The sequence below is a fragment of the Klebsiella sp. 28 genome (genome assembly GCF_018223905.1).
In the GTDB taxonomy this organism is placed as follows: Bacteria; Pseudomonadota; Gammaproteobacteria; order Enterobacterales; family Enterobacteriaceae; genus Klebsiella; species Klebsiella pneumoniae.
This window is the reverse complement of record NZ_JAGRQY010000029.1, coordinates 1-57,089: the sequence shown is the minus strand read 5'-3', so window position 1 is coordinate 57,089 and position 57,089 is coordinate 1. Positions and strand designations below refer to the sequence as shown.

General features: G+C 57.2%; 54 protein-coding genes and 2 pseudogenes (1 of these 56 running past the window's edge). 36 read left to right on the top strand and 20 right to left on the bottom strand.

Annotated features, from left to right (window positions below; translation table 11 throughout):
• Positions 1-205: the 5' portion of a 2',3'-cyclic-nucleotide 2'-phosphodiesterase gene (cpdB, locus tag KHQ28_RS05605; protein ID WP_004222096.1), read on the bottom strand. The gene continues 1,739 nt to the left of window position 1, outside the view; the window shows 205 of its 1,944 coding nt (coding positions 1-205); its start codon is at positions 203-205; its stop codon lies beyond the left edge, outside the window.
• A gap of 191 nt (positions 206-396) precedes the next feature.
• Here cpdB and cysQ point away from each other — a divergent pair, with 191 nt between their 5' ends.
• Entirely contained in the window at positions 397-1,140 is a 744-nt protein-coding gene (cysQ, locus tag KHQ28_RS05600) for a 3'(2'),5'-bisphosphate nucleotidase CysQ (protein WP_002886705.1), read from the top strand.
• Here cysQ and KHQ28_RS05595 read toward each other — a convergent pair.
• A complete protein-coding gene (locus tag KHQ28_RS05595; RefSeq protein WP_002886706.1) occupies positions 1,130-1,687 on the bottom strand; it encodes a YtfJ family protein in 558 nt (185 codons plus the stop codon). The two genes, cysQ and KHQ28_RS05595, sit on opposite strands and share 11 nt — an antisense overlap.
• 323 nt (positions 1,688-2,010) lie before the next feature.
• Between KHQ28_RS05595 and KHQ28_RS05590 the strand changes: the two genes are divergently transcribed.
• Entirely contained in the window at positions 2,011-2,217 is a 207-nt protein-coding gene (locus KHQ28_RS05590; RefSeq protein WP_002886707.1) for a DUF1107 domain-containing protein, read from the top strand.
• Between the two features lie 61 nt (positions 2,218-2,278).
• Here the strand turns inward: KHQ28_RS05590 and araC are convergent, their stop codons facing one another.
• The 4 genes from araC to KHQ28_RS05570 all read right to left on the bottom strand — a co-directional run bounded on the left by araC (position 2,279) and on the right by KHQ28_RS05570 (position 7,982).
• Positions 2,279-3,151: an arabinose operon transcriptional regulator AraC gene (araC, locus tag KHQ28_RS05585; protein ID WP_004178353.1), complete on the bottom strand. Its 873-nt coding sequence runs from the start codon at positions 3,149-3,151 to the stop codon at positions 2,279-2,281.
• Positions 3,152-3,181: 30 nt separating this feature from the next.
• A complete protein-coding gene (locus KHQ28_RS05580; RefSeq protein ID WP_004210661.1) occupies positions 3,182-5,191 on the bottom strand; it encodes a beta-galactosidase in 2,010 nt (669 codons plus the stop codon).
• Positions 5,192-5,209: 18 nt separating this feature from the next.
• Positions 5,210-6,442, bottom strand: coding sequence for an oligosaccharide MFS transporter (locus KHQ28_RS05575; RefSeq protein WP_020324899.1), 1,233 nt, complete (start codon positions 6,440-6,442; stop codon positions 5,210-5,212).
• A gap of 202 nt (positions 6,443-6,644) precedes the next feature.
• Complete coding sequence (locus KHQ28_RS05570) at positions 6,645-7,982, bottom strand: hemolysin family protein (protein ID WP_002886718.1); 1,338 nt, start codon at positions 7,980-7,982, stop codon at positions 6,645-6,647.
• Positions 7,983-8,500: 518 nt separating this feature from the next.
• On the opposite strand from KHQ28_RS05570, the gene KHQ28_RS05565 reads away from it, so the two are divergent.
• Positions 8,501-9,253 (top strand): oligogalacturonate-specific porin KdgM family protein, encoded by a 753-nt coding sequence (locus tag KHQ28_RS05565; protein ID WP_023158563.1) that lies wholly within the window; start codon positions 8,501-8,503, stop codon positions 9,251-9,253.
• Between the two features lie 105 nt (positions 9,254-9,358).
• Here the strand turns inward: KHQ28_RS05565 and KHQ28_RS05560 are convergent, their stop codons facing one another.
• A complete protein-coding gene (locus KHQ28_RS05560) occupies positions 9,359-10,381 on the bottom strand; it encodes a LacI family DNA-binding transcriptional regulator (protein WP_032418155.1) in 1,023 nt (340 codons plus the stop codon).
• A 292-nt stretch (positions 10,382-10,673) separates the two neighbouring features.
• Between KHQ28_RS05560 and KHQ28_RS05555 the strand changes: the two genes are divergently transcribed.
• From KHQ28_RS05555 to KHQ28_RS05530, 6 genes and pseudogenes are all read left to right on the top strand, one after another.
• Positions 10,674-11,606 (top strand): dihydrodipicolinate synthase family protein, encoded by a 933-nt coding sequence (locus KHQ28_RS05555; protein ID WP_032418154.1) that lies wholly within the window; start codon positions 10,674-10,676, stop codon positions 11,604-11,606.
• 129 nt (positions 11,607-11,735) lie between these two features.
• The gene (locus KHQ28_RS05550) at positions 11,736-13,025 is read left to right on the top strand and encodes an Nramp family divalent metal transporter (RefSeq protein ID WP_032418153.1); all 1,290 of its coding nucleotides are present in this window, start codon (positions 11,736-11,738) and stop codon (positions 13,023-13,025) included.
• Positions 13,026-13,033: 8 nt separating this feature from the next.
• Positions 13,034-13,266: pseudogene (locus KHQ28_RS05545) on the top strand (oxaloacetate decarboxylase subunit gamma).
• Between the two features lie 15 nt (positions 13,267-13,281).
• A complete protein-coding gene (gene oadA, locus KHQ28_RS05540; protein WP_032418151.1) occupies positions 13,282-15,051 on the top strand; it encodes a sodium-extruding oxaloacetate decarboxylase subunit alpha in 1,770 nt (589 codons plus the stop codon).
• Positions 15,052-15,066: 15 nt separating this feature from the next.
• Positions 15,067-16,368, top strand: coding sequence for an oxaloacetate decarboxylase subunit beta (locus KHQ28_RS05535; RefSeq protein WP_032418150.1), 1,302 nt, complete (start codon positions 15,067-15,069; stop codon positions 16,366-16,368).
• 15 nt (positions 16,369-16,383) lie between these two features.
• Positions 16,384-17,055: a hypothetical protein gene (locus KHQ28_RS05530; RefSeq protein WP_023159538.1), complete on the top strand. Its 672-nt coding sequence runs from the start codon at positions 16,384-16,386 to the stop codon at positions 17,053-17,055.
• Between the two features lie 28 nt (positions 17,056-17,083).
• On the opposite strand, the gene msrA is transcribed toward KHQ28_RS05530, so the two are convergent.
• Positions 17,084-17,719 (bottom strand): peptide-methionine (S)-S-oxide reductase MsrA, encoded by a 636-nt coding sequence (msrA, locus tag KHQ28_RS05525; RefSeq protein WP_025712326.1) that lies wholly within the window; start codon positions 17,717-17,719, stop codon positions 17,084-17,086.
• 208 nt (positions 17,720-17,927) lie between these two features.
• Between msrA and tamA the strand changes: the two genes are divergently transcribed.
• Genes tamA through KHQ28_RS05510 form a run of 3 tightly spaced genes read left to right on the top strand, consistent with a single transcriptional unit; the run spans position 17,928 to position 23,781 of the window.
• Positions 17,928-19,661, top strand: coding sequence for an autotransporter assembly complex protein TamA (gene tamA / locus KHQ28_RS05520; RefSeq protein ID WP_002886722.1), 1,734 nt, complete (start codon positions 17,928-17,930; stop codon positions 19,659-19,661).
• Positions 19,658-23,434 (top strand): autotransporter assembly complex protein TamB, encoded by a 3,777-nt coding sequence (gene tamB, locus KHQ28_RS05515; protein ID WP_032418149.1) that lies wholly within the window; start codon positions 19,658-19,660, stop codon positions 23,432-23,434. The genes tamA and tamB overlap by 4 nt, the downstream gene beginning before the upstream one ends.
• A 2-nt stretch (positions 23,435-23,436) precedes the next feature.
• A complete protein-coding gene (locus tag KHQ28_RS05510; protein WP_002886724.1) occupies positions 23,437-23,781 on the top strand; it encodes a gamma-glutamylcyclotransferase in 345 nt (114 codons plus the stop codon).
• 37 nt (positions 23,782-23,818) lie between these two features.
• On the opposite strand, the gene KHQ28_RS05505 is transcribed toward KHQ28_RS05510, so the two are convergent.
• From KHQ28_RS05505 to ppa, 3 genes are all read right to left on the bottom strand, one after another.
• Entirely contained in the window at positions 23,819-24,985 is a 1,167-nt protein-coding gene (locus KHQ28_RS05505; protein ID WP_032418148.1) for a hypothetical protein, read from the bottom strand.
• Positions 24,986-25,140: 155 nt separating this feature from the next.
• Positions 25,141-26,328: a hypothetical protein gene (locus KHQ28_RS05500; protein ID WP_004186677.1), complete on the bottom strand. Its 1,188-nt coding sequence runs from the start codon at positions 26,326-26,328 to the stop codon at positions 25,141-25,143.
• Positions 26,329-26,402: 74 nt separating this feature from the next.
• On the bottom strand, positions 26,403-26,933 hold the full coding sequence (gene ppa / locus KHQ28_RS05495; protein WP_002886766.1) for an inorganic diphosphatase: 531 nt from the start codon (positions 26,931-26,933) through the stop codon (positions 26,403-26,405).
• A 403-nt stretch (positions 26,934-27,336) separates the two neighbouring features.
• Between ppa and ytfQ the strand changes: the two genes are divergently transcribed.
• From ytfQ to yjfF, 4 genes are all read left to right on the top strand, one after another.
• Positions 27,337-28,293, top strand: coding sequence for a galactofuranose ABC transporter, galactofuranose-binding protein YtfQ (ytfQ, locus tag KHQ28_RS05490; protein WP_002886769.1), 957 nt, complete (start codon positions 27,337-27,339; stop codon positions 28,291-28,293).
• 123 nt (positions 28,294-28,416) lie between these two features.
• Positions 28,417-29,919 (top strand): galactofuranose ABC transporter, ATP-binding protein YtfR, encoded by a 1,503-nt coding sequence (ytfR, locus tag KHQ28_RS05485; protein ID WP_004177669.1) that lies wholly within the window; start codon positions 28,417-28,419, stop codon positions 29,917-29,919.
• 10 nt (positions 29,920-29,929) lie between these two features.
• Positions 29,930-30,955, top strand: coding sequence for a galactofuranose ABC transporter, ATP-binding protein YtfT (ytfT, locus tag KHQ28_RS05480; RefSeq protein ID WP_004152011.1), 1,026 nt, complete (start codon positions 29,930-29,932; stop codon positions 30,953-30,955).
• Complete coding sequence (gene yjfF, locus KHQ28_RS05475) at positions 30,942-31,940, top strand: galactofuranose ABC transporter, permease protein YjfF (protein WP_004178367.1); 999 nt, start codon at positions 30,942-30,944, stop codon at positions 31,938-31,940. Before ytfT ends, yjfF begins: the two co-directional genes overlap by 14 nt.
• 42 nt (positions 31,941-31,982) lie before the next feature.
• Here the strand turns inward: yjfF and fbp are convergent, their stop codons facing one another.
• Positions 31,983-32,981 (bottom strand): class 1 fructose-bisphosphatase, encoded by a 999-nt coding sequence (gene fbp, locus KHQ28_RS05470; RefSeq protein WP_002886827.1) that lies wholly within the window; start codon positions 32,979-32,981, stop codon positions 31,983-31,985.
• 175 nt (positions 32,982-33,156) lie between these two features.
• Here fbp and mpl point away from each other — a divergent pair, with 175 nt between their 5' ends.
• Together mpl and KHQ28_RS05460 are read left to right on the top strand one after the other, a co-directional pair.
• The gene (mpl, locus tag KHQ28_RS05465) at positions 33,157-34,530 is read left to right on the top strand and encodes a UDP-N-acetylmuramate:L-alanyl-gamma-D-glutamyl-meso-diaminopimelate ligase (RefSeq protein WP_002886886.1); all 1,374 of its coding nucleotides are present in this window, start codon (positions 33,157-33,159) and stop codon (positions 34,528-34,530) included.
• A gap of 68 nt (positions 34,531-34,598) precedes the next feature.
• Entirely contained in the window at positions 34,599-35,126 is a 528-nt protein-coding gene (locus tag KHQ28_RS05460) for a GNAT family N-acetyltransferase (protein ID WP_002886889.1), read from the top strand.
• A 43-nt stretch (positions 35,127-35,169) separates the two neighbouring features.
• On the opposite strand, the gene KHQ28_RS05455 is transcribed toward KHQ28_RS05460, so the two are convergent.
• Positions 35,170-36,378 carry an aldose 1-epimerase family protein gene (locus KHQ28_RS05455; RefSeq protein ID WP_019704693.1) on the bottom strand — a complete coding sequence of 403 codons (1,209 nt, stop codon included), beginning with the start codon at positions 36,376-36,378 and terminating at the stop codon, positions 35,170-35,172.
• Positions 36,379-36,562: 184 nt separating this feature from the next.
• Here KHQ28_RS05455 and KHQ28_RS05450 point away from each other — a divergent pair, with 184 nt between their 5' ends.
• Entirely contained in the window at positions 36,563-36,679 is a 117-nt protein-coding gene (locus KHQ28_RS05450; protein ID WP_032413232.1) for a hypothetical protein, read from the top strand.
• A 201-nt stretch (positions 36,680-36,880) separates the two neighbouring features.
• On the opposite strand, the gene yjgA is transcribed toward KHQ28_RS05450, so the two are convergent.
• A complete protein-coding gene (gene yjgA, locus KHQ28_RS05445; RefSeq protein ID WP_004177664.1) occupies positions 36,881-37,432 on the bottom strand; it encodes a ribosome biogenesis factor YjgA in 552 nt (183 codons plus the stop codon).
• A gap of 95 nt (positions 37,433-37,527) precedes the next feature.
• Here yjgA and pmbA point away from each other — a divergent pair, with 95 nt between their 5' ends.
• Positions 37,528-38,880: a metalloprotease PmbA gene (pmbA, locus tag KHQ28_RS05440; RefSeq protein WP_004152265.1), complete on the top strand. Its 1,353-nt coding sequence runs from the start codon at positions 37,528-37,530 to the stop codon at positions 38,878-38,880.
• A 36-nt stretch (positions 38,881-38,916) separates the two neighbouring features.
• Positions 38,917-39,303: a cytochrome b562 gene (gene cybC / locus KHQ28_RS05435; protein ID WP_002886893.1), complete on the top strand. Its 387-nt coding sequence runs from the start codon at positions 38,917-38,919 to the stop codon at positions 39,301-39,303.
• 54 nt (positions 39,304-39,357) lie between these two features.
• Here cybC and KHQ28_RS05430 read toward each other — a convergent pair whose 3' ends face one another.
• Positions 39,358-39,489 carry a hypothetical protein gene (locus KHQ28_RS05430; RefSeq protein ID WP_014908079.1) on the bottom strand — a complete coding sequence of 44 codons (132 nt, stop codon included), beginning with the start codon at positions 39,487-39,489 and terminating at the stop codon, positions 39,358-39,360.
• Positions 39,490-39,592: 103 nt separating this feature from the next.
• Here KHQ28_RS05430 and KHQ28_RS05425 point away from each other — a divergent pair, with 103 nt between their 5' ends.
• The 12 genes and pseudogenes from KHQ28_RS05425 to KHQ28_RS05370 all read left to right on the top strand — a co-directional run bounded on the left by KHQ28_RS05425 (position 39,593) and on the right by KHQ28_RS05370 (position 48,889).
• Positions 39,593-39,931: a PRD domain-containing protein gene (locus KHQ28_RS05425; protein WP_002886894.1), complete on the top strand. Its 339-nt coding sequence runs from the start codon at positions 39,593-39,595 to the stop codon at positions 39,929-39,931.
• Positions 39,932-39,941: 10 nt separating this feature from the next.
• Complete coding sequence (locus tag KHQ28_RS05420) at positions 39,942-40,304, top strand: SFCGS family glycine-rich protein (protein ID WP_002886895.1); 363 nt, start codon at positions 39,942-39,944, stop codon at positions 40,302-40,304.
• Between the two features lie 2 nt (positions 40,305-40,306).
• Positions 40,307-40,606 (top strand): DUF4312 family protein, encoded by a 300-nt coding sequence (locus KHQ28_RS05415; protein WP_002886896.1) that lies wholly within the window; start codon positions 40,307-40,309, stop codon positions 40,604-40,606.
• A 21-nt stretch (positions 40,607-40,627) separates the two neighbouring features.
• On the top strand, positions 40,628-41,404 hold the full coding sequence (locus KHQ28_RS05410; protein WP_002886897.1) for a DUF4311 domain-containing protein: 777 nt from the start codon (positions 40,628-40,630) through the stop codon (positions 41,402-41,404).
• Between the two features lie 13 nt (positions 41,405-41,417).
• Entirely contained in the window at positions 41,418-42,062 is a 645-nt protein-coding gene (locus tag KHQ28_RS05405; protein ID WP_004152267.1) for a DUF4310 family protein, read from the top strand.
• A 105-nt stretch (positions 42,063-42,167) separates the two neighbouring features.
• On the top strand, positions 42,168-43,301 hold the full coding sequence (locus KHQ28_RS05400; protein WP_004152268.1) for an amidohydrolase/deacetylase family metallohydrolase: 1,134 nt from the start codon (positions 42,168-42,170) through the stop codon (positions 43,299-43,301).
• The gene (locus KHQ28_RS05395; protein WP_004210640.1) at positions 43,285-44,403 is read left to right on the top strand and encodes a DgaE family pyridoxal phosphate-dependent ammonia lyase; all 1,119 of its coding nucleotides are present in this window, start codon (positions 43,285-43,287) and stop codon (positions 44,401-44,403) included. Before KHQ28_RS05400 ends, KHQ28_RS05395 begins: the two co-directional genes overlap by 17 nt.
• Positions 44,400-45,140 carry a KDGP aldolase family protein gene (locus KHQ28_RS05390; RefSeq protein WP_002886899.1) on the top strand — a complete coding sequence of 247 codons (741 nt, stop codon included), beginning with the start codon at positions 44,400-44,402 and terminating at the stop codon, positions 45,138-45,140. The genes KHQ28_RS05395 and KHQ28_RS05390 overlap by 4 nt, the downstream gene beginning before the upstream one ends.
• A gap of 66 nt (positions 45,141-45,206) precedes the next feature.
• Positions 45,207-46,361 (top strand): lactonase family protein, encoded by a 1,155-nt coding sequence (locus tag KHQ28_RS05385; protein WP_032418147.1) that lies wholly within the window; start codon positions 45,207-45,209, stop codon positions 46,359-46,361.
• A gap of 22 nt (positions 46,362-46,383) precedes the next feature.
• Positions 46,384-48,294 (top strand): transcription antiterminator, encoded by a 1,911-nt coding sequence (locus tag KHQ28_RS05380; protein ID WP_004152270.1) that lies wholly within the window; start codon positions 46,384-46,386, stop codon positions 48,292-48,294.
• Between the two features lie 77 nt (positions 48,295-48,371).
• The gene (locus KHQ28_RS05375) at positions 48,372-48,614 is read left to right on the top strand and encodes a type II toxin-antitoxin system RelB/DinJ family antitoxin (protein WP_002886901.1); all 243 of its coding nucleotides are present in this window, start codon (positions 48,372-48,374) and stop codon (positions 48,612-48,614) included.
• Positions 48,604-48,889, top strand: a pseudogene (locus KHQ28_RS05370) (type II toxin-antitoxin system RelE/ParE family toxin). The gene KHQ28_RS05375 and the pseudogene KHQ28_RS05370 overlap by 11 nt, the downstream one beginning before the upstream one ends.
• A 3-nt stretch (positions 48,890-48,892) precedes the next feature.
• On the opposite strand, the gene nrdG reads toward KHQ28_RS05370, so the two are convergent.
• From nrdG to KHQ28_RS05350, 4 genes are all read right to left on the bottom strand, one after another.
• Positions 48,893-49,357 carry an anaerobic ribonucleoside-triphosphate reductase-activating protein gene (gene nrdG, locus KHQ28_RS05365; protein WP_032418146.1) on the bottom strand — a complete coding sequence of 155 codons (465 nt, stop codon included), beginning with the start codon at positions 49,355-49,357 and terminating at the stop codon, positions 48,893-48,895.
• A gap of 307 nt (positions 49,358-49,664) precedes the next feature.
• On the bottom strand, positions 49,665-51,803 hold the full coding sequence (gene nrdD / locus KHQ28_RS05360; protein ID WP_032418145.1) for an anaerobic ribonucleoside-triphosphate reductase: 2,139 nt from the start codon (positions 51,801-51,803) through the stop codon (positions 49,665-49,667).
• A gap of 356 nt (positions 51,804-52,159) precedes the next feature.
• A complete protein-coding gene (locus KHQ28_RS05355) occupies positions 52,160-52,903 on the bottom strand; it encodes a MurR/RpiR family transcriptional regulator (protein ID WP_002886905.1) in 744 nt (247 codons plus the stop codon).
• 2 nt (positions 52,904-52,905) lie between these two features.
• Entirely contained in the window at positions 52,906-53,079 is a 174-nt protein-coding gene (locus KHQ28_RS05350) for a hypothetical protein (protein ID WP_032103426.1), read from the bottom strand.
• Between the two features lie 84 nt (positions 53,080-53,163).
• Between KHQ28_RS05350 and KHQ28_RS05345 the strand changes: the two genes are divergently transcribed.
• The 3 genes from KHQ28_RS05345 (at position 53,164) to celB (ending at position 56,249) form a co-directional block, all read left to right on the top strand.
• Positions 53,164-53,472, top strand: coding sequence for a PTS sugar transporter subunit IIB (locus tag KHQ28_RS05345; protein ID WP_004186703.1), 309 nt, complete (start codon positions 53,164-53,166; stop codon positions 53,470-53,472).
• Between the two features lie 90 nt (positions 53,473-53,562).
• Complete coding sequence (locus KHQ28_RS05340) at positions 53,563-54,870, top strand: 6-phospho-beta-glucosidase (RefSeq protein ID WP_032419419.1); 1,308 nt, start codon at positions 53,563-53,565, stop codon at positions 54,868-54,870.
• Positions 54,871-54,896: 26 nt separating this feature from the next.
• Positions 54,897-56,249 carry a PTS cellobiose transporter subunit IIC gene (gene celB / locus KHQ28_RS05335; RefSeq protein ID WP_004146783.1) on the top strand — a complete coding sequence of 451 codons (1,353 nt, stop codon included), beginning with the start codon at positions 54,897-54,899 and terminating at the stop codon, positions 56,247-56,249.
• 55 nt (positions 56,250-56,304) lie between these two features.
• Here celB and KHQ28_RS05330 read toward each other — a convergent pair.
• The coding region (locus KHQ28_RS05330; protein ID WP_211777572.1) for an alpha-amylase family glycosyl hydrolase at positions 56,305-57,089 on the bottom strand (785 nt) is incomplete at its 5' end.

The window sequence follows — 57,089 nt, the reverse complement described above, 5'->3', positions numbered from 1 at the left end:
TGTTTTTAACTTCTGCCCGCGCCTGTTCGATCAGGCTGGCGGTACGCACCAGGCCGAATTTCTCCGTGGCGGCATCTTTGTAATAGTCGAAGTCCATCATATTGCTGTGCAGATCGGTGGTTTCCATGATCCGCAGGTCGACCGTCGCGGCGTTGACGCTGGCGGCGATCAGCGTGGCCAGGAGCGTTGCGCTAAACTTAATCATCAGAGGCGTCCTTTTTTATGAGCGATAGCACAGAAGAAAATGTATTTATATTCTGTTGCTTACAGAAATGTGAATCTTGCCAGAAAAGCGGGCAGAGAAACCGCCATCGTTATCACAGATAGCGGAACTCGCGGTGATGCGATATAAATAAAACAACGAGTTAACGCCACTGTAACCAGACGAGGTGGAGAATGTTAGAACAAGTATGTCAGCTTGCACGGAATGCGGGCGATGCCATCATGGAAGTCTACGATGGAAACCAGCCGATCAACGTCGCCAGCAAGAAAGATGATTCTCCGGTCACGGCGGCGGATATCGCAGCGCATAAAGTCATTGTCAGCGGCCTGCAGGCGCTGGATCCGGATACCCCGATCCTCTCCGAGGAGGACCCGCCGTCCTGGGAAGTGCGCCAGCACTGGCAGCGCTACTGGTTGGTCGACCCGCTGGACGGCACCAAAGAGTTTATTAAGCGTAACGGCGAATTCACCGTCAATATCGCGCTGATTGAAAACGGCAAGCCGACGCTGGGCGTTGTCTATGCGCCGGTGATGAAGGTGATGTACAGCGCGCAAAATGGCAAAGCCTGGAAAGAAGAGTGCGGCGTACGCAAGCAGATCCAGGTCCGCGATGCCCGTCCGCCGCTGGTGGTGATTAGCCGCTCCCATAGCAACGATCCGGAGCTGCAGGAGTATCTTGAGCAACTTGGCGAACACCAGACCACCTCAATCGGTTCGTCGCTGAAATTCTGCCTGGTGGCGGAAGGTCAGGCCCAGCTCTATCCGCGCTTCGGGCCGACCAGCACCTGGGACACCGCCGCCGGCCATGCGGTCGCGGTGGCCGCCGGGGCGCATGTTCACGACTGGCAGGGGAAAACCCTCGACTACACGCCGCGTGAATCCTTCCTTAACCCCGGCTTCCGGGTCTCTATTTATTAAGCAATTTATGCAGCAGGTCGATCACCTGCTGCACCTCTTGTTGGGTGAGGGCGCCGTCTTTAGCCCACTGCACACGCCCGTTCTTATCCAGCACCACGATCGCTGAGCTCTTCTCGTCCAGCTGCCAGGCTTTCCGCACCAGGCCATTGCTGTCGACGATAAATTGCGACCATGGGAAGAGCTTTTTATTACTTTCAATGCTGTTACGTACAAACATCCCGGTGCCCGGGATGGCGTCGTCAGTGTTTACAATGGTGGTGGTCTGATAGCGATCGTGCGGGAAGCCCGCCGCTTTAATCGCCTCGATCAGGTTGGCATTCTTCTCTTTTGCTGACGAGCGTCCGGCGATGTGCTGGACCACGCGCACTTTTCCCGCCAGCTGGGCGCTATTCCAGTTTTTATAGCTAAACTTATCCTTATCCAGAATAAGCTCTCCCCGATCCGCGACGCCAACGGGCGCCACGCGCTGGCCGTCGACGAAGTTATGCGCTGTGGCCAGCAGCGGGAGAAGCAGTAACGAGGCGGCCAGTATGCTACGTAGGGTCATGCGCAATCCTTAATCATTTTTATGCAGGTGATCCGACCACTTGGTCTCGTTTAATCATAAGTGCGATTGACGGTGATTACCCGCAATGAGGATGCCAGTTTGCGTGTTGACGCACAAATTAGTCGTAAAACGGCGACTTATACTTACTTCATCGTATGTCTGAAACGAAAATTCTGAATTATTGTCATCAAAGGGTAAATAAACTTATACATACTGGGTCCCTCTGAGATTCTGGACTATAGTTTTAGGGCATTAAAATTTGCGCTCCCAAGACGTGGGCTAACTGTGGCACCACAAGAGCGTAACCCTGGCAGGAGAGAAGAATGAAAATTTTCCAACGCTACAATCCGCTGCAAGTGGCGAAGTACGTGAAGATCCTGTTTCGTGGACGGTTGTACATCAAGGACGTTGGCGCATTTGAATTTGATAAGGGCAAAATCCTTATCCCGAAGGTCAAGGACAAGCTGCATCTGTCAGTGATGTCCGAAGTCAATCGTCAGGTGTTGCGTCTGCAAACTGAGATGGCATAGCCTGGCACGTAGCAGTACGTAGTAGGTAAAAGACGGCTCCCGATGGGAGCCGTTGATGTTTTTAGCCCTTCATTTCCGCATAGCGTTTGCGATATTCGCCCGGTGGGATGCCGTTATGTTTACGAAACAAGCGGGTGAAATAGACCGGATCGCTGTAGCCCACCGATAAAGCAATTTTGTTAAGTGGGAGCGAAGTGCTCTGAATAAGCCACCTGGCGCGGTTGATGCGCTGCGTTTCCCGCCACGCATAGACCGTTTGCCCCAGTTCATTTTTGAAAAGGTGCGCCAGACGTGAAGGGGAGATAAACACCATCGCCGCCAGAGTCTCGATTTTTACCTCCTGTGCAATGTGGGCGTTAAGATAGTCGCAGATGGCGTTAATCCGAGGGTCGTGGGCATGGCGGTTGCTAATGGGTTGCTGTTGAAAACAGCGGAGAATTAATCTCTCCAGCGCGTTCATTGCCAGCGCTTCTGACAGCGGTACGGACGCAGAGTGGTGGCGTATCACTTCGTAGAACAGATCGCGCAGTTGCTGGAGCTGGTCGGGATCGTTAATGGTTGTTTTGCCGATACCGTGGGTGGTTTGGTCCCACTTCAGCCAGTCTATCCAGTAGGGGCGGGGGATAAAGTAGATCCACAGATGGTCCCAGTACTCGCTGTGTTCGTCCCTGCCGTAATGATGGGGCACGCCGGGAGGAAACAGCAACAGATCGTTTTCCCGGCACAGCAGGAAGCCATCGCCCGCTTTCGCCCGCGCCTGGCCGCGCAGGGTCAGATTAATGATGTAACCTTTCATCCCCTGCGGGCGATTAATGTAGTAGTCCAGCGTGGAGCCGCGGGTAATCGGCGTGAAGCCTGCGACGACCCAGGCATTGAAGGTAAAGGTCTTCATCAATGGCGAGAAATTGAGTAGCTCATTGATATCCAGTTCCATTCTCTCTTCCACCTGAGCGCCGCCGCGTCGTTAGCTTTCGATGATAGTAAATTCCCAGGCCCTGAGGCGCAACGGCTGGCCGACGTATACTGTCTCCCCGCTCAGCAGCGCGGTACCCAGGGTCTCGCTGACAACATCCATCGCCTCGCCGGAGTAATTGAACAGGAAGTGGATATTATTTCCGGCGCGGTTACGCATCTTTTTAACCACTAACGGATAGCGATAGGCGGAAGTTCGCGAGTTCAGCGTGAGATCCGCCGTCAGGACATCAAACAGCTGGCTAATCAGGCCCTTCTGCGGCAGAAAGCCAACGTACAGGGCGCGACCCTGACCGTAATCCGCCTCCGTTGCGGCGGCGTATTCGCCCCATGCCGGGTGCTGATAGCGCAGCAGGGTGCGGGTCCCGTCATCGGGCGTCAGCAATTCCATCCACAGCTCAGCCTGATTGTCATTGCGGCAATCAATCTCTGCGCAGCAAGAGCTTACCGTCGTCTCTTCCGGCAGGGTGAACTGGCTGTAGCTGACGCCGCAGCTCTGGCGCAAAACCCCCGGCTGCGCGCTGCTGCGCACCTTGACGTTTTCATCGCTAAAGCCTGATTTAAAGCCGATCAGCGCTCTGCCGCCCCGGGCGATATAGTCGTTAATCCGCGTTAGCAGGCCCTCATCGGCGGCGTACAGACCAGGAACGATCAGCACCCGGTAGCGCGAGGTTTCCTCGTTCACATCGTGGATGATGTCGAGGCTGATATTGTGGTCATACAGCGCATCGTGGAAGCGGCGGAAGATATCGTTATAAATGTTGCCCCTGGCGTCGCCGGGAAGGAAGTGATTGAGAGCGTCCATCGCCTCATTACTTATTAGCAACGCGACGTCATTTTCGGCCTTCAGCTCCGCCAGCTGCGGGGACAGGCGGGCGAAATCGGCGCCGATGGTGGTAGCTTCCTGCCAGGTTGGGTTGCGCGAGAAGTCGTGGCTGAGCAGCCCCTTCCAGTAGGTTTCAAAGGCGTTATGAATCGAATGCCAGTGCCAGTAGGAGACCATGGCGGCGCCGGAGGCGATATGGCTGAATGCCTGCAGGCGTAGCTGGCCCGGGAAGGGGGTCCACTGGGCGAAGCCCTGAGCCTGGGTTTCCAGCACGAAGTAGTTCTGGCCCGGCTTAAGCGAGCGGGTGATGGCGCCGCCAAAGGCGATTTCCCGTCCGGTCAGGTGTGCCTGACTCGGGTGATAGATATCGACGCCGGCGATATCCAGCGCCTGCGCCGCCGCAAAATGGTCGACCCGCGGCTGCACGCCGTAAGAGTAACCGCGCCATTCGAAATCGAAGTTGTGGGTGACGAACTGGTGCGGCTGGGCGTATTCCCGAACGATGGCCGCCTGCCAGGCCAGATACTCGGTGACCTGCTGACGCTGATAGCGGGAGAAGGCGCAGGCGAGGCTGGCGTTGATGGTGTTTTCCACCGGCGGAAAATCCTGCCAGCGGTCAATGCGGTTGCTCCAGTAATCCAGGCCGAAATCGTGATTCAGCTGCCGGAGGTCAGGATATTTCTCCTGCAGGCTGCGCACGAAGCCCTCCTGCATATAGCGGCCAATATTGTCGTAATGCTTGGTTTCGTTATCCAGTTGCCAGCCGATAATCGCCGGATGGTGTTGCACATGGGCCATCAGCGTGCGGATAATTTTTTCGGCATAGCGGCGAAAGGTCGGGTTGACGATATCCATGATCTGCCGCGGACCATATTTTTGCTGCCCCGCGACGGTGGTGACCAGAATATCGGGATGTTTCGCCGCCAGCCAGGCCGGGACCGCGTAGGTGGGCGTCCCTACGATGACCGCAATGCCGGCCTCATGCATCGCCTCCAGCACCCGGTCGATATGGTAGAAATTATACTGGCCCTCTTCAGGCTCCAGCGTACTCCAGGTGGACTCGGCAATACGCACCACGTTAATGCCGGTTTCGCGCATTAAGGCGATATCCTTAGCCAGCCGATCTTCCGGCATATATTCATCGTAATACGCCACGCCATAAAATAAATGAGACATACACACTACCTCCTGACATTAATTCGCGGGCACCGGTTGTGAAGAGAAGACACGTGCTTTATCCAGCGTAATAAAAGAAATAAGCGTGAAGCACAGAGCGATACCGCCGAGTACGATATAGCTACTGGTAAAGCCCATGCTCTGGTACATATGGCCGATACCGGTCGAGAGAAAAATAGAGCTAAAGCTTTTCGAAAATTGGAAGCCAATTAAGTAAACGGTCGCTGACAGCAGAGGATTAAAGTTAGCCGTAATATATTTTAACGCCGCGACAAGTAGCACTGAGCTTTCAAAACCGTGGAGGAGTTTAATCAGACTGATGGAGACGGGGCCAATAGCCCACGCGGAGCCGATAATACGCAAGCTCATAATCAGCCCGCAGTATAACAGCGCATTTTTAGGGCCGATTTTATTCACAAACCATGGCGCAAAGAACATCACGATGGCATCAAGGAAAATTTGACCCGTGGTTAAATAACCGAAGACTTCTGCACCCCGGGCTTTACTCTCAAAGAAATGGCTGTAATAGATAGCGAACTGCTGGTCATAGGTTTCATAGACCGCCCCGACGCCAATGACATAGAGGGCGAAGAACCAGAATTTTTTAATTTTTAACAGCGAGACGGCATCGCGGAGGGTAACCGGCGAGGCTTTGCCAGGCAGCAATCCCTGCTGAGGGTGGGCGCTGATCTGCATTTTCCAGACAATGACCAGCAGGCAGACGCCTGCGCCGCTGGCCAACCAGAAAATCATATTCTGATCAATGCCGTAGAGTTTTCCTGCCGCAAAGGTGCCGATTGCGGCGCCGATGCCGCCGAACATCCGCGCCCGGCCAAATTCGAAACCGGAGGCGCGGCTGACTTTATCAATGTAGGCTTCGCAAACCCCGCAGCCTGCGCCGTAGGCCATGCCAATATAAAGGCCGCCAGCCAGCGCGCCGAGGAACACATTTATTTTTAACAGGGGAGCAAAGACATAAATCCAGTAAGGGGCGAATAACGTGATAATAATCGCCAGCATCCACATCAGATTCTTACGATACACCAGTTTATCGGAGATGAAGCCGAATAATGGCTGAACGCAGACGGCGACAATGGCGGTGAAAGAATAAACCAGGCCGACGTCTGTGTAGTTAATACCGATGGTTTCCGTCAGCCACAGGGATAAATAAGGGTAGCAGCATCCCCAACCTATAAAGAAGAACAGGAAAAACAGACAGCTGATAAAGTAATTTTTATTTGACGTTATCATGGTAACCCTCGCTTCCTTTATTCAGGAATATGATCGTGTTGATGCGAGCAACGTTACCTTTTTGCGCGTCGGGGAGTCATGAACGTTTCGCTATCGAGCAGGAGTAATCTGCTATCGGCAGAGGGGCGTGAGCCGCTTCACATTCGAGCCATAAAAAAAGGGCGGATGGTCATCCGCCCTTAGGAGAGAGAAAAGATTACGCTCAGGCGTTCTGGCTTTCCGCCGTTTCCGCCTGCTTCGGCACCAGCACCGTTGGCTTGTTATCGATACGGGTCACCAGCAGCTGGTCGATACGGTAGTTATCGATATCCACGACCTCAAACTTATAGCCGGAGAACTTCACCGCGTCGGTGCGTTTGGGGATTTTACGCAGCATAAACATCATAAAGCCGCCGATGGTCTCGTAATTCCCGGACTGCGGGAACTCGTCGATATCCAGCACGCGCATCACGTCATCAATCGGCGTACCGCCATCGATCAGCCACGAGTTTTCATCGCGGGCGACAATCTGCTCTTCCAGCCCCTGGCCGACGAGGTCGCCCATCAGGGTGGTCATTACGTCGTTGAGAGTGATGATCCCGACCACCAGCGCGTATTCATTCATGATCACCGCGAAGTCTTCCCCGGCGGTTTTGAAGCTTTCCAGCGCTTCCGACAGGGTCAGGGTGTCCGGCACGATCAACGTGTTGCGGATCTGTACGCCGCCGGTCAGCACCAGGCTCTGGTTCGCCAGCACGCGGTTCAGCAGATCTTTTGAATCGACGTAACCGATAATGTGGTCGATATCTTCATTACAGACGAGGAACTTCGAGTGCGGATGTTCGGCCACTTTATTCTTCAGGCTCTGCTCGTCTTCGTGCAAATCAAACCAAATGACGCTTTCACGCGGGGTCATGGAGGAAGGAACGGTGCGGGACTCCAGCTCGAACACGTTCTCAATTAGCTCATGCTCCTGCTTGCGCAGCACCCCGGCCAGCGCGCCGGCCTCGACCACGGCATAGATATCATCGGAAGTGATATCGTCTTTCCGCACCATCGGCAGTTTGAAGATGCGGAAGATCATGTTGGCCATGCCGTTAAACAACCACACCAGCGGGCGGAAGACTAACAGGCAGAAGCGCATCGGGTTGATGATGCGCAGGGCCACTGTTTCGGGCGCAATCATACCGATGCGTTTCGGAGTCAGGTCAGCAAACAGGATGAACAAGCTGGTGACCAGGGTAAAAGAGATGATGAAGCTCAGCTGCTCGGAGAGCTCCGGCGACAAATACCCGCTGAGCAGGCTATGAAACGCCGGTGAGAAAGCCGCGTCGCCCACAATACCGCCAAGAATGGCGACGGCGTTGAGGCCAATCTGCACGACGGTAAAGAAGGTGCCCGGGTTCTCCTGCATCTTCAGCACCCGCTGTGCGTTGACGTTGCCTTCATCGGCCAGCAGTTTCAGTTTGATTTTACGTGAGGCGGCCAGTGAAATTTCCGATATCGAAAAAAACGCACTGACGGCTATCAGACAGAGTATTACTAAAATACTGTTTAACATATCTTTTCTGACCGTTGAGGCCAGATCCTCGGAAGGGAAGTTGATCGAACTATAAGGAAGCTACTTGAACACCCGCCCACAGACGCAGGCGGGCAATTTCAGAGGCTAGTATAGCGTAACAGTCAGCAAAATCGCCAGAGCATTGATTAATCATTGTTAATTACACGGTTATCTCACCACTAGAGGTCGTAGTAAAAGCGTACTTATGCGGACAGGGCGCACCTGGTTATTTTCACCGGAAAACGAGGTGCGGCCAGAGGAAAGTGCCGCCCGGCCGCGGTAATAACGGGCGCGGAGTGGATCACAAAAATACATACGCCAGAATAAAAACCGGGGGAAATGTGTGATGAGAATAGCATTGGTATTTTTAGCGGCTTGACCACCTCACTTCAGTAATAGAATGATAACCGCGTTTGAAAACGATACCGCGAACGATTTCACATTCATTTTTAAAATATTTAAATACCGTCATATTATTTTCCGTTTCATTTAAAAATGATTAATTTTAGGGATAAAATATGCATAAGAAAATAGCTTTGATAGTATGTGTCGCCCTGGGGATACCCGCCGCTGGTCACGCGCTGACTTTCGATGTCAGAGGAGGATATCGGGCGGGAAGTCACTCTTATGAATCTCGCTATAAGGTGAGTCAGGGGTGGCAGAATGGCTGGTGGGCGAGTATGGAGATGGATAATAAAAACAACAAAAATAACCACCAGGGAAAAAATGGCACAGATAAAACGGATGCGTCCCACTCCTTTGGCGACAGTACAGTCGATTATAATGAAATCGAGGTTAACTATAGCTGGCCATTCGCGGAAAAATGGGCCTTGCAGCCAGGCGGTATCTATCACTGGAGCAGTAAAGGCACCCAGCTACGGCCTTATTTTCGTATTAACTATAAAGCGACTCCCGATCTCACCTTTGGACTACGTTATCGCTATGACTACAACACTTACGAAACGGTTAATAGCGTCGGCGAGTCACATCGCGACAGCGTCAACCGCCTGGATTTATATGTTAATTATAAATTTAATGCCCAATGGAGTGCCCTGTATCAAGGCACGGTCTATCGACATGTCAACGATGACTATAAATATAATAATGATAAATCTTCGGCGACAGAAAACGCCGTAACGCTACGCTATAAATGGAATGACTGGTTTAGTCCCTATATCGAATATGATTACCTTGATAAACAGGGTTACCATGATGGCAAAAATAAAATTTCAGAATCACGATATCGTATCGGTATGACGTTTACGCTATAAAATCTCGCCCTGACGAGCAGGAAACAATATCTGCTGACATTTGCTGGAACCATATTGAATACGTTCCCGGCCCTGGCACGCCTTCGGGTCGGGAACGTGCGCCGCTTAGCGATAAGGCCGCGTGGAAGCGCGCGGAATCAGGGTGGGTAAAGAGTAGCGTTGGGGGTTTTCCACATGATGACCTAGCAGCAATTCAACGGCATGGCTGGCAAGCTGATCGAGCGGTGTCTTCACGGAGGTCAAAGGGATCGGCAGGCGACTGACTAACGGAATGTCGTTATAGCCTACCAGTGAAACGTCGCGGCCTATCTCCAGCCCGAGTCGGTGTGCAGCCGCCATCACGCCGATCGCCAGGTCATCATTGACGGCGAAAATGGCGCTGGGGCGCGCCGGACTATTCAGGATTTCATAACCGGCGTTTTCACCGGCCACAATGGTAAAGTCGGAATCTCGCCACCATTGCGGATTCACCTCGGCCTGCGCTTCCTGCATGGCACGCAAAAATCCTTTTTGCCGGTTTAAGGTGCTCGATGAAAAATTGGGGCCGGCAATAATACCGATTTCCCGATGACCGAGATCCAGTAAGTGGCGGGTTGCCAGATAGCCTCCCAGTTCGTCATCACCAATAGCGGATGGGCTGATACCGTCGGTACGCAGCGCCAGAACATGGTTGATCTGTTTCTCCCGCAATTGCTGAGGCAGGCGGTCATCCAGGCGACAGGTGGAGAGGATCAGGCCATCGACCCGGCGATCCAGCAAAGATTGTGTGGCGCGCTCTTCCGTGTCTGGATCGTTGCCGCAGGTTGCCACCACCGTGAAATAGCCCTGACGCGCGGCGGCCTGAGAGACCGCTTCATAGAACATCGCCGTGACGGTATCGGTCAATCTCGGGACCAGAACGCCTATCGTGCCCGTATCGCCACGGCGCAAACTGGACGCCACGTAGTCACGTCGGTAGCCCAACTGCTTCGCCGCTTCCCGTATTTTTTCAGCCGAAGGGCTGCGGGACGGGGGGAGACGTTCATCCAGCACGCGCGAAACAGTTGAAACACTCACGCCGGCGGCGCGAGCCACATCCTGCATCGTAATGGTTCTTCCATTGTGCTCTTGAGATGATTGATTTCCCATGACCGATTTCCTGTTTAAATTCAGTTGCGATTGTATTCGTAGTTATTTCTTCCACGCAACTTAAATGGCGTAGAGGAGCGCCAGACGCAATGTGGGAAATAGATCACGTAATGTAACTTGATAAATGTTTAACCCGCCCATTTTTGTGATTCCAATTGCATTTATTAGCGGAGTCCCCTTGATCTTGTGAAGTAAAGGGAAGACATTTCAATTCACTTGCAATCGTTCCTGCAATCGATTTCAAGAAAGAGAGTTTATCATCTTTATCTGTTGAAATTTGTAAGGAGTTAACATGAAAGCACTTGATTTGCGTGGAATTGTTCCAGCCCCGGTTACCCCTTTCACCCGCGATGGACGTATCGATCATAAAGCCATCAAACGTTTAGGTTCCTGGCTGGGTAGCGTAAAAGGCGTGAAAGGCTTGGTGGTTCTGGGACATGCCGGGGAGGGCACCTTCCTGACTCAGCAGGAACAGGCTGACGTTATCCGTAGTTTTGTTGACTCAACCGACGGCCGTGTACCGGTCATCGCCGGGATTACTGGCGAAGGGACGGAAGTGGCGGCGCTGGAAGCGCAGCGCGCCGTGGAAGCCGGGGCCTCCGCAGGTCTGCTATATCCTTCACACGGTTGGCTGCGTTTTGGCTACCAAAAAGGGGCGCCTCAGGATCGTTATCGCGTGGTATATGAAGAGAGTGGATTGCCTCTTATTCTTTTCCAGTATCCGGATGTCACTAAAGCCACTTATAACCTTGAAACGATGCTGGATATTTCCGCGCAACCGGGGGTCTTTGCGATGAAAAATGGGGTGCGTAATATGCGCCGCTGGGATACGGAAATTCCGGTTATTCGTCGCGAACGCCCTGATTTACAGATCCTCAGCTGTCATGATGAATACCTGCTGCATACCGCCTTCGATATTGATGGTTTCCTGGTGGGATATGGCAATATTGCCCCTGAACTCCTGCTGGAACTGCTGGAGGCCGGTAAAGCGCAGGATTATGTGAAGGCCAAAGCGGTTCACGACCGTCTGCTGCCGGTTACTAAGGCCGTTTATCACCGCGGCTCGCATATGGAAGGTACCGTGGCGTTGAAACATGCTCTGGTTGAACGTGGCATTCTGGAACACGCTACCGTTCGGTCACCTCTGTTGCCGCTGGAACCGGGCGCAGAAGAAGAGATCAAAGCGGCTATCCGTGCCGCAGGCATTAAAAAAGCGGTTATTTAATTTATTATTTGAATACCAAGCCCGTATTCATTATGAATACGGGTTGGTTTTAATAAGGATAGTCAGGTTTTATTCAGTATATCAGTGTGGCCGTATAATATTTTATAAAGATACTATAATGAGGCTGTCATGAGTAATTTAGAAAAAACATCTACCGCTGTACCCGCACAAATAGAAAGACTTCCCTTCTCTCAATTAATTCGCCGCATCGGTCCGGGGATTGTGCTTACCGGAGTCGTGATTGGCCCCGGCGCTATTACCACCGCGTCGATGTTAGGGGCGGACTATGGCTATTCCCTACTATGGCTGCTGATCCCCATTGCCTTTATGGGGATCACGTTTATGTTGACGACCTATCGTATCTCCATGCTCACCGGGATGCCGTCAATAGAGGCGATACGTCACTATTACGGTAAAGTCGCCGCGGGGTTTGTAGGCGTGGCCACTTTTTTAGCCTGTCTTTTTTTTACCATGGGGAATATCTCGGGTACCGGGGCCGGCATGAACCTTGTTTTCGGCATTGACTGGAAGCTCGGTGCGTTAATTATGATTGCAGTGATGATCTATTGCTATTTCTCTAAAGGCGTTTATTCCAAAGTCGAAAAAGGGATCACTATTTGTATTGTGGCAATGATTATCGCCTTTTATATCACACTGGTGGGAACGGGGGGGCCAGACTGGAAAGCCAGCGGGGAAGGATTAACGCATTGGATCTTTCCTGCGGGGAGTTTAGTCACCGCGCTGGGCTTTATCAGTACCAATGCCTCCCTGACGACCGGGATCTACGGTACTTACCTTGGCAAAGAGAAAAAATGGAAAAAAGATGATCTCTTTAATGGCGTGATGGTGGCGGATACCGTAGCCCATATTATCGGTGTGCTGCTGATCAGTGGGGCTATTATTCTGGTAGGGGCGATTGTGCTTTTTCCTCAAGGAATATCAATCAATACGCCGACGCAGTTGGCTGATTTATTAACGCCAAGCATGGGACGCGCGGCAAAATACATTATGGGGATCGCATTATTGGGCGCGGGTTTCTCATCTTTACTGGGGAATACTCAGCGTGGGGTTGTCCTGCTTAACTCGGGGTTCAATAAATCTACTGCGCTGGAGAGTAAAGCGGTCCAGTGGGGATCCATGGTAGTGCTGGTGATTGCGGGGTTAATCTGTTTTAGCTTCGGCGGATCTCCGGTGCAGTTAATTTACTTAGCGAATGTCGCAACGGCGGTGTCGACGCCTGTCGCGGGTCTGTTTATCTGCCTGCTGCTGTGGCGAAAGGATATTAATAAAGGATATAAGACGCCAAGGTTATTACAAATATGTATGGCGGTCAGCTATCTCTTTTGTTTGTTACTCACTCTCGTCGCCCTGATTAACACCTTACCTAAATTTATGTCCTCTCTTTCTTCCATGTTTTGAGGTGGGGTATGACTAATGCCATCCTGTTAGGCGAAGGCTTCACCCTGATGTTTCTCGGCATGGGCTTTGTGCTGGTGTTCCTGCTGCTGCTCATCTTTGCCATCCGGGGAATGTCCCTCGCCGTCAACCGCCTGTTTCCCGAGCCGCCCGCCGCCCCCGCAGCNNGCCCGCCGACGATTTCGCCCGCCTGAAGCCGGCGATTGTCGCCGCCATTCACCACCATCGCCGTCTTCACCCTTAATTCACGGAGGAATTCATGACCGTTGCCATTACCGATGTCGTCCTGCGCGACGCCCACCAGTCCCTGTTCGCCACCCGTCTGCGTCTCGACGATATGCTGCCCGTTGCCGCTCAGCTGGACGACGTCGGCTACCGCTCCCTTGAGTGCTGGGGCGGCGCCACCTTTGATGCCTGCATCCGCTTTCTCGGCGAGGACCCGTGGGTCCGCCTGCGCGAGCTGAAAAAGACGATGCCCAAGACCCCGCTGCAGATGCTGCTCCGCGGCCAGAACCTGCTCGGCTACCGCCACTACGCCGACGACGTGGTGGAGCGCTTCGTGGAGCGCGCCGTCAAAAACGGCATGGACGTCTTCCGCGTCTTCGATGCCATGAACGACCCGCGCAACATGCAGGCCGCCCTGCAGGCGGTCCGCCGCCACGGCGCCCACGCCCAGGGTACGCTTTCGTACACCACCAGCCCGGCCCACACCCTGCAGACCTGGCTCGACCTCACCGAACAGCTGCTGGAGACCGGCGTTGACTCCGTCGCCATCAAGGACATGTCCGGCATCCTCACCCCGCATGCCGCCTTTGAGCTGGTCAGTGAAATCAAGAAGCGCTATGACGTCACCCTGCACCTGCACTGCCACGCCACCACCGGGATGGCGGAGATGGCCCTGCTGAAGGCCATTGAAGCCGGGGTCGACGGCGTCGATACCGCCATCTCCTCGATGAGCGCCACCTATGGCCACCCGGCCACCGAGGCGCTGGTCGCCACCCTCGCTGGCACGCCCTACGACACCGGCCTCAATATCCACAGGCTGGAGAGCATCGCGGCCTACTTCCGCGAGGTGCGTAAGAAGTACCACGCCTTCGAAGGCCAGCTGAAGGGCACCGACAGCCGTATCCTCGTCGCCCAGGTGCCGGGCGGGATGCTCACCAACCTCGAAAGCCAGCTGAAGCAGCAGAGCGCCGCCCACCGTCTGGATGAAGTGCTGGCGGAAATCCCCCGCGTGCGCGAGGACCTCGGCTTCATCCCGCTGGTGACCCCGACCTCGCAGATTGTCGGCACCCAGGCGGTGCTCAACGTGCTGGGCGGCGAGCGCTACAAAACCATCGCGAAGGAGACCGCCGGTATCCTGAAGGGCGAGTACGGCCGCACCCCGGCCCCGGTGAACGCCGCCCTGCAGGCGCGGGTGCTCGACGGCGCCGACCCGGTGACCTGCCGCCCGGCCGACCTGCTGAAGCCGGAGCTGGCGCAGCTGGAAGCCGACGTCAGACGCCAGGCGCAGGAGAAGGGCATCACGCTTGCCGAAAACGCCATCGACGACGTGCTCACCGTGGCGCTGTTCCCGCAAATCGGCCTGAAGTTCCTCGAAAACCGCCACAACCCGGCGGCCTTTGAGCCGGTACCGCAGGCGGAAGCCGCGCAGCCAGTGGCAAAAGCAGAAAAACCTGCCGCCTCCGGCGTCTACACCGTGGAGGTGGAAGGCAAAGCCTTTGTGGTCAAGGTCAGCGACGGCGGCGACGTCAGCCAGCTGACGGCGGCCACCCCGTCTTCCGCACCGGTTCAGGCTGCCGCCCCGGCCGGCGCCGGCACCCCGGTGACCGCCCCGCTGGCGGGCACCATCTGGAAGGTGCTGGCCAGCGAAGGCCAGACGGTGGCCGCAGGCGAGGTGCTGCTGATTCTGGAAGCCATGAAGATGGAAACCGAAATCCGCGCCGCGCAGGCCGGGACCGTGCGCGGTATCGCGGTGAAAGCCGGCGACGCGGTGGCGGTCGGCGACACCCTGATGACTCTGGCGTAAGGACGAGGAGCGGAAATGGAAAGTCTGAACGCCCTGATTCAGGGCATGGGGCTGATGCACCTCGGCGCCGGCCAGGCCATCATGCTGCTGGTCAGCCTGCTGCTGCTCTGGCTGGCGATTGCGAAGAAGTTCGAGCCGTTACTGCTGCTGCCGATTGGCTTCGGCGGCCTGCTCTCCAATATCCCGGAGGCCGGGCTGGCGCTCACCGCCCTGGAGAGCCTGCTGGCTCACCACGACCCGGCGCAGCTGGCGGTGATTGCCGCGAAGCTCCACTGCGCGCCGGACGTCCACGCCATTAAGGCGGCGCTGGCCCTGGCCCTGCCGTCGGTACAGGGGCAGATGGAGAGCCTCGCGGTGGACATGAGCTACTCCGCCGGGGTGCTGGCCATCTTCTATAAGGTGGCGATTGGCTCGGGCATCGCGCCGCTGGTCATCTTTATGGGCGTCGGGGCGATGACCGATTTCGGCCCGCTGCTGGCTAACCCGCGCACCCTGCTGCTGGGGGCGGCGGCGCAGTTCGGGATCTTCGCCACCGTGCTCGGGGCGCTGACGCTGAACTACTTCGGCATCATCAGCTTCACCCTGCCGCAGGCGGCGGCCATCGGCATCATCGGCGGCGCCGACGGCCCGACGGCGATTTACCTGTCGGGCAAGCTGGCGCCGGAGCTGCTGGGGGCCATCGCGGTGGCGGCCTACTCCTATATGGCGCTGGTGCCGCTGATCCAGCCGCCGATCATGAAGGCGCTGACCACGGATAAGGAGCGGAAGATCCGCATGGTGCAGCTGCGCACGGTGAGTAAGCGGGAGAAGATCCTCTTCCCGGCGGTGCTGTTGCTGCTGGTGGCGCTCCTGCTGCCGGACGCCGCGCCGCTGCTTGGGATGTTCTGCTTCGGCAACCTGATGCGCGAGAGCGGCGTGGTGGAGCGGCTGAGCGATACGGTGCAGAACGCGCTGATCAACATCGTCACCATCTTCCTCGGGCTGTCGGTGGGGGCCAAGCTGGTGGCGGACAAGTTCCTGCAGCCGCAGACGCTGGGGATCCTGGTGCTGGGGGTGATCGCCTTCTGCGTGGGGACCGCCGCCGGGGTGCTGATGGCGAAGCTGATGAACGTGTTCAGCCGGCACAAAATCAACCCGCTAATCGGCTCGGCGGGGGTGTCGGCGGTGCCGATGGCGGCGCGGGTGTCGAACAAGGTGGGTCTGGAAGCGGACGGGCAGAACTTCCTGCTGATGCACGCCATGGGCCCGAACGTGGCGGGGGTGATCGGCTCGGCGATCGCCGCCGGGGTGATGCTCAAGTACGTGCTGGCGATGTAACAGAGGAATAAGACAATGGAAGAAACCGTATTACTGGATATCCAAAGAATACAGACCTCCGAACAGAGCAATATTATTCTCAGGTCGATACGGGCGATTGATTTAGTGAATCACCTGACACCGGCGCTAGGCATCATTGAGAGCCTCAGCGAACAGTACAATGTGCAGAAAATATTAGTGACTTGTCTTTATGCCGGACAGCAGCTTGCCATGGACCGGCGGATAGTATTGCCGCTATTACCCGAGTCGCTCTATTTGTTGGGTGGGGTGGTGATGGCCGCTGGAAAGGCAGTGGAAAAAAGAGAGACTCTTACTCACAACCGCCTGTGCGAAGAGGCGGGAAAGCTGCTTAAAGATGATGCGGCCTGGGAGAGCTTTGATGTGATAAGAAGCATTGCTCTGCCGGTTTACCGCCGGCTGGTTAAAGAGCAGCGTACCCACGTCGCCTCTTTATTACAGGCTCTGCTGCATATCCTTGCCTGGCGTAGTGAAAGCGCATGGGCGCGTGACCAGGCGCAAAGAATGCTCTGGGCAGGGGGCGTATTCGGGCGGGGTGGGATAGATTCGCTGATCGCCTTTGACCACGCGTTGGCAGAAAAAGAGATAACATTCCCGTCTCTGCGTGAGTTGTTAACCGTGACGGCATTTCTGGCCCACTTCCCTGCGGGCCCGGTCTTTTCTGATTAATACGCGCTCGCGGCCAGACGATGCGCGCTTACTGAGGCGGCAGGCAGACGCCAATGCCGCCGATGCCGCAATAGCCGTGCGGATTTTTATACAGATACTGCTGGTGATCGTCCTCGGCATAGTAGAACGGTTTGGCGGTGGCGATCTCGGTGGTGATGTGACGGGTATCGTGCGCGTCGTTCATCGCCGCCTGGAAGCGCGCGAGGCTGGCCTTTGCCGCCTCCGTCTGTTCCGGGGTCAGCGGGTAAATCGCCGAGCGGTACTGGGTGCCGTGGTCGTTACCCTGCCGCATACCCTGCGCCGGGTCGTGATTTTCCCAGAACACCTGCAATAACTGCTCATAGCTAATCACCTGCGGATCATAAACCACGCGTACCGCTTCCGCGTGACCGGTCTGGCCGCTGCATACTTCGCGATAGGTCGGATTGGGCGTATAGCCGCCAGTGTAACCTGCGGCGGTGCTGTAAACCCCCGGCAATTGCCAGAACAGGCGCTCAACTCCCCAGAAGCAGCCCATGGCGAACAGCGCCACTTCCATCCCCGCCGGGACGTTGGTCATCGAGTGGCCGTTAACTGCGTGGAGCGTCGCCACTGGCATGGGGGTATTGCGTCCAGGCAGCGCATCCGCCTGGGCGACAAGATGCGTTTTATCAAATAGACTCACGGTTGGCCTCTCAATACAGAAATCGTCGTTAAGGTTGTAACGAAGCGTGTCTTTTAACACAATAAATACGCGTAATACGTCTAGATTAATACATAAGAATTATTTGGGTTATTGCCACTTTTTCAACCCTATGTTGTTAGGGTTTTGTTAAGCCGTGGAGCGGCGCCAGTGTTTCCTGTAGAGGAAACAGGGATATTCAGGAGAAAATGTGCTAAAAATCCGCCAGTTATGTGTCACCAGCCTTTTGCTGGTCAGCGGGGTCGCCAGCGCAGCGAATGTGCGTTTGCAGGTTGAGGGATTATCCGGGGAGCTGGAGAAAAACGTTCGCGCCCAGCTTTCCACCATCCAGAGCGATGAAGTCACGCCGGATCGTCGCTTTCGCGCGCGCGTCGATGACGCCATTCGCGAAGGTCTGAAAGCGCTGGGTTATTACGAGCCGACGATTGAATTTGATTTGCGTCCGCCGCCGAAAAGGGGACGTCAGGTGCTGATCGCCAAAGTGACCCCGGGAGAACCGGTGCGCATTGGCGGAACCGAGGTGATTCTGCGCGGCGGCGCCCGCACCGATAGCGACTACCTGGCGCTGCTGAAAACGCGCCCGGCCATCGGGACGGTGCTCAACCACGGGGATTACGACGGCTTCAAGAGCTCGCTGACCCGCGTCGCCCTGCGCAAAGGCTACTTTGACAGCGAGTTTCTTAAGAGCCAGCTCGGGGTCTCCCTCGACCGTCATCAGGCGTTCTGGGATATCGATTACGACAGCGGCGAACGCTATCGCTTTGGCCACGTCACTTTCTCTGGCTCGCAAATCCGCGATGAATACCTGCAAAACCTCGTGCCGTTTAAAGAGGGCGACTACTACACCTCGCAGGACCTGGCCGAGCTAAACCGCCGCCTGGCGGCGACCGGCTGGTTCAGTTCGGTGGTGGTGGCGCCTGATTTTGCTAAGTCGCGGAAAACCAAGGTGCTGCCTCTGCAGGGCGTTGTCTCGCCTCGCAAAGAGAACACCGTGGAAACCGGGGTCGGCTATTCCACAGACGTCGGTCCGCGGGTGAAAGCCACGTGGAAAAAACCATGGGTCAACTCGTATGGCCACAGCCTGACCTCCAGCGTCAGCCTCTCCGCCCCGGAGCAGCAGTTCGACTTTACCTATAAAGTCCCACTGCTGAAGAGCCCCCTTGAACAGTATTATCTGATGCAGGGCGGTTTTAAGCGTACCGACCTCAATGATACCCAGGCCGACTCTACCACCCTGGGTGTCTCGCGTTTCTGGGAGATGTCGAGCGGCTGGCAGCGAGCGATTAACCTGCGCTGGAGCTTGGATCACTTTACCCAGGCGAACGTCACCAACACCACCATGCTGATTTATCCTGGGGTCTCGGTGAACCGCACTCGCTCCCGCGGCGGCCTGATGCCTACCTGGGGCGATTCCCAGCGCTACTCGGTGGATTACTCCAACACCATGTGGGGCTCGGACATCAACTTCATCGTGATGCAGGCCCAGGACGTCTGGATCCGTACCCTCTATGACCGCCACCGCTTTGTGGTGCGCGGCAACCTTGGCTGGATCGAAGCGGACAACTTTGACAAGGTGCCGCCGGATCTGCGTTTTTTCGCCGGGGGCGATCGCAGTATTCGCGGCTATAAATACAAATCTATCTCGCCGAAGGACGATGACGGCAAGCTGATCGGGGCCTCGAAGCTGGCGACCGGCTCGCTGGAGTATCAGTACAACGTCAGTGGTAAATGGTGGGGCGCCGTGTTTGTCGATAGCGGCGAAGCGGTCAGCGATATTCGCGAGAGCGATTTCAAAACCGGCGCCGGGGTAGGCGTGCGCTGGCAGTCGCCGGTGGGGCCGATCAAGCTGGATATCGCCCGGCCGATCGGCGACAAAGAAGAGCATGGTTTACAGTTTTACATCGGTCTGGGGCCTGAATTATGAGTTTATGGAAGAAGATAAGCCTCGGCGTCTTAATCGTGTTGGTGCTCCTGCTGGGCACCGTCGGGTTCCTGGTGGGGACCACCACCGGCTTGCATCTGGTGTTCAAAGCGGCGGATCGCTGGGTACCGGGGCTGGAAATCGGCAAAGTGACCGGTGGCTGGCGTGATTTAACCCTCGATAATGTTCGCTACGAACAGCCCGGCGTGGCGGTGACCGCCGGTCAGTTTCACCTCAGCGTCAGGTTGCGCTGCCTGTGGGACAGCAGCCTGTGCGTAAACGACATCGCGCTGCGCGATATTTACGTCGCCGTCGATACCAAGAAGATGCCGCCCTCAGCGCCGGTCGAGGAAGAGGACAGCGGGCCGCTGAATCTCTCCACTCCTTATCCGATCACCCTCAGCCGCGTCGCGCTGCATAACGTCAACGTCAAAATCGATGATACCGCGGTCTCCGTACGCGACTTTTCCACCGGCCTGAACTGGCAGGAGAAAAATCTGACCCTGACGCCGACCTCGCTGCAGGGGCTGCTGATCGCCCTGCCTAAGGTGGCGAAAGTGGCGCAGGAGCAGGTGGTTGAGCCGAAAATTGACAACCCGCAGCCGCAGGAAAAACCGCTCGGCGAGACGATGACCGACCTCTTCTCGCAGCCGGTGCTGCCGGCAATGACCGATGTCCATCTGCCGCTGAACCTCAATATTCAGGCGTTCCGCGGCGAGCAGCTGCGCCTGACCGGCGATACCGATATCACCGTGTATAACCTGCTGCTGAAAGTCAGCAGTATCGACGGCCAGATGAAGCTCGACGCCCTTGATATCGACTCCGATCAGGGCAAGGTTAGCGCCTCGGGCAGCGCGCAGCTGCAGGATAACTGGCCGGTGGACATTACCCTCGCCGGAACCCTGAACGTCGACCCGATGAAAGGGGAGAAGGTGCAGCTGAAGGTGGGCGGCGAAGTGCGTAAAACGCTCAAAGTCGGAGTGGACTTAAGCGGGCCGGTCGCGGCCACGCTGCGCGCGGATGCGCAGCTGGCGGAGGCCGGGCTGCCGCTCAATATGGAGCTGAAGAGTAAGCAGCTCGCCTGGCCGTTCAGCGGCGAAAAGCAGTTTCAGGCCGACGATGTCCAGCTGAAGTTCAGCGGCAAAATGACCGACTATGCGCTGGCCTTCTCCACCGCGGTGAAAGGTCAATCGCTGCCGCCGGCGAAAATCGCCCTCAACGCCAAAGGCAATGAACGGCAGATCAATCTCGACAAGCTGACGGTCAATGCCCTGGAAGGGAAAACCGAGCTGAAGGCGCTGCTCGACTGGCAGCAGGCGATCAGCTGGCGCGGCGAGCTGACCCTCGACGGCATCAACACCGCCAAAGAGGTGCCGGACTGGCCGTCGAAGCTTAACGGCCGGATCAAGACCCAGGGCAGCCTGTACGGCGGCAGCTGGCAGATGTCGGTGCCGGAGCTGAAAATTACCGGCAACGTGAAGCAGAACAAAGTGGATGTGGCGGGCTCGCTGCAGGGTAACAGCTATCTGCAGTGGAAAATCCCGGGACTGCATCTGGCGTTGGGCCCGAACAGCGCTGATATCAAAGGCGAGCTGGGGGTGAAGGATCTTAATCTCGACGCCACCATCGATGCGCCGCACCTGGATAATGCGCTGCCGGGGCTCGGCGGGACGGCGAAGGGCTTGGTAAAAGTGCGCGGCACTGTCGATGCGCCGCAGCTGCTGGCCGATATCACCGCCCGGGCGCTGCGCTGGCAGGAGCTGACCATCGCCCAGGTCAACGTCAAAGGGGATGTGAAATCCACCGATCAGATTGGCGGTAACCTGGACGTGCGGGTGGATCGCATCAGCCAGCCGGGGGTCAATATCAGCCAGGTGCAGCTCAATGCCAAAGGTACAGAGAAACAGCATGAGCTGCGGCTGCGCGTACAGGGCGATCCGGTTTCCGGCCAGCTGACGCTGGCAGGCAGCTTCGATCGTCAGGCCGAACGCTGGAAGGGCTCGCTGAGCGATACCCGCTTCCAGACGCCGGTGGGGCCGGTAGCGCTGACGCGCAGCATTGCGCTGGACTATCGCAATCTGGAGCAGAAAATCAGCATCGGGCCACACTGCTGGACCAACCCGAACGCCGAGCTCTGCGTGCCTGAAACCATTGACGCGGGCGCCAGCGGACGGGCGCGGGTGAATCTCAACCGCTTCGATCTGGCGATGCTCAAGCCGTTTATGCCGGAGGCGACCCAGGCCAGCGGCGTGTTTACTGGTAATGCCGATGTGAGCTGGGACACCACCAAAGAGGGACTGCCGCAGGGCAAAGTGACCCTCAGCGGGCGCAACGTCAAGGTGACCCAGGTCGTCAACGACGCGCCGTTGCCGGTGGCGTTCGATACGCTTAACCTCAGCGCCGACCTGCACAACAATCGCGCCGAGCTGGGCTGGCTTATCCGCCTGACCAACAATGGTCAACTGGATGGGCAGGTGCAGGTTACCGACCCGCAGGGGCGGCGTAATCTCGGCGGCAATGTCAATATCAGCAACTTCTCGCTGGTGATGATCAACCCGATTTTCGCTCGTGGTGAAAAGGCAGAGGGAAGGCTCAACGCCCGTCTGCGTCTGGGCGGTAATGTGAAAAGTCCGCAGCTGTTCGGCCAGATGCAGCTGAGCGGGGTGGATATCGACGGCAACTTTATGCCGTTTGATATGCAGCCGAGCCAGCTGGCGATGAACTTCAACGGCACGCGCTCGACCCTGCAGGGGACGGTGAACACCCGCCAGGGGCAAATCGCCCTCAGCGGTAATGCCGACTGGACGCAGATCGATAACTGGCGGGCGCAAATTGCGGCGAAAGGCAGCCGGGTGCGGATCACGGTGCCGCCGATGGTGCGTCTCGATGTATCGCCGGATGTGGTGTTTACCGCCACGCCAAGCCTGTTCAATCTCGACGGCAAAGTGGATGTGCCCTGGGCGCGGATCGTGGTCAACGAGGTGCCGGAGAGCGCGGTCGGCGTCTCCTCTGATGAAGTGATGCTGGATAAAAACCTCAAGCCGATTAAGCAGCAGAGCGCCAGCATCCCGATCAACAGCAACCTGACCATTCACGTCGGCAACAACGTTCGTCTGGAAGCCTTCGGCCTGAAAGCGCGTCTGACCGGTGATTTGAAAGTGGCGCAGGACAAGCAGGGGCTGGGCCTCAACGGGCAGATTAATATTCCGGACGGCCGTTTCCACGCCTATGGTCAGGACTTGATTGTCCGCAAAGGGGAGCTGCTGTTCTCCGGTCCGCCGGATCAGCCGTTGCTGAATATCGAAGCGATTCGTAACCCGGATGCCACCGAAGACGATGTGATCGCCGGCGTTCGCGTCACCGGCTCCGCCGATCAGCCGAAAGCGGAGATCTTCTCTGATCCGGTTATGTCCCAGCAGGAAGCGCTGTCTTATCTGCTGCGCGGCCAGGGTTTGAGTAGTGGTCAGAGCGATAGCGCCGCGATGACCTCAATGCTTATTGGTATGGGGGTTGCACAAAGTGGTCAGGTTGTGGGTAAAATCGGCGAGACGTTTGGCGTAAGCAACTTGGCGTTGGACACCGAAGGGGTAGGCGATTCTTCCCAGGTGGTGGTCAGCGGCTATGTACTGCCGGGTCTGCAGGTAAAATACGGGGTCGGTATCTTCGATTCCCTGGCGACGCTGACTTTACGTTATCGCCTGATGCCTAAGCTATATGTGGAAGCGGTGTCTGGCATCGACCAGGCGCTCGATTTGCTCTATCAGTTTGAGTTTTAGCAATGCGAATATTTGTTTACGGCAGTTTACGACGCAAACAAGGCAACAGCCACTGGATGACCAACGCCCAGTGGCTGGGCGCTCATAGTGTCGACGATTATCAGCTGTACAGCCTGGGCCACTATCCAGGCGCGGTGCCCGGCGAAGGCACAGTACATGGTGAAGTTTATCGTATTGATGCATCGACGCTGGCCGAACTGGATGCGCTGCGCACCAAGGGGGGCGAGTATGCGCGCCACCTGATTCAGACGCCTTACGGCAGCGCATGGATGTATGTCTATCAACGTTCCGTTGAGGGTTGTACGTTGATAGCGAACGGCAACTGGTTGGATCGCGACCAGTATTAACCACGACAGCGCCACCTTCGGGTGGCGTTGTTTTTTATTACTTCAGTTCCCATGGCGTCATTCTGGCGCCCTGACGTCTGGCATAACGTAATATGGCCTGATGTACCTTCACTCTACCGGCCACCCGACGTGACAGGGGATGGGCAATCATACGGACAAACTCCATCACTATTAACAGCAGGTTAATCGGGAGCAGGGTGCCTGTCAGCCTGGTAAGCATTTCACGATAAAATGGCCAACTGCCCAGATTAAGCATGGGGTCGTGCAGTTTGATGGTGAGCGTAAAAAACATCATTATGAGTACGAGGCCGTACGCGATTTTATAAATTGATGCCATCTGCTGATTGCCGGGATGAAAGGGGCTATTTTTTAAATAAACACTGCCATCACTGACATTGTATAACGCCTGAAGATCATCGTATCCATGCCGGCGTGCGGCGATAACCCAGTCCCCATCGGCAAGAAATGGCGGGCGACAACGATTATTCAGGGCATCGCTCAGCCAGGTCAAGCGCGCTGAAAAAAACGAGTGACGAGTCGCCAGCTGAAAACAGGCGCCTTCTTTGATAAAATAAGGCCTTACCCTCGTAGCGATCCATATTTGATAATAACTATTCAGAATCACGCCTTCTTCAAGCGCAAATTCTTTTGGCAGCGCTATCTCGTTGTTGGCCGATGGTGGATGCCTTTCAGAAGTAGCGGGTAGAATTTCCAGACGCTGACAGAATGAAATATCGCCTTGCTTCGTTCGCTGCATTTTCGCATTGAGAACACGTAACCTGAGTGAGAAATTGCAAGAGCAAAAAGAGAAGATGCCGAAGGGATTCACCAACATTGTGATAAAACATAATAATAAAAAAATATCCAACCATGGAGCACAAGCGAGAATGATCAAGCAAACAAAAAAGACCAAGCCGACAGGTCGAAGAAGCTTTTTAATACTCAGCGGCTGCCGGGAAGGTTCGAGCAAAATGTGGCCATCGCTTAACCAGTGGATCCAGTAACTGCCATCCTTTAGGCGGCAAGTGCCGATATGTAGCGGCTGGCCGAGCCTCAGACGGTCAAAAAGCGAGGGGTCTTTAAAATGGCGTTTATCGGTATAAAAGGCATGCTCGCCTGCAATGAGGCGTAAATAGCTTTGCTCTTCCGAGGCGGCAGTGGTGAAGCCGGTAAAATTCACGGTGAAATAATGGGTCTGTTTCACAAGGTTCCTTCCTTGATGAAATGATGGTGTTTTACGTATCACGCGTTGCCGACCCACTCCTTACCAGAGCGGGAGATGATCCTTCGCCAGCCACATCGCGGAAGCCAACGTCGTCAGCGCGAGGAATAATAATCGTCGTGTTGGGGTGCTGAACATTACATGATCTCCTCGAGCGCGGTATGGCGGGCCGCTCCCTGCAGGTAGTGCCGCATCGCCGAGCGCATCTTCATCCAGTCAGCCACCCGGTGTGACAATAACCAGGCCGTCGGGCCAATCAGCTCCAGTACCGCCAGGATCCCGCCGAAACTGAGTAATAATAGGGACAGCATGTCCAGTGAATCCTGAATTAACCACCCAAATCCCCTGACTGGTTTGTATGGGTTATTTAGCGACATGCCGAGTATGAGGAGGTACATCACCAGCACCATGCCATAAAACAGGTTATAGACTAGCGACATTTGCCGGTCACCGGGATAACAGGGATGATTTTTCAGAAAAGCGCCCCCGTCGCTGACGTTGTATAACGCCTGGACGTCGTTATCTTTCCGTTGGTAGACGGCGACTATCCGATCGCCGATAGCGAGAAAGGGCGGTTGACGGCGGTAAAAAAAGGGATGCAGGCCGAAGTTGGCGAAGCCGTTCTGCCAGAAGAAGGCCAGCGGCGCCGTGTCGCATTGTATCCCAACGCCATGGTATTCCCGCGTTGGGTTCCCCGCGAACCACTTCTTAAAAATGATATTGCTAATTTTTCCCGTCCGGACGGCATAGCGTTCCGGCAGGGCTTGCGTAAAAGGCTTCGCCGACTGGCGGAGGGTTTGCGCCGTAGTCGGTAGCGGCTGGCAAAAGGAAAAGTCGCGGCGGCGGGCCTGCGCCATCTTCGCCAACAGATCGCGCATGGCGGGGTGCATTTTTAGCGCCCGGTGGAACAGTAGCTCGCAGAGCCCGGTTAACAGTGCGATGAAGGCCATTATCGCGATAATGCCGAAGCCGAACCTTCCCCATTCTGAGGTGCTCATCATGAGCGGGATAAGAGCGACGATGAGCGTCAGCAGGCTGATAATCAGCAGCGGCCGGGCCCAGCGCTTTACCCGTTGACTGGGCTCAAGGAGCGTTTCGCCATCGCTGAGCCAGTGGATCCAGTAACTGCCGTTGTCCAGGCGGCGGACGCCAAGGTGCAGAGGCTGATTGATCGTCAGGCGGTCAAAAAGCGAGGGGTCGTTAAAATAGCGTTTATCGGTATAAAAGACATGGTCGCCGGCGATAAGACGCAGATACCCCTGTTTTTCACAGGCGGCGGTCGTGAAGCCAGAAAAGTTAAGGGTGAAATAGCGAACGCTTTTCACGGGACACCCTCCATGGTGTTATCGCGGCTATCCGTGCCGCAATCAGGCAGGGGATGACCCTGCCTGAGACAGAATTACTTCTGCTTAGCGCGCTCGAAAGAGGCAACGATTTCGGCTTTCGCCGCTTCCGCGTTGTCCCAACCGTCGACTTTAACCCACTTGCCTTTTTCCAGATCTTTGTAGTGCTCAAAGAAATGAGTGATCTGGGCTTTCAGCAGTTCCGGCAGGTCGTTCACATCGTTGATGTGATCGTATTCTTTGCTCAGCTTGGTGTGCGGTACGGCAACCAGTTTCGCATCTTCACCAGATTCGTCGGTCATCTTCAGAACGCCAACCGGACGGCAGCGGATCACGGAGCCCGGCTGCAGCGGGTACGGAGTCGGGACCAGCACGTCAACCGGGTCGCCGTCCAGGGACAGGGTGTGGTTGATGTAGCCGTAGTTGCACGGATAGAACATTGCCGTGGACATGAAACGGTCAACGAACAGTGCACCGCTCTCTTTGTCGACTTCGTATTTGATAGGATCTGCGTTCGCCGGGATTTCGATCACGACGTAGATGTCTTCCGGCAGATCTTTGCCCGCAGGTACGTTGAGTAAGCTCATGTCTGTTTCCTTTAAAATGTATGGCAAACAAGTGCTCGGTATTATAGCCAACTCACATCGAAAGTCTTCGCTTCTTTTTCCCGATATCGCCGCAGAGTGCTCCGAATTTTTCGCGTAATAATGACATGAAAATCCATAAACATAGCCACATCATGAATAAATTTATGTAACCGTTTTCATTGCATGTGATTGATTTATCATACTGCTTAAAAAAACGTCATAAACCGCAACAGCCGCGCTCCCTGTGAAGCCTTATCGGCTCTCCGCTGGGCAGTAGGGCCGACATTAACATCTCATTTACTTTTTTGAAGTGTGATGTAACGCATTCAGTTACATCACCGATTGTCTATAGTTTGTCCGCAGGTGAGACTTTAACCAACAATAACCCTACGAGGATACCCTTATGTGGAAGCGCTTACTTCTTGTCACAGCAGTTTCCGCAGCTATGTCGTCTATGGCGATAGCTGCCCCGCTAACCGTAGGTTTTTCGCAGGTCGGTTCTGAATCCGGCTGGCGTGCGGCGGAAACCAGCGTCGCGAAAGAGGAGGCCGCCAAGCGCGGTATCACCCTGAAGATCGCTGATGGTCAGCAAAAACAGGAAAACCAGATCAAAGCAGTGCGTTCCTTTATTGCTCAAGGGGTCGACGCGATCTTCATTGCGCCGGTGGTGGCCACCGGCTGGGAACCGGTGCTGAAAGAGGCGAAAGAGGCCAAGATCCCGGTTTTCCTCCTCGACCGTTCCATTGATGTTAAAGATAAAGATCTCTACATGACCACCGTGACCGCCAACAACGTGCTGGAAGGCCAGCTGATTGGCGACTGGCTGGTGAAAACCGTCGACGGTAAGCCGTGTAACGTCGTTGAACTGCAGGGCACCGTTGGGGCCAGCGTGGCCATCGATCGTAAGAAAGGCTTCGCCGACGCGATTGCCAAAGCGTCGAATATCAAAATTATCCGCTCCCAGTCCGGCGACTTCACCCGCAGTAAAGGGAAAGAGGTCATGGAGAGCTTTATCAAAGCTGAGAATAACGGCAAAAACATCTGCATGGTGTTCGCTCATAACGACGATATGGCCATCGGCGCTATCCAGGCCATTAAAGAAGCTGGCCTGAAGCCGGGCAAAGATATTCTGACCGGCTCCATCGACGGCGTGCCGGATATCTATAAAGCGATGATCGCCGGAGAAGCCAACGCCAGCGTCGAGCTGACGCCAAATATGGCCGGCCCGGCGTTCGATGCGCTGGAGAAATACAAAAAAGACGGCACCCTGCCGGAGAAGCTGACCATTACCAAATCGACGCTGTACCTGCCGGATACGGCGAAAGAAGAGTTAGAGAAGAAGAAAAATATGGGCTACTGAGTGGGGAGCCCCTCATTCCATCCCTCCCCCCGGTGGGAGAGGGTAAAAAGCAGCGTTCCAGAAACCCCGGGAAGCCCAGCGCGACCCGGGGTAACCTGACATCATTTGAAGGTGACATCGATTATGAGCGCCGAGGCACACCAGGAGATCCTTCGCACCGAAGGACTTAGTAAATTCTTCCCCGGCGTTAAGGCGCTGGATAACGTCAACTTTAGCCTGCGGCGCGGCGAAATCATGGCCCTGTTGGGCGAAAACGGCGCCGGAAAATCGACGCTGATCAAAGCGCTCACCGGCGTTTACCATGCCGATCGCGGCACTATCTGGCTGGAAGGCCAGGCTATTTCGCCCAAAAATACCGCCCATGCCCAGCAGCTGGGGATCGGCACCGTCTACCAGGAAGTGAACCTGCTGCCCAATATGTCGGTGGCGGATAACCTGTTCATCGGCCGTGAACCGCGGCGGTTTGGTCTGCTGCGACGTAAAGAGATGGAGGCCAGAGCGACGGCGCTGATGGCCTCCTACGGCTTTTCCCTCGACGTGCGCGAGCCGCTGAACCGCTTTTCGGTGGCGATGCAGCAGATCGTCGCTATCTGTCGGGCCATCGACCTGTCGGCCAAGGTGCTGATCCTCGACGAGCCCACCGCCAGCCTCGATACCCAGGAGGTGGAGATGCTGTTCACCCTGATGCGCCAGCTCAGGGATAACGGCGTCAGCCTGATCTTCGTCACCCATTTTCTCGACCAGGTCTATGCGGTCAGCGACCGCATCACCGTGCTGCGTAACGGCACATTTGTGGGCTGCCGTGAGACCCGCGAGCTGCCGCAGATTGAGCTGGTGAAAATGATGCTGGGTCGCGAACTGGACCACAATGCCCTGCAGCGGGCGGGCCGTACCCTGCTGAGCGATAAACCGGTAGCGGCGTTTGAAGGCTACGGTAAAAAAGGAACCATCGCCCCGTTCGACCTGCAGGTCCGCCCGGGCGAAATTGTAGGCCTCGCCGGCCTGCTGGGTTCCGGACGCACGGAAACCGCCGAGGTGATCTTCGGCATTAAAACGGCGGACAGCGGGAAGGCGTGGATCAAAGGCAAACCGCAGACCTTGCGCTCCCCGCATCAGGCGTCCTGCCTCGGGATCGGCTTCTGTCCGGAGGATCGTAAAACCGACGGCATTATCGCCGCTGCCTCGGTGCGGGAAAATATCGTTCTCGCCCTGCAGGCGCAGCGCGGCTGGCTGCGGCCGATCCCCCGCCGGGAGCAGAATGAGATCGCCGAGCGCTTTATTCGCCAGCTGGGGATCCGTACCCCGAGCGCCGAGCAGCCGATCGAGTTTCTCTCCGGCGGCAACCAGCAGAAGGTGCTGCTCTCCCGCTGGCTGCTGACCAAACCGCAGTTCCTGATCCTCGATGAGCCGACCCGCGGCATCGACGTCGGCGCCCATGCGGAAATTATTCGCCTGATTGAAACCCTCTGCGCCGATGGCCTGGCGCTGCTGGTTATCTCTTCTGAACTGGAGGAGCTGGTGGGTTACGCCGATCGGGTCATTATCCTGCGCGATCGCCGACAAGTGGCGGAGATCCCGCTCGCCGAGCTCTCTGTTCCGGCGATCATGAACGCTATTGCGGCATAAGGAGTAACCCATGATGCCTCGATCTCTTTCGCAAACCGGCCCGGAGAAGCGACGCTTCACCTGGCCGAAGGGCACCCCGCAGATTATTGCCCTGCTGCTGGTTCTGCTGGTAGACAGCCTGGTGGCGCCCCATTTTTATCAGGTGGTGCTCCAGGATGGCCGCCTGTTTGGCAGCCCGATCGATATTCTCAACCGCGCCGCGCCGGTGGCGCTGCTGGCGATTGGCATGACGCTGGTGATCGCCACCGGCGGCATCGACCTGTCGGTAGGGGCGGTGATGGCGATTGCCGGCGCGACAGCCGCCTCGATGACCGTCGCCGGGCACAGCCTGCCGGTGGTGCTGTTGGCCGCGCTGGCCGCGGGCGCGCTGGCCGGATTGTGGAACGGCATCCTCGTGGCGGTCCTTAAGATCCAGCCCTTTGTGGCGACGCTGATCCTGATGGTGGCCGGGCGCGGGGTGGCGCAGTTGATCACCGCCGGGCAGATCGTCACCTTTGATTCCCCGGCCCTGGCGTGGCTCGGCAGCGGATCGTTTCTGCTGTTTCCGACGCCGGTGATCGTCGCCGCCGCTACGCTGCTGCTGTTCTGGCTGTTTACCCGTAAAACGGCGCTGGGCATGTTTATTGAGGCGGTAGGGATCAACATCCGCGCGGCGAAAAACGCCGGCGTCAATACCCGCATCGTGGTGATGCTGGCCTATGTCCTGAGCGGCGTCTGCGCGGCGATCGCCGGGATCATCGTGGCGGCGGACATCCGCGGCGCGGATGCCAATAACGCCGGGCTATGGCTTGAGCTGGACGCCATTCTGGCGGTGGTCATCGGCGGCGCCTCGCTGATGGGCGGGCGCTTTAACCTGCTGCTCTCGGTGGTGGGGGCGCTGATTATCCAGGGAATGAACACCGGGATTTTGCTCTCCGGCTTCCCGCCGGAGCTCAACCAGGTGGTGAAAGCGGTGGTGGTGCTGTGCGTACTGATTGTCCAGTCGCCGCGCTTTATCGGTTTACTGAAAGGGGTACGCGGCCATGATAAAACGTAATTTACCATTGATGATCACCCTTGCGGTGTTTGTGTTGGGCTACCTCTACTGCCTGACTCAGTTCCCCGGTTTTGCCTCAACGCGGGTGATCTGCAATATCCTGACGGATAATGCCTTCCTCGGGATCATCGCCGTGGGCATGACCTTCGTGATCCTCTCCGGCGGGATCGATCTGTCGGTGGGGTCGGTGATCGCCTTTACCGGCGTCTTCCTCGCCAAAGCAATTGGCTTTTGGGGAATCTCGCCGCTGGTGGCCTTTCCGCTAGTGCTGGTGATGGGCTGCGCCTTCGGCGCGTTTATGGGGCTGCTGATTGACGCCCTGAAGATCCCGGCCTTTATCATCACCCTCGCCGGCATGTTCTTCCTGCGCGGCGTGAGCTATCTGGTGTCAGAGGAGTCGATTCCGATTAACCACCCAGTGTACGACACCCTGTCCGGGCTGGCATGGACCATTCCCGGCGGCGGTCGTCTCAGCGCCATGGGACTGCTGATGCTGCTGGTGGTGGTGGCCGGTATTTTTGTCGCCCATCGCACCCGCTTTGGCAACCAGGTGTATGCCATCGGCGGCAACGCCATGTCGGCGAATCTGATGGGGATTTCGACTCGCAGCGCCACGATCCGTATCTATATGCTCTCCACCGGACTGGCGACGCTGGCCGGGATCGTCTTTTCCATTTATACCCAGGCGGGCTATGCGCTGGCGGGCGTCGGCGTCGAGCTGGATGCGATTGCCTCGGTGGTGATCGGCGGTACGCTGCTAAGCGGTGGCGTCGGTACCGTGCTGGGAACGCTGTTCGGGGTGGCGATCCAGGGGCTGATTCAGACCTACATCAACTTCGACGGCACCCTCAGCTCATGGTGGACGAAAATCGCCATCGGCATTTTGCTGTTTATCTTTATCGCGCTGCAGCGTGGGCTGACCGTGCTGTGGGAAAATCGGCAGAATGCGGCGGTGACGCGGGTGAGCGGGGCGGGGAGTCGCTAAGAAATGCTCCTCCCGCAGGCGCGGGAGGAGCGGGCAGGGCGCTTAGGCGTCCGGGAACGCTTTAATAAAGTTCTCGACGTCTTCTACCATGTGGTTGTTGCCGACGAAGAAGGAGCGACGCTGATGCAGGCTTTCCGGGATAATATCCAGAATACGCTCTTTACCGTCGCTGGCCTTACCGCCCGCCTGTTCGGCGAGGAAGGCCATCGGGTTGCATTCATACAGTAGGCGCAGCTTGCCTTCCGGGTGGCTGGCGGTGCTCGGATAGAGATAGATGCCGCCTTTCAGCAGGTTGCGGTGGAAGTCCGCCACCAGCGAGCCGATATAGCGAGAGGTATAAGGACGCTGAGTCGCTTTGTCCTCTTCCTGACAGTACTTAATGTACTTCTTCACGCCCTGCGGGAATTTGATGTAGTTGCCTTCGTTGATGGAGTAGGTATTGCCCTTCTCCGGGAAGCGCATACGCTCCTGGCATAGACAGAAGACGCCAAGGGACGGGTCGTAGGTGAAGGCATGAACGCCGCAGCCGGTGGTATACACCAGCATCGTCGACGATCCGTAGACCACATAGCCCGCGGCCACCTGCTTGTTGCCCGGCTGCAGGAAGTCTTCTTCTGTCACCGGCGTGCCGACAGGCGTCACGCGACGGTAGATAGAGAAGATCGTACCGACAGAGACGTTAACGTCGATGTTAGAGGAGCCATCCAGAGGGTCCATCAGCACCACGTATTTGGCGTGTTCACACCCTTCGAAGACGACAATCTCATCTTCTTCTTCAGAGGCGATCCCGGCAACAATATCGCGTGCTCGCAGTGCGGCTTTTAATTTTTCATTAGCGAACAGATCGAGTTTTTGCTGAACCTCGCCCTGAACGTTTTCAGCACCGCTGGCACCCAGGATATCGACCAGACCGGCCTTGTTGATATCGCGGTGGATGATCTTGGCGCCCAACTTTATTGCTGACAACAAAGCAGTCAGCTCACCGGTGGCGTGGGAGAACTCGTGCTGCTTTTCAACAATAAACTCACCTAACGTTTTCATAACTCGTTCCCTGCATTTTTATGTTGAGTAAAACGAACGCAACAATCTTAACAAAGAATCAAAAAAGTGCGCACAGGTGAATCGCGCCAGCAAAATACAGATTCGCCTGAAATGCATTTCGCCAGGGCCCGGGATATGGGTAAAATGTGCCCCGGATAAGAAAAGGAAATGACGAATGCGCATTCATATTTTAGGAATCTGTGGCACGTTTATGGGGGGGCTGGCCATGCTGGCGCGCTCCCTCGGTCATGAGGTAACGGGGTCGGATGCTAACGTCTATCCGCCGATGAGCACCCTGCTGGAAAACCAGGGGATTGATTTAATTCAGGGCTATGACCCCAGCCAGCTGGAGCCCCGGCCGGACCTGGTGATCATCGGTAACGCCATGACTCGCGGCAACCCGTGCGTTGAAGCGGTGCTGGAAAATAATATTCCCTATATGTCCGGCCCGCAGTGGCTACACGACTTCGTGCTGCGCGATCGCTGGGTGCTGGCCGTCGCCGGGACCCACGGCAAAACCACCACTGCCGGCATGGCGACCTGGATCCTTGAAGCCTGCGGCTATAAACCGGGGTTCGTGATTGGCGGCGTTCCGGGCAATTTCGACGTCTCCGCGCGCCTGGGCGACAGCCCGTTCTTCGTCATTGAAGCCGACGAATATGACTGCGCCTTCTTCGACAAGCGCTCCAAGTTTGTTCACTACTGCCCGCGGACGCTGATCCTCAACAACCTTGAGTTCGACCACGCGGACATCTTTGATGACCTGAAGGCGATTCAGAAACAATTCCACCATCTGGTGCGCATCGTGCCGGGCAAAGGCAAAATTATCCTGCCGGAGAACGACATCAACCTGAAGCAGGTGATGGCGATGGGCTGCTGGAGCGAGCAGGAGCTGGTGGGCGAGCAGGGCCACTGGCAGGCGAAAAAACTGAACGCCGACGCCTCGCAGTGGGAAGTCTTACTCGACGGCGAAAAGGTCGGCGAAGTGAAGTGGGCGCTGGTCGGCGAGCATAATATGCATAACGGCCTGATGGCGATTGCCGCGGCGCGTCACGTCGGCGTGCTGCCGGCGGATGCCGCGAACGCGCTGGGCAGCTTTATCAACGCCCGCCGTCGCCTGGAGCTGCGGGGCGAAGCCAACGGCGTCACCGTGTATGACGATTTCGCCCATCATCCGACGGCAATCCTCGCCACGCTGCAGGCGCTGCGCGGTAAAGTAGGCGGTACCGCGCGCATTCTCGCCGTGCTGGAGCCGCGCTCTAACACCATGAAAATGGGCGTCTGCAAGGACGATCTGGCGCCGTCTCTCGGCCGCGCCGATGAAGTGTTCCTCCTGCAGCCGCAGCATATTCCGTGGCAGGTGGCGGAAGTGGCGGAAGCCTGCGTCCAGCCGGCCCACTGGAGCGCCGACGTCGATACCCTGGCGGAGATGGTGGTCAAAACCGCCCACCCGGGCGACCATATCCTGGTGATGAGCAACGGCGGCTTCGGCGGTATTCATCAGAAGCTGCTGGATAAGCTGGCGCAAAAAGCGGCCGCGGCTGAATAAGCGCGTACGCCTCCGGTAACTGCCCTCCGCGTGAGGGCAGTTTTATTTTAGCTACCAGGAATTGTGTGATGCTGACCTGCGAAAGCGTACGTTCTACCGACTCGCCCCATTTCGCCATGCTGGACGCGCTTTACGCGCGCGCCTTTCCGTGGCACGAGCAGCGCGAAAGCGAGGCCAAACGTCAGGCGCTGAGCCACCCGCGCTACGCGCTGGAAGCATGGTTCGATGAAGGCGTCTTTGTCGGCCTCAGCGGCTGCTGGCAGTTTGCCGGCTACGGTTATATCGAACATCTGGCGATCGACGACACGCTGCGCTCCCGCGGCTATGGTAAACAGCTGCTGGCGCAGATCCTGACGCGCGCCCCGCTGACCATTCTGGAAATCGATCCGCTAACCACGGCCATCGCCCATAAACGGCTGCGCTTTTATCAGTCGATGGGGTTCCATGCTAATCCCTGGGCGCATCATCACCCGAGCTATCATCAGGGCATTGCGGATCATGAGCTGCTGGTGCTGAGCTACCCGCAGCCGATCGATGAGCGGCAGTATCAGCAGTTTGCCCGGGATCTCGGGCACGAGGTGATGGGGCGGGAGTAGCCCGGCTCGGCGTACCGCTCCGGGCATTCGACTGGCGGCGCTGTTACTCTTTGGCGATCGGCGTCTCGTTCTCCGCGACTTTGTTATCGCCCTGAATCTTAGCGATTTTCTGCTCAACGGCGGCTACCTGGGCGCTGTCGTGCAGCAGGGTGTAGGTTAGATCAAACTGCGCGCTGGCGCCCGGCTGCAGCTGCTTCACGCGTTTTTGTTCGCGTTCAATGGTGACTGGATAGGCGTAGCTGGTCCCCGGTTCGATACCGGTGACATAGCCCTGCTTGACGGTATCGGTGTTTTTCCATAGCGTCAGGACCGGCAGCTGACGGGTATCAAACTGAATAGAGGCCCCTTTATCGCCCGCTTTGTTGACCACCGCGGCCAGGGTCTGGTGATTTTCATCGGCCAGCGGCTGAATATTAAATACCATCTCGTCAAAATCTTTGGTCGGTCCCTGATAGGTTTGCCAGGTTTTTAACCCACTCTTAGCGTAATCATTGAACGGGCTGATGCTGGAGATCGGGGCGAGGAAACGCGCGCCTTCTTCGAGGATCGGGGTGCCGAAGTTGCTGTGGTAGATGATCTGATAATCATGCGGATAGTCGGCATGGTTGGTTAAGACGTCATGTAAGCTGAAGCTGTTGCTGCCCGGGACGTAGCGCAGTTCGGTCAGGGTCTGCAGATCGGCTTTTTTAAAGGTGCTCTCTTTCACCAGCCCGCGGATGCGGATTTCATACGGCGCGCTGTCGGCCACCTCCACCTCCACCAGAGAGGCCGGAGTGTTGCCCGCCTTGCCGTGTAGGGTATAAATTTGCCCGTCCGCGGTCACCGGATGGCCGGTCCATTCATAGCCGCAGCGGACCATCATCTCGTTGAATCCTTCCAGCCAGCCGAGGCCATTGCGGCTTTCCAGGTTGATAAACGCCGGGTTGACGACCTCTTTAACCGGCGAATCCCAGCCCATCCGGCTGCCGAAACCCTCAATACGCAGTAAGTTCATGCCGCGTGTCGGGCTCAAGGTAATGGTCAGGCCGTCTTTACTGTGAATGGTAAGGATTTTGCTGCCTTCCTGCTTACCGCCGTGCAGGACTTTCTGCTCAATGCTGAACGCATGATCTTTCACCTTCAGCTGATCGCTGTTGATCTGCCAGTTTCCTTTATCCATCCCCTCTTCAGCGTTCGTCAGCACCCATGTTTTTGCCGCGGCCGAGCCGGAAACCAGCAGGGCGATCGTCGTCAGAACCAATGTCTTTTTCATTTTTATTCCCTTTTTGCTGAATCGATTGTGTCATTGACGTGTGAAATCTACCGGCATGGGGGTGATTAAAATGTGAAGCGCCTCACCTGGTGAGAAAGTGGCCGTTTTTATGATGTTAAATGAGATGAAAGTCGTATTATTTTGCTGAGTAATACGTATTTATCACCAGGATATGTGATCTATATTGTTTTTAGCTTTAACGATTCAGCTTGATAAGTCAGGCTATAAACAAACGCATCGTTGTGCGGATGAGGGGACTCAGGCGATGCGACGGGAATCCCCCTGCTGGCGCAAGCCTTAGAGCTGGGGTGAAGGTAGGCCGGATAAGGCGTAGCCGCCATCCGGCATAACGACGGGAACGGGGTTTGGTACAGCTTGCCCGGCGGCGCTGCGCTTGCGCCGGCCTACGGTGTGAGTAACCGTTTGATATAGGGAACCGTAGCCCGGATAAGGCGCAGCGCGCCGCCATCCGGGAGACTATTGCGGGCAAAAACAGGGGGACTTAGCCTTCGTTTTCCGCCAGTTCACGCAGATACTGGAAGATCAGGCGCGCCGATTTCGGCGGCTTGTTGCCTTCTTTCTCTTTCTTCGCATTGCGGATCAGCGAACGCAGCTGCTGACGGTCAGCATCTGGCCACAGGTTCAGCACTTCAGCGACGGCGTCATCCCCGTCGTCAATCAGTCGGTCGCGGATCTGCTCCAGCTTGTGGAACAGCGCAACCTGCTGGTTGTGACGGTTTTTCAGCTTGTCCAGCGCCTGACGAATCGGATCGACATCGCGGTTGCGCAGCATCTTGCCGATAAGCTGTAGCTGGCGGCGGCGACCCTCTTTTTTGATTCGCTGGGCGAGTTCGATGGCGTCGCGCAGGTCGGTATCCAGCGGAATTTTATCCAGCGCGTTTTTCCCCAGGTCAACGAGTTCCGCGCCAAGACGCTTCAGTTCTTCCGCGTCGCGCTTAATTTCACTCTTACTGACCCAGATGATTTCATCATCTTCATCTTCAACGTCATCACCGGGCACGTCGTCGAGCCAGTCTTCGGGCTGCTTTGTCATCTCAGGCTCCTTAAAAAAAGAGGCTAATGTTACCAGTTAAGGCGCGCACTGAAAAACGGTTCTCTGTTAGACTTCAGTTAACTCCTTCTTACATTATGGCATTAGCAATGAAAGTCATCTCTCAAGTTGCACAGCAGCGTAAGACGCTGGAAGAAGCCGTTACCACGGCACTGGAACTGGCGGCAGGTAAATCTGATGGTGCGGAAGTTTCCGTCAGCAAAACCACGGGCATCGGCGTCAGCACCCGCTATGGCGAAGTGGAGAATGTAGAATTCAACAGCGATGGGGCATTAGGCATCACGGTTTACCATCAGAACCGCAAGGGCAGCGCCTCCTCCACCGATCTTAGCCCGGACGCTATCGCCCGCACCGTGCAGGCGGCGCTGGATATCGCCCGCTATACCTCCCCGGACCCGTTTGCCGGCGTAGCCGATAAAGATCTGCTGGCCTTTGACGCCCCGGATCTGGACCTGTTCCACCCGGCGGAGGTCTCCCCGGACGACGCTATCGAACTGGCCGCCCGCGCGGAGCAAGCGGCCCTGAAGGCCGATAAACGCATCACCAACACCGAAGGCGGCAGCTTTAACAGCCACTACGGCATCAAAGTGTTCGGCAACAGCCATGGCATGCTGCAAAGTTACTGCTCGACTCGCCACTCCCTCTCCAGCTGTGTCATTGCGGAAGATGACGGCGATATGGAGCGCGACTACGCCTACACCATTGGCCGGGCGATCGAGGATCTGCAGTCCCCGGAATGGGTCGGGGAAGAGTGCGCCCGCCGCACCCTGTCACGCCTGGCGCCGCGTAAGCTGTCGACCATGAAGGCGCCGGTTATTTTCGCCAACGAAGTGGCGACCGGGTTGTTTGGCCACCTGGTCGGAGCGATTGCCGGCGGCGCGGTCTACCGTAAATCGACCTTCCTGCTCGATTCGCTGGGCAAACAAATTTTGCCGGAGTGGCTGACCATTGAAGAGCATCCGCACCTGCTGAAAGGGCTGGCCTCCACGCCGTTCGACAGCGAAGGCGTGCGCACCGAACGTCGCGATATCGTCAAAGACGGCGTGCTGACCCAGTGGCTGCTGACCAATTACTCAGCGCGCAAGCTGGGGATGAAAAGCACCGGCCACGCCGGGGGCATCCACAACTGGCGCATTAACGGCCGCGGCCTGAGTTTTGCAAAGATGCTTAAAGAGATGGGCACCGGCCTTGTGGTTACCGAACTGATGGGGCAGGGTGTCAGTGGCGTCACCGGCGACTACTCACGCGGCGCATCCGGCTTCTGGGTAGAAAACGGCGAAATTCAATATCCTGTCAGTGAGATCACCATTGCAGGAAATCTGAAAGAAATGTGGCGTAATATCGTGACCATTGGCGATGATATTGAAACGCGCAGCAACATTCAGTGCGGTTCTGTGCTGCTGCCGGAGATGAAAATCGCCGGGCAATAACACCTGTTTGCTTAAATAATAAAAAGGAAGTGAGCAATGCGTAAAAAACTGTTAGCGATGCTGGCTGTCTCTGCTTTTGCGCTCGGTTCAGCGTCGGCCTTCGCCGACCTGGGCGAAGACATGGACACTCTGGCAGAAAACCTGCAAGTGGTACAGAAGACCTCCGACGCCGGCGAGCTGAAAGCGGCGCTGAATAAGATGCGTACCGCCGCGGTCGATGCTCAGAAAGAGACCCCGCCGAAGCTGGAAGGCAAAGCGGCCGACAGTGCTGAGATGAAAGATTACCGTCACGGTCTGGATATTCTGATCGGCCAGATCGACGGTGCGCTGAAGCTGGCGAACGAAGGCAAGGTGAAAGAGGCGCAGGCCGCCGCGGAGGAGTTTAAAACCACCCGCAATACCTATCATAAGAAGTACCGCTAACCGTTCTTTTCGGGAGGCATCAGCCGATGCCTCCCACCTGAAAGCCTACCGATATCACATTTTTCCACTCTCTTTTTCCGGCCTTTCCGCTGCCGCGGGCGCCTTGTCCACGCTCATTGTTGTGATACATCTCACGCCATAGCCGTCGTTTTTACCTTTTCCCTGTGAATATGTGGGGTCGATCACCCCTGCCGCCTCCCTTTCCACTTCGAAGTGGAAAACAACTCGCTACAAACTCCTGTCCCCCGGCGCTACCTTGATTTCCAGAGACATCAGCGGGGTAACACAAGTGAATAACGGAGCGGTAATAAACGACGTAGGGGAGCAGGCGGCGCAGACCGAACGCCTGGCTGACAAGATGTTACAGCAGGTATTCGCCCTGTTAAGCCGTCACGACATCGTCCCTAACGACGTTCAGGAGCAAATGCTGACTTCCCACGTGCGGGCCATGGCCCACCGGTCAATCAGCGGCGAACCGCTACCGGAAGTGGATGCCAGTCTGTTCGAAGAAATTTCTGAAGATTCAATGATGCTGGCCCGCGAAGTGGTCGCACAGTTCGGCAACCTGCCTGATGAAGAGGCCTGGCTGCTCTCCGTCCACTTCGAAGTCGCGAAAGATAACCTGTAAGGAGCAAAACATGGAACAAATCACTGTAGTCATTGGCGACCGTCTGGGTAAAGGCCAAAAAGTCGCCGCAGGCGCTGAAAAAGCGGGCGCACGTGCTGTGGTCGTCCCTGGCGTTGCGGCCGACATGAAGCTTGGCGACATAATGAAAGCGGAAAACGCCACCTTCGGCATCTCCTTCTGCGGCAGCGGCGGCGCCGGCGCCATCACCGCCCAGACCAAATACGGCTACAAAGCAAAATACGGTATGCGCTCTATTGATGAGGGCGTCACCGCTATCAACGAAGGCTGCAACGTGCTGGGCTTCGGCTTTATGGATAAAGAAGAGCTGGGCGAGCGGCTGGTAGAAGCCTGGAAAAAGAAATACGGCGCATAAGTATGAAAGAGCAATTCACCACCACGGTGAGGGTTGCCGGCAAAGGCGAAAGCAAATCACGGGCCTTCGCCGATGCCCTGAACCATGTGCAGGCTGCGGTGATGAAATCATCCTCGCGCATCCTACTGCGTATTGAGCCACAGGACGTGACGGTTGTTCATGCGCGCGAAGCGGTACGAAAAGAGGCGTTTCTGTTCTTCTTTTTGCGCCGTGAACGACGGACCTACAGCGTGGAGCTGGACGTCACCGTCAACGTGACCGCCATCGATCTCGATAAAGTGGATTTCGTCACGCAAACCTGATTGTTAGCAAAAGGTCTGACTATGTTCCTGATAATTTTAATAAAATCGCTTATCATCGGCGGCCTGGTCGGCGTCGGCGTGGGCGCCGGAGCGGCACGCATGTTTCATGCCCCCACCACGCAGGGGATGGGGGCGTTTCGAACCCTGGGCGAGCTGAATTCCTGTGAGGGCGATCCGGCCTCCCACTTCTCCTTTGGCCTTGGCTTCTTCTTTAACGCCTGGGCCTCTTCCGTTGCAGCAGGCTCCTTCACCCAGGATGTTGACCACCGCATTATACCCAACTGGGGCGCGGCGGCGCTGATGCTGAAAAATCGTAACGTCGGCGAAACGCTGCACGATCCGAAAAAAATGGCCATCTCCTGCGGCATCATCGGCATGATTGTCGTCGCCTTCCTCAACCTGACCGCCTCGTCCGTACCGGAAGCGCTGCAGGTGACCGCCGTTAAGGTACTGGTGCCGGCGGCAAACCTGCTGGTGAACACCGTGATGCCGGTGATCTTCTGGCTGGCGGCGATCGATGCCGGTAAAAAATCAGGCTTCTGGGCGACGATTTTCGGCGGCGCCGCGCAGCTGATTATGGGTAACGCCGTACCGGGTCTGGTGCTGGGGATCCTGATCGGTAAAGGCGTCGAAGAGAGCGGCTGGAACCGGGTGACTAAAGTGATGATGGTGGCCATCGTCGCGCTGTTTGTCCTCAGCGGCTTCTTCCGCGGCTTCGACATGAAGATGATCGAATCCTTCCATCTGACCGTGCCGAACTGGCTGGACATGATCCACAACTCACTCAGCGGCAAGTAACGGGAGCCGGATAATGGAACAGAATAAAGGTTTTTGGTATGCCGACTGGTCGTTCCCGATCTTTGTTGGCCTGCTCTCCTCCGGCGTCTTCGCCGGGACCCACATGTACTACCTGTACGGCATCGGCGCCTTTAACGAAGTGGCCTTCGTGGCGATGCTGAAGTCGGGGATTGATACCGGCGTTTACGGCGCGGTGGCGGCGTTTGGCGCCAGCTTCCTGTTCGCCCGCATCATCGAAGGGTCGCTGGTAGGGATCCTCGATATCGGCGGCGCGATACAGACCGGTATCGGTCTTGGCGTGCCGGCGCTGCTGCTCGGCGCGGGCTTTGTCTTCCCGGTGGCGAACTTCGCCGCGTCGCTGGTCACCGGCCTGGTCCTCGGCCTGGCGGTGGGCTACATCATCATTCTGGCGCGTAAGTTCACCATCAACCAGAGCGATTCCACCTACGGCGCCGACGTGATGATGGGGGCCGGTAACGCCTCCGGCCGCTTCCTCGGTCCCTTGATCATCCTCAGCGCAATGACCGCCTCGATTCCTATCGGGATTGGCTCGCTGGTTGGCGCACTGCTGTTCTACATCTGGCAGAAACCGATCACCGGCGGCGCCATCCTCGGGGCGATGATCCTCGGTTCCATCTTCCCGGTGGCGATTAGCTAAGCGCCCGATGGCGCTGCGCTTATCGGGCCTACAAGCCAGCGCGGTTTGTAGGCCGGATAAGGCGGTACGCCGCCATCCGTACACTCTTTTCATCAGGAGATAGCTATGTTTGATTTACTCCTGCGCCGCGCGCGCCTCGTCGACGATACCCTGACTGATATCGCCATTCAGGACGGGAAAATCGCGGCGCTGGGCGAGATTAGCGCGCCCTCCCGTAAAACCATTGAGCTGAACGGCAAGGTTTACGTCAGCGCTGGCTGGATTGACTCTCACGTTCACTGCTACCCGAATTCACCGATTTATCACGATGAGCCGGATAGCGTCGGCATCGCCACCGGCGTCACCACCGTGATCGATGCCGGCAGCACCGGCGCCGACGACGTCGATGACTTCTATCAACTGACCCGTAAAGCGGCGACGGAAGTTTATGCGCTGCTCAACATCTCCCGCGTCGGGCTGATTGCGCAGAATGAGCTGGCCAATATGGCCAATATCGACGCCGCCGCGGTGAAGCAGGCGGTGCAGCGTCATCCCGACTTTATCGTCGGCCTGAAGGCGCGGATGAGCAGCAGCGTGGTGGGCGAAAACGGCATTACGCCGCTGGCGCGCGCCAAGGCCATTCAGCAGGAAAACGACGATCTGCCGCTGATGGTGCACATCGGCAATAACCCGCCGAACCTCGATGAAATCGCCGATCTGCTGAGCAGCGGCGACATCATTACCCACTGCTATAACGGCAAGCCGAACCGCATTCTGAATCCTGCCGGCGAGTTGCGCAGCTCTATTACTCGCGCTCTGCAGCGCGGCGTGCGTCTCGATGTCGGCCATGGCACCGCCAGCTTCAGCTTTGAGGTGGCGCGGCGGGCGATTGCGCTGGGCATTCTGCCGCACACCATTAGCTCCGATATTTACTGCCGCAACCGGATCGACGGCCCGGTGCGCTCGCTGGCGCTGGTGATGTCGAAATTCCTCGCCATCGGCATGACGCTGCCGCAGGTGATTGACTGCGTGACCGTCAGCGCCGCAGAAGGGCTGCGCCTGTCGCGTAAAGGGCGGCTGGAAGTGGGCTTCGACGCCGATTTAACGCTATTTCGCCTGGAGCACCGGCCCACGCTGCTGGTGGATGCTGAAAAAGAGAGCCTGCAGGCTGACAACATTCTGGTGCCGCTGGCCGCGATCCGCGCGGGCAAAGGCTATCTGACCGAACAAGGGAGCGCGGAACATGCCTTCGATTTTTGAGAAATACCATTTAAAACAGGTGATTAATACTTCTGGCCGCATGACGGCGCTGGGCGTTTCCACGCCGCGCCCGGAAGTGGTTGAAGCCGCGATGGCCGGTATGAACCAGTACTTTGAAATGAAAGACCTGGTGAATAAAACCGGCGAGTACATCGCCAAACTGTTGGATGTGGAAGGGGCGACCGTGGTCTCCTGCGCGTCGGCGGGGATTGCCCAGTCGGTAGCGGCGGTGCTGGTGAAAGACAGCGACTGGCTGCTGGAGAACCTGCACGTTACGCCGATTGAAAATAACGAAATCGTGTTGCCGAAGGGCCACAACGTCAACTTCGGCGCGCCGGTTGGCACGATGGTGGCGTTGGGCGGCGGTAAGCTGGTGGAAGCGGGCTACGCCAACGAATGTTCTGCCCAACAGCTGGCGGCGGCGATCACTCCGCGCACCGCGGCGATTCTGTATATCAAATCCCACCACTGCGTGCAGAAAAGCATGCTCAACGTGGCGCAGGCCGCGGAAGTGGCGCGCCAGCATAACTTGCCGCTGATCGTCGATGCGGCGGCGGAAGAAGATCTGCAGTGCTACTACCGCATGGGCGCCGACCTGGTTATCTACAGCGGCGCGAAAGCGATTGAAGGGCCGACCAGCGGGCTGGTGATTGGCAAAACGCAGTACGTCGAGTGGGTTAAGCGCCAGTCGATGGGCATTGGCCGGGCGATGAAAGTGGGTAAAGAGGGCATTCTCGGCCTGACCTGCGCCATTGAACACTACCTGACGGCGAGCAAAGAGAGCGGCGAGCAGATGGTGGCGAAGATGACGCCGTTTATCGAACAGCTCAACGCGCTTAACGGCGTGACCGCCCGCGTGGTGTGGGACAGCGCGGGCCGCGATATCGCCCGCGCCGAAATTAAATTTGATGAAGCCACGACCGGCGTGAAGACCGGCGATCTGGTTAACGCGCTGAAGCAGGGTGAATACGCCATCTACTTCCGCGGCTATAAAGCGAATGAAGGCATTATCGAAGCCGATGTCCGCAGCGTAAACGCGGAGCAGCTGGCGGTGGTCGCTCGCCGCATCGCAGAAGTTCTGAATAAGGAGAAACAAGCATGAAACTGACCCCAAACTTTTACCGTGACCGCGTGTGCCTGAACGTCCTGGCGGGCAGCAAAGACAACGCCCGTGAAATTTACGACGCGGCGGAAGGTCACGTCCTGGTCGGCGTGCTCTCCAAAAACTATCCGGACGTCGCCAGCGCGGTGGCCGATATGCGCGACTACGCGAAGCTTATTGATAACGCGCTCTCCGTCGGGCTGGGGGCAGGCGATCCAAACCAGTCGGCGATGGTGAGCGAGATTTCTCGCCAGGTGCAGCCGCAGCACGTCAACCAGGTCTTCACCGGCGTGGCCACCAGCCGCGCGCTGCTCGGGCAGAACGAGACGGTGGTCAACGGCCTGGTCTCTCCCACCGGTACGCCGGGAATGGTGAAGATCTCCACCGGCCCGCTGAGCAGCGGCGCGGCGGATGGCATTGTGCCGCTGGAAACCGCCATCGCGCTGCTGAAAGACATGGGCGGCAGCTCCATCAAATACTTCCCGATGGGCGGCCTGAAGCACCGCGCCGAGTTTGAAGCCGTCGCCAAAGCCTGCGCCGCGCACGATTTCTGGCTCGAGCCGACCGGCGGTATCGATCTGGAAAACTACAGCGAGATCCTGAAAATCGCCCTCGATGCCGGGGTAAGCAAAATCATCCCGCATATTTACAGCTCGATTATCGATAAAGCCAGCGGCAACACCCGCCCGGCCGATGTTCGCCAGCTGCTGGAGATGACCAAACAGTTAGTTAAGTAGTGCCCTTGTCCCTCACCCTCAAAGGGTGAGGGGCAGCTTATCCCACTGAACCATCAAGGAGTTGCTATGCCTGTCGCTCGTCATCTGCTTGTCGCTTCACAGTCCCTGTTTGCCGCCGCCGCGGGCGCCGCGCAAACCCACTATGCCTGGGTAGGCACCTATAACCCCAATGGCGAAGGTCTGTATCGCTTTACCGTCGATGCCAAAACCGGCGCCCTGCGCGATAAGACGCTGGTGAGCTCGTTGCCGAATGTCGCGCAGTTAACCGTGTCGCGCGATGGCAAAACGCTGTATGCCGCCAGTGAAGTCGAAAAAGGCGTGGTGCAGGCGTGGCGCATTGAAAAGAACGGCGAGCTGACCGCGCTCAGCCAGGTCGCCTCCGGCGGCGCCGGACCGGTGTATCTCTCCCTGACGCCGGACGGTAAGCATCTGCTGGTGGCTAACTATGTCAGCGGCAGCACCGCCGTGCTACCGGTGCAAGAAGATGGTAGCCTGGCTGAGGCGGTGGACAGGCATCAGGATGAAGGCCCGGCAGGCGCCGAACGCCCGGCGGCGGCCGTCGAAGGCAGCTTCGCCATCAGCGATCACAACGGCCCGCATGCCCATATGATCGCCGCCGATCCCAGCGGGAAATACGTTTACTCTACCGATCTGGGGCTGGATCGGATCTATCAGTATCGGCTGGATAGCGCCAGCGGCAAGCTAACGCCGAACGATCCGCCGTTTATCGCCGCCTCGTCGCCGGGAGCCGGCCCGCGCCACTTCGTCTTTACGCCACAGGGCGACGGCCTGTGGCTGATTAATGAGGAAGCCTCGACGCTGACCTTCTATCATCTGGATAAGCAAAGCGGCCTGCTGCGTGAAGGCAAAACCGTCTCCGCGCTGCCGGAAGGGTATAAAGGCACCAGCTTTGCCGCCGGACTTGTGTTGAGCAACGATGGCAAACAGCTATATGTCGCCAACCGCCTGCATAACAGCATTGCCCACTTCACGGTGCTGGCCGACGGCAGCCTGAGTCACCAGGAAGATATCTGGACGCGTGGCGATTATCCCCGCACCCTGACGCTGGATAATCAGGGGCAGTGGCTGTACGTCATGAACCAGCGTAGCGATAATATTACCCGCTTCAGCGTGGCGCCGAAGGATGGCAAATTAACCTTTGCCTCCGACTATACGCCGGTCGGTAGCCCATCGCAGATGGTGATATCCGCCCAACCCTGAGCCGTAATTACAAGGAACTGACATGCGATTTCCCAACCAACGCTTAGCGCAACTCTTCACCCTGCTGCGAAATGAAACGCTGCCGCAGGATGAGCTGGCGCAACGCCTGTCGGTTTCCACCCGTACCGTGCGCGCTGATATTACCGCCCTGAATACGCTGCTGGCGCAATATGGCGCGCAGTTTATCCTTAACCGCGGCAGCGGTTATCAGCTGAAGATAGATAATCCGACGAGTTTCCAGGCGCTGGAGGAGACCGCGCCGAAGGCGCAGCACGTGCCGCGTACCGCCCAGGATCGCATCACGTTTCTGCTGGTGCGTTTCCTGACCTCGGCGTTCTCTATCAAGCTGGAAGACCTGGCGGATGAGTGGTTCGTCAGCCGCGCCACGTTGCAAAATGACATGGTTGAGGTGCGCGAGCGCTTCCAGCGCTATCAGCTGACTCTTGAAACCCGCCCGCGCCACGGCATGAAGCTGTTCGGCAGCGAGGTGTCAATTCGCGCCTGCCTGACCGACCTGCTGTGGGAGCTGACCCAGCAAGGCGATATCGCGCCGCCGATCGGCGCCGAGGCCTTTGCGGCGGAGGTGCCAGCGCTGCTGGAGCCGGTGCTGCAGGAGACGCTCACGCGGCATCATATTCGCCTCACCGACGCCGGCGAGCGCTTTGTCTGCCTGTATGGCGCGGTGGTGGTGCGCCGCGTCAGCGAAGGCTACCCGCTGGCCGATTTCAGCGCTGAAGATGTGGCGCAGAACGTCCGCGACGCCGCGCGCGAGCTGACGGGTGAGCTGCAGCGGCTGGCCGGGAAACCTTTATCGCCCGCCGAAGAAGAGTGGCTATGCGTGCATATCGCGGCCCGTCAGGTGCAGGATGTCGATCCGGAAACTATCAGCGCCGACGATGATGAAGCGCTGGTCAATTACATCCTGCGCTACATCAACAGCCAGTATAACTACAACCTGCTGGACGACGCCCAGCTGCATGCCGATCTGCTGACCCACATTAAAACCATGATTACCCGGGTGCGCTACCAGATCATGATCCCCAATCCGCTGCTGGATAACATCAAACAGCACTACCCGATGGCCTGGGATATGACCCTGGCTGCGGTCTCCAGTTGGGGGAAATATACTCCGTACACCATCAGCGAAAACGAAATCGGCTTTCTGGTGCTGCATATCGGCGTCGGGCTGGAGCGCCACTACAACATCGGCTACCAGCGTCAGCCGCAGGTGCTGCTGGTGTGCGATACCAGCAATGCGATGGTACGGATGATCGAGGCGATCCTGCAGCGTAAATATCCGCAGCTGGAGATCGCCGCTACCATCTCCCAGCGCGAGTACGAACAGCGGGACGCGATCGAGGCGGATTTCGTTATCTCAACGGTGCGGATCGGCGAAAAAGACAAGCCGGTGGTGACCATCGCGCCGTTCCCCACCGACTATCAGCTGGATCAAATCGGCAAGCTGGTGCTGGTGGACCGTACCCGTCCGTGGATGCTGAATAAGTACTTCGATGCCGCCCACTTCAGGGTGGTTGATAAGCCGATGGATCAGCAAACGCTGTTCGCCGAGCTGTGCCAGCAGCTGCTGGAGGAAGGCTTTGTCGATGCGGAGTTTCATGCTTCGGTGGTGGAACGTGAAGCGATCGTCAGCACCATGTTGGGGGATGGCATTGCGCTGCCGCACTCCCTGGGGCTGCTGGCGAAAAAGACGGTGGTTTATACCGTTATCGCCCCGCAGGGCATCGCCTGGGGCGACGAAACCGCCCATCTCATCTTCCTGCTCGCTATCAGCAAGCGCGAGTATGAAGAGGCGATGGCGATCTACGATATTTTCGTGACTTTCCTGCGCGAGCGCGCCATGAGTCGCCTCGCCGCGACCCGCAGCTTCGATGAGTTTAAAACGGTGGCGATGGAGTGCGTCAGCCGGTTTTGAGAGGCGTTTTCCAGATACGAGTGTAATTCAAATGTAATGCTATACTGCATTACAAAATTCCCTTTTCTGGAGGCATAATGGCCACGCTCAATGTTCGACTGGACGATAAACTCAAAAAAGAGGCTTATGCCGTGCTGGAGAAACTCGATATGACACCAACGGAGGCGGTACGCCTGCTGTTTCAATACATTGCGGAAAATGGCCGCATGCCGGTGAAAAGTATGACCATCAGTGATGGCGAAGCGGCGTTATTACGCACCGTTCGCGAACGGCTGGAAAACCCACGGCCAGGGGTTAAGGTGAGTCTGGATGACCTATGAACTGGAGTTTGATCCACGAGCCTGGCGCGAATGGCAGAAGCCTGGCGAGACGGTCAAAAAAACAGTTCAAAAATAAGCTCCAGCAGATTGTGCAGAATCTGCGAATTGAGTCGGCCAGGCTGAGCGATTTACCGGATTGCTACAAAATCAAGCTTAAGGCGTCAGGTTATCGGTTGGTGTATCAAGTACGAGATAGTGTGGTGGTGGTTTACGTTATTGCCATTGGCAAAAGAGAGAAAGCGGCCGTTTATCATCAGGCGAATAAACGGCTCTAAACGCTATCGCAAATGATGTACGACCTGGTTGCTGCTGCCGCGCCAGATAAGCGCCGGATCTTTCAAATCCTGCACAAACTTACCGTCAACCAGCACGTTAATCAGGTTCACCACCTGCATTTGCGCCTCATTCAGCTCATCAAGTTTATAGCCGGTCCAGACCCAGATATCTTTGCCGGGGCATTCGGCGCGCACGCGCTGAACCAGCTTTAAAATATCCGTGACGTTCTGCGGATGCAGCGGATCGCCGCCGGAGAGCGAAAGCCCCTGGCGTTTGATGCGGGTGTCGTTGAGGTCGGCGATGATACGGTCGGCCATCTCAGCGGTAAACGGCATACCGGAGTTCACCCGCCAGGTGCTTTTGTTGTAGCAGCCGGGGCACTCGTGGACGCAGCCGGAGACAAACAGGGTGCAGCGGGTGCCGGGGCCGTTGACGATGTCGACGGGGTAGTACTGGTGATAATTCATTTTCACTTCTCAATTAACGCCATAGCCGCGTTGGCTGCGCTCACTCACCCCAGTCACGTACTGAATGTACGCTCCCGGGGATTCCTTCGTTTGCCGCCTTGCTCTGACGTTAATTGCTTTGCGAAAACGAAGGAGTGCGGCCATTTCCTGGCGTCGCTGCGCTCGGCCGAGCTACAACAGTGGTAGTGGTAGCCCGGATAAGGCGCTGCGCGCCGCTATCCGGGAACGGCTCCTTAGTGGCCAAACGGCTACGGGGCCGGTCCCTTCTCCCCGTTGGGGAGAGGGTGAGGGGCTAAACCAGCTGGAATTAACCAATCTGCCCATTGCCCAGGTGCTTCACGCGGCGCTTCACTTCTTCCTGCTTGCCGGCGTTGAACGGCCGCGCGTCCGGGCTGCCGAGATAACCGCACACCCGGCGGGTAACGGAAACGCGGGCGGCGTCGTGGTTACCGCATTTCGGGCAGGTAAAGCCCTTGCTGGTGCACTCGAACTCGCCGGTAAAACCGCACTCGTAGCACTCATCGATCGGCGTATTGGTCCCGTAGTACGGCACGTGCTGATAGCTGTAATCCCACACGTCTTCCAGCGCCTTGAGGTTATGCTGGATATTCGGGTACTCGCCGTAGCAAATGAACCCCCCGTTGGCCAGCGGCGGGTACGGCGCTTCGAAATCGATCTTGTCGTACGGGTTGACCTTCTTCTCCACGTCGAGGTGGAAGCTGTTGGTGTAGTAACCTTTGTCGGTTACCCCTTCCACCACGCCAAACTCGGCGGTGTCGAGACGGCAGAAGCGATCGCACAGGTTTTCGCTCGGCGTGCTGTACAGGCTAAAGCCGTAGCCGGTTTCTTCCTTCCACAAATCGACGGCGTCGCGCAGGCGCTGGACGATGGCTACGCCTTTCTCACGCAGCGCCTCGCTGTCGTACATATGCTGGTTGCCGTACAGCGCATTGATGGTTTCATGGATACCGATATAGCCCAGAGAAATGGACGCGCGGCCGTTTTTGAAGATCTCGGAGACGTCGTCGTCGGCTTTCAGCCGCACGCCGCAGGCGCCTTCCATATACAGGATCGGCGCCACGCGAGCCTTCACTCCTTCCAGGCGGGCGATACGGGTCATCAGCGCTTTACGCGCCAGCTGCAGGCGCTCGTCCAGCAGCGCCCAGAAGGTGGCTTCATCGCCTTTCGCTTCCAGGGCGATGCGCGGCAGGTTGAGACTGATCACGCCGAGGTTATTGCGTCCATCATGCACCTGCTCGCCGTTCTCGTTTTCCCATACCCCGAGGAAGCTGCGGCAGCCCATCGGCGTTTTAAACGACCCGGTGACTTTCACCACCTGATCGTAGTTGAGGATATCCGGGTACATGCGCTTGCTGGCGCACTCCAGCGCCAGCTGTTTGATGTCGTAGTTCGGGTCGCCGAACTTATGGTTCAGGCCGTCGCGGATCGCGAACACCAGTTTCGGGAACACCGCGGTTTTGCGATTTTTACCGAGGCCGGCAATGCGGTTGCGCAGAATCGACTGCTGGATCAGCCGCGATTCCCAGCTGGTGCCAAGGCCGAACCCGAAGGTGACGAACGGCGTCTGGCCGTTGGCGGTATGCAGTGTGTTGACCTCATACTCCAGCGACTGGAAGGCGTCGTAGCACTCTTTTTCGGTACGGGCGCGGGCATAGCCTTCGGCATCCGGGATCTGCCACTCTTCGGCGATTTTGCGATGCTTTTTGAAGCTTTCGCTGACGAACGGCGCCAGCACTTCATCGATGCGGTTGATGGTGGTGCCGCCGTAAATATGGCTGGCGACCTGGGCGATGATCTGCGCCGTCACCGCGGTGGCGGTAGAGATAGACTTCGGCGGCTCGATCTCCGCGTTGCCCATCTTAAAGCCCTGGGTCAGCATGCCTTTCAGGTCGATCAGCATGCAGTTGAACATCGGGAAGAAGGGCGAGTAATCGAGGTCATGATAGTGGATCATGCCGCGCTCGTGGGCCATCACCACATCGTGGGGCAGCAGGTGCTGCCGGGCGTAGTGCTTGGCGACGATCCCGGCCAGCAGGTCGCGCTGGGTCGGGATGACTTTACTGTCCTTGTTGGCGTTTTCGTTGAGCAGCGCGGAGTTGGTCTGCTCGACGAGGCCGCGGATCTCCTGATTGAGGCGGCCGCGCTTCTCACGCTGGCTATCGCGGTCATGGCGATACTCAATGTAGGCGCGCGCCAGCTGCTTATAGGGGCCGGACATCAGCTGGTTTTCCACCGCGGTCTGGATCTCGTTGATGTCGACCTGGGCGCGGCCCTGCATTTGTTGGCTAACGACTTCTGCGACGGTGGCGCAATAGTCTGCGTCATCGACTCCCGCTGCTTTAGCTGCACGCAGAATTGCTTCCTGAATGCGCTCTGAGTTGAACGGCACTTTACAGCCATCACGTTTCATCACATGCGGTGTCATGATCACTCCATATATAGAACAGGTTATCCACAGAGGCGGAGGTTATCCCGAAGGCGCTGCACGCTACGGCTCGTGCTGTTTACCTTCGGATCTGGCCCGTTTTATCCACATCTCATCACCGCCAGACATCGACAAGATATGGTGACATAATAGACGATTAATACAACATGTTGGGCCGAGGCGCATTTTAAGTTCTATATGTAGTGATTTGCATCAAAGATGTTTGCGATTTTATTGACCCAGAACAAGGTAAAAAGGTGAGAGTACGGATGATGGGCGCTGGCGATAAATGTAAATTTAGGCGCTTAAAATATAAGCAAAAATCGAGCCCGTTCACGCATGAAACGGGCAAATATTCAGGCAATCAACGTATCGTTAAGCAGATCGACCAGCAGTAGCAGGGCATAGCGAGCCTGCTGCGGGTCAGCGGGCAGCGGCAGGATGGCGCTGGCCATATCGCCAAGGGCGTGCTGTTCCGGCGTCAGAGCAATAATGGTCACTCCCTGCGTACGCGCCTGCAAAGTGGCGCTTTGCAACACAGGGTTGGCCTCGGCAGTGGCCAGCACCAGCAGCAGATGATCGTCATTGAGGGTGCTGGCGGTCAGCCGCATCAGCGCCGCATCCTGGCAGAGATTAATCGCGATGCCGGAGGGCAGTAGCTGATGCTGGAGCAGCGCGGCCAGCGTCACGTCCTGGGCGCCAAGGGCGAAGCAGTGTACCGCACGGGCGCTCAGCAGGCGCGATTTACACTTTTCCACCGCCGCTTCCGCGGTATGGCCGAGCTGACGAGTTAGGGTAACGCCAAGGCTGCTAAGTTTGTCGCGCCAGGCGACGGGCAGGGCGGCGCTGTCCGGCGTAAGCCAGCTGGCGCGCCGTTCGCTGGCCTGCGCCAGCTGTTTACGCAGATCACGAATATCATCGCAGCCCACCGAGCGGGCGAAGCGGGTAATGGTGGCAGGGCTGACCCCCGCGCTGGCTGCCAGCTCGTCAATAGAGGCGCTGGCGGTAAAGCTTAGATTTTGTAGAATAAAGGTGGCGACGCGCGACTCCTGGGCACTAAAGCGGCGCATTCCTTCCTGCAGCTGACCTACGATATCCATCCTCATGTTCCCTTTGGCAAAACCCGTATTTGAAAATATTTTTCAATTATCGACTGTCTCTCTTTATAGCACTCACGCCGCATATTTCCTATGGTCAGAGCAGTAAAGGGTGACACCCTGGCGATAAAAATGCGCAAAAATTGAGCCTCGATCACATCGGTGAAAATTATTTTCATATAGCCTTCACTATCACACAATATTAACAATATAGTCGTCCAGGCCCTGAGGGCTGAAGCGATAACACGTAAAGGGGAAGCGCAATGCCACGAATCGTACTCTGTTGTGCCGCAGGCATGTCGACCAGCATGCTGGTGAACAAAATGAAAGCAGAAGCCCAGCAGCGTGCGCTGGCGCTGGAAATCTATGCGGTGGCGGTGGCGGAATTTGAACGCGAATTGCCACACGCCGACGTCATCCTGCTCGGGCCGCAGGTTAAATATGAAGCCGGACGGCTAACCGCGCTGGCCGCGCCGCAGGGCAAGGCGGTGGCGGTGATCGATATGGCTGACTACGGCATGATGCGCGGCTCTGCGGTGTTGGATAAAGCGCTAGCCCTGCTCGAACACTAATTTTCTCATCCCGTTTTTCATCATCATCACGTGCGGTCCTGGCGATCGCGCGCGGCGCTCTGTATGCCGAAAATCCGAAAAGAGGACACTATGCAAGCACTGAAAATTGCCGTTATCGGCGGCGGCAGCAGCTACACGCCGGAGCTTATTGAAGGGATTATCGTTCGTTACGAGCAGCTTCCGGTCACAGAGCTGGCGCTGGTAGATGTCGAATCCGGCCGGGAAAAGGTGGAGATCATCGCCGCGCTGACCCGGCGGATGCTGAAACATAAAGGGCTGGAGCAGGTGGCGGTCAGCGTCCACTTTACGCTCGATGAGGCCATCCGCGGCGCCAGCTTTGTGCTGACCCAACTGCGTGTCGGACAGCTGGCGGCGCGCGCCGCCGATGAGCGGCTGGGTCTCAAGTACCGCCTGCTGGGCCAGGAGACCACCGGCGTCGGCGGTTTTGCCAAGGCGCTGCGGACGATCCCGGTGATCCTTGAGGTGGCGCGCAAAGTGGAACAGCTGGCGCCGGAAGCGTTCATTCTCAACTTTACTAATCCGGCGGGGATCGTCACCGAGGCGGTCAGCCGCTACAGCACGGCGAAGATCATCGGCCTGTGCAACGTGCCGATCAACATGCAGCACATGATCGTCGGGATGTTGGGCGCGCAGGAGTCCGAAGTGAAATTGCGCTTTGCCGGGCTCAACCATATGGTTTGGGTGCATAAGGTGCTACAGGGGCGCGAGGATGTCACCGGCAAGGTGATCGACATGCTGTGCGACGGTAAGGCGCTGTCGATGAACAACATTAAAGAGCTGCCGTGGCCGGCGGAATTCCTGCGCGCGCTGAAGGCGATTCCGTGCCCTTATCATCGCTATTTTTGGCTGACGCCGGCGATGCTGGCGGAAGAGATTGCCGCAGCGAAAACCAAAGGCACCCGCGCCGAGCAGGTGATGAAGGTCGAGCAGGAGCTGTTTGCGCTGTACGCCGACCCGCAGCTGGAAGAAAAACCAGAGCAGCTGAGCTTTCGCGGCGGCGCCTACTACTCGGAGGTGGCCGTCGAGCTTATCAACGCGATCTACAACAACCTGGGCGCGGAGATGGTGGTGAATACCCGCAACAACGGCGCGATTCATGGCCTGGATGATGATGCGGTGGTGGAAACCAACAGCATTATTGATGCGCAAGGGGCGCGGCCGCTGGCGTTCGGCCCGCTGCCGCCGGCGATGAACGGCCTGACCCAGCAGGTAAAAGCCTTCGAGCGGTTGACGATTGAAGCCGCGGTACACGGCTGTCGCGAAAGCGCACTGCTGGCGCTGGTGACCAACCCGCTGGTCGGTAACGTCACCGATGCCCAGGCGCTGCTGGATGAAGTATTAACCATCAACCGTCAATGGCTGACGCAATTTAACTGACCGCTATTTCCCCTCGGGAGCACACCATGTCGAATACAAGCTGGATTGAACGTTACGTCATGCCGGCGGCGCTGAGAATCGCCGGGCAAAAGCACGTCCTATCGGTGCGCGACGGCATCATTCTCAATATGCCGTTTATGTTGATTGGCTCATTCTTCCTGATTTTCGCCTACCTGCCGATCCCCGGCTATGCCGATATGATGAGCAGCCTGTTTGGCGAGGTCTGGCGCGATAAAATGTTGTACCCGGTGAAAGCGACCTACGACATCATGGCGCTGATTTCCAGCTTCGGCATCGCCTACCGGCTGGCGGAGAAGTATCGCACTCTCGATCCGCTGAGCGCTGGAGCGATGTCGCTGGTGGCCTTCATGATGACGATCCCGCAGAACACGCTGTTTACGCCGGTACACGGCGCGGCGGAGGTTATTAAAGGGGTGATCCCGGTGAGCATGGTCGGCAGCCAGGGGCTGTTTGTCGCCATTGTCATTTCGCTGCTGTCGACGGAGATTTATCGTTTGGTCGCCAGCCGCAATCTCGTTATCCGCATGCCGGACGGCGTGCCGCCGGCAGTGGCGAAATCATTCCTCGCCCTGATCCCCGGCTTCTGCGTGCTGGCGGTGGTGCTGGCGCTGCGCCTGGCGGTCGAGGCCTCGCCGTTCGGCGACATCAACAGTATGATCGCCACCCTGATTGGTATTCCGATGCACCACGTCGGCGGTACGCTGCCGGGCATGATTATTTCAGTCATTTTGATTGGTATTTTGTGGACCCTGGGCCTGCACGGCGACGCGATCGTACTGGTGTTTATCCAGCCGGTATGGCTGTCGAATATGTCCGAGAACCTGACGGCCTTCCAGAACGGTCAGCCGATCCCGCATATCATTACTCAGCAGTTTTACGATCTGTGGATTGCCCCCGGAGGTACCGGCGCGCTGCTGGGGCTGGTGATTTTTATGTTGCTGCGTAGCCGTAGCCAGCAGATGAAACAGCTGGGGAAAATTGCCGCGCCCGGGGCATTGTTTAACATCAGCGAGCCGATGGTGTTTGGCATCCCGCTGGTGATGAACCCGTACTTTTTCCTGCCGTTTATTTTAACGCCGGTGCTGCTGGTGATCGTGTCCTATACCGCCATGGCGACCGGGCTGGTGGCGCCGCCCGCCGGAATCGCACTGCCGTTCACCACGCCGATCTTCATCAGCGGCTATCTGGCGACCGGAGGGCATATCTCCGGCACGGTGCTGCAGGTGGTGAATTTAGCGATTTCGCTGGTGGTCTACTATCCGTTCTTCCGCGCCTGGGATCGGCTAAAGGCAAAAGAAGAGCACGCCTCGGCGCAACCACAAGCGAGCGCTGCGATTGCTGATGCCGACCGCGCATAACTTCCAGCCTGACGAATCGTAGCCCCGGTGAGCGTTGCGCCACCGGGGAAAAGCGTTATCCCTGCAGCCACCATATCGCTTCGAACGGCCGCAGCGTCAGCCCGGTCGGGCGCGGGGTGGTCTCGGCATAGTTGCTGATGATCATCTTCCACTCGCCCGGGGCCTCAGCGGGCTGCCAGGCCTGCAGCTCGCGGCTCAGGTTAGCGGCGACTACCAGCGTTTGCCCCTGCCACTGACGACGATAGCACCACAGCGACGGATGCTCCGGCAGCAGATCCTCGTAATCACCCCAGGTCAGTAGCGGCAGGGTTTTACGCAGCGTAATCAGCTGCTGATAGGTATAAAACACCGAATCGGGGTCCGCCAGCGCCGCCTCGACGTTGATCTCCTGGTAATTATCGCCAAGGCCGATCCACGGCTCACCGTCGCTGAAGCCACCGTTCTCGCCGGCGTGCCACGGCATCGGCGTGCGGCTGTTGTCGCGCGACTTGCTGGCGAGGATCGCCAGCAGTTCGTCCGGGCTTTGCCCCTGCGCCGCACGTTCGATAAACATATTGTGGCTTTCGACGTCACGGTAATCGCTGATGCTGCTGAAGTGCGGATTGGTCATGCCGATCTCTTCGCCCTGGTAGATATAGGGCGTGCCCTGCATGCCGTGCAGCACCATCGCCAGCATCTTCGCCGCCGTCACCCGGTACTCGCCTTCGTCGCCAAAGCGCGACACGATGCGCGGCTGATCGTGGTTACACCAGAACAGCGCGTTCCACGCCCGATTGTGCATTCCCTGCTGCCAGTGGCGGAACAGCGCCTTCAGCGCCACATAGTCCGGGCGGGCGAGGG

Bases quoted from the DNA above. Each gene is read 5' to 3' on its own strand.
- KHQ28_RS05565 (WP_023158563.1), top strand. From the start codon at position 8,501: ATGCATAAGAAAATAGCTTTGATAGTATGTGTCGCCCTGGGGATACCC.
- fbp (WP_002886827.1), bottom strand. From the start codon at position 32,981: ATGAAAACGTTAGGTGAGTTTATTGTTGAAAAGCAGCACGAGTTCTCC.
- mpl (WP_002886886.1), top strand. From the start codon at position 33,157: ATGCGCATTCATATTTTAGGAATCTGTGGCACGTTTATGGGGGGGCTG.
- KHQ28_RS05575 (WP_020324899.1), bottom strand. From the start codon at position 6,442: ATGATAACGTCAAATAAAAATTACTTTATCAGCTGTCTGTTTTTCCTG.
- celB (WP_004146783.1), top strand. From the start codon at position 54,897: ATGTCGAATACAAGCTGGATTGAACGTTACGTCATGCCGGCGGCGCTG.
- KHQ28_RS05460 (WP_002886889.1), top strand. From the start codon at position 34,599: ATGCTGACCTGCGAAAGCGTACGTTCTACCGACTCGCCCCATTTCGCC.
- KHQ28_RS05455 (WP_019704693.1), bottom strand. From the start codon at position 36,378: ATGAAAAAGACATTGGTTCTGACGACGATCGCCCTGCTGGTTTCCGGC.
- KHQ28_RS05345 (WP_004186703.1), top strand. From the start codon at position 53,164: ATGCCACGAATCGTACTCTGTTGTGCCGCAGGCATGTCGACCAGCATG.
- KHQ28_RS05410 (WP_002886897.1), top strand. From the start codon at position 40,628: ATGTTCCTGATAATTTTAATAAAATCGCTTATCATCGGCGGCCTGGTC.
- ytfR (WP_004177669.1), top strand. From the start codon at position 28,417: ATGAGCGCCGAGGCACACCAGGAGATCCTTCGCACCGAAGGACTTAGT.
- yjgA (WP_004177664.1), bottom strand. From the start codon at position 37,432: ATGACAAAGCAGCCCGAAGACTGGCTCGACGACGTGCCCGGTGATGAC.
- tamB (WP_032418149.1), top strand. From the start codon at position 19,658: ATGAGTTTATGGAAGAAGATAAGCCTCGGCGTCTTAATCGTGTTGGTG.
- KHQ28_RS05405 (WP_004152267.1), top strand. From the start codon at position 41,418: ATGGAACAGAATAAAGGTTTTTGGTATGCCGACTGGTCGTTCCCGATC.
- KHQ28_RS05400 (WP_004152268.1), top strand. From the start codon at position 42,168: ATGTTTGATTTACTCCTGCGCCGCGCGCGCCTCGTCGACGATACCCTG.
- KHQ28_RS05595 (WP_002886706.1), bottom strand. From the start codon at position 1,687: ATGACCCTACGTAGCATACTGGCCGCCTCGTTACTGCTTCTCCCGCTG.
- nrdD (WP_032418145.1), bottom strand. From the start codon at position 51,803: ATGACACCGCATGTGATGAAACGTGATGGCTGTAAAGTGCCGTTCAAC.
- KHQ28_RS05380 (WP_004152270.1), top strand. From the start codon at position 46,384: ATGCGATTTCCCAACCAACGCTTAGCGCAACTCTTCACCCTGCTGCGA.
- KHQ28_RS05415 (WP_002886896.1), top strand. From the start codon at position 40,307: ATGAAAGAGCAATTCACCACCACGGTGAGGGTTGCCGGCAAAGGCGAA.
- KHQ28_RS05355 (WP_002886905.1), bottom strand. From the start codon at position 52,903: ATGGATATCGTAGGTCAGCTGCAGGAAGGAATGCGCCGCTTTAGTGCC.
- cybC (WP_002886893.1), top strand. From the start codon at position 38,917: ATGCGTAAAAAACTGTTAGCGATGCTGGCTGTCTCTGCTTTTGCGCTC.
- KHQ28_RS05535 (WP_032418150.1), top strand. From the start codon at position 15,067: ATGGAAAGTCTGAACGCCCTGATTCAGGGCATGGGGCTGATGCACCTC.
- nrdG (WP_032418146.1), bottom strand. From the start codon at position 49,357: ATGAATTATCACCAGTACTACCCCGTCGACATCGTCAACGGCCCCGGC.
- KHQ28_RS05560 (WP_032418155.1), bottom strand. From the start codon at position 10,381: ATGGGAAATCAATCATCTCAAGAGCACAATGGAAGAACCATTACGATG.
- KHQ28_RS05385 (WP_032418147.1), top strand. From the start codon at position 45,207: ATGCCTGTCGCTCGTCATCTGCTTGTCGCTTCACAGTCCCTGTTTGCC.
- ppa (WP_002886766.1), bottom strand. From the start codon at position 26,933: ATGAGCTTACTCAACGTACCTGCGGGCAAAGATCTGCCGGAAGACATC.
- KHQ28_RS05395 (WP_004210640.1), top strand. From the start codon at position 43,285: ATGCCTTCGATTTTTGAGAAATACCATTTAAAACAGGTGATTAATACT.
- ytfQ (WP_002886769.1), top strand. From the start codon at position 27,337: ATGTGGAAGCGCTTACTTCTTGTCACAGCAGTTTCCGCAGCTATGTCG.
- KHQ28_RS05570 (WP_002886718.1), bottom strand. From the start codon at position 7,982: ATGTTAAACAGTATTTTAGTAATACTCTGTCTGATAGCCGTCAGTGCG.
- pmbA (WP_004152265.1), top strand. From the start codon at position 37,528: ATGGCATTAGCAATGAAAGTCATCTCTCAAGTTGCACAGCAGCGTAAG.
- KHQ28_RS05350 (WP_032103426.1), bottom strand. From the start codon at position 53,079: ATGAAAATAATTTTCACCGATGTGATCGAGGCTCAATTTTTGCGCATT.
- KHQ28_RS05420 (WP_002886895.1), top strand. From the start codon at position 39,942: ATGGAACAAATCACTGTAGTCATTGGCGACCGTCTGGGTAAAGGCCAA.
- ytfT (WP_004152011.1), top strand. From the start codon at position 29,930: ATGATGCCTCGATCTCTTTCGCAAACCGGCCCGGAGAAGCGACGCTTC.
- KHQ28_RS05550 (WP_032418153.1), top strand. From the start codon at position 11,736: ATGAGTAATTTAGAAAAAACATCTACCGCTGTACCCGCACAAATAGAA.
- KHQ28_RS05375 (WP_002886901.1), top strand. From the start codon at position 48,372: ATGGCCACGCTCAATGTTCGACTGGACGATAAACTCAAAAAAGAGGCT.
- cysQ (WP_002886705.1), top strand. From the start codon at position 397: ATGTTAGAACAAGTATGTCAGCTTGCACGGAATGCGGGCGATGCCATC.
- KHQ28_RS05340 (WP_032419419.1), top strand. From the start codon at position 53,563: ATGCAAGCACTGAAAATTGCCGTTATCGGCGGCGGCAGCAGCTACACG.
- araC (WP_004178353.1), bottom strand. From the start codon at position 3,151: ATGGAACTGGATATCAATGAGCTACTCAATTTCTCGCCATTGATGAAG.
- yjfF (WP_004178367.1), top strand. From the start codon at position 30,942: ATGATAAAACGTAATTTACCATTGATGATCACCCTTGCGGTGTTTGTG.
- KHQ28_RS05580 (WP_004210661.1), bottom strand. From the start codon at position 5,191: ATGTCTCATTTATTTTATGGCGTGGCGTATTACGATGAATATATGCCG.
- KHQ28_RS05555 (WP_032418154.1), top strand. From the start codon at position 10,674: ATGAAAGCACTTGATTTGCGTGGAATTGTTCCAGCCCCGGTTACCCCT.
- oadA (WP_032418151.1), top strand. From the start codon at position 13,282: ATGACCGTTGCCATTACCGATGTCGTCCTGCGCGACGCCCACCAGTCC.
- KHQ28_RS05390 (WP_002886899.1), top strand. From the start codon at position 44,400: ATGAAACTGACCCCAAACTTTTACCGTGACCGCGTGTGCCTGAACGTC.
- KHQ28_RS05530 (WP_023159538.1), top strand. From the start codon at position 16,384: ATGGAAGAAACCGTATTACTGGATATCCAAAGAATACAGACCTCCGAA.
- KHQ28_RS05590 (WP_002886707.1), top strand. From the start codon at position 2,011: ATGAAAATTTTCCAACGCTACAATCCGCTGCAAGTGGCGAAGTACGTG.
- KHQ28_RS05510 (WP_002886724.1), top strand. From the start codon at position 23,437: ATGCGAATATTTGTTTACGGCAGTTTACGACGCAAACAAGGCAACAGC.